We start from the raw sequence: 55,563 nt of genomic DNA, 5'->3' as shown, positions 1-55,563 counted from the left end.
GCGAGCTGATCGGCGACGCGGCGTTCTTCGACGCGACTCGCCGGCTGGTCTACGGTCGTCCGGATCCGGAGCCCGGCAACTTCGAGTCGCGCTACGCCAGCACCGGGGACTTCGTGAATGCCGTGGCCGCCGCCACCGGAGCGGACTATCGCTGGTTCTTTGACGTCTATATCCGTGAGGCGGACTTGCCCGAACTGCTGACCGAGCGAGACGGTGATGATCTGCTGCTGCGCTGGAAAGTGCCGTCGGACAAGCCGTTCCCGATGCCGGTCGAAGTACAGGTGGGTAGCGAGACCGAGCGCCTGCCGATGCGGGACGGCACGGGCCGCGTGCACGCGCCGGCCGATGGCGTGGTGACGATCGATCCGCACTCCAAGGTATTGCGTCGTTTCGAATACATCGAACGCGCTCAGGCCTTCAAGAAGGCCAGGCAGGACAGCGACGACAAGTAGCTTTCCTGACCCGGTCGCGCTGCCAGACTATCGGCAGCGCGACCACGCCCTCAGCGCGGCAGCCCCAGCGCGCGCAACACCAGCATCGCGGCCGCAAACAAACCGACCAGCGCAAACACCTGCTGCAGGCGCGGCCCTGCCAGGCGCTCGGCAAACTGCCGGCCGAGCAGCAGGCCCAGCACCGCGCCGCCGGCAAACGGCGCCGCCAGCGTCCAGGACATCGCGCCGGTGAGCGTTGCCGCGGCGACACTGCCGGCCGAGACCAGGGCGATCACCGCCAGCGAGGTGGCGACAATGCTCTTCATGTCGAGATCGGTGTAGCGCGTCAGGGCGGGCACGATGACGAAGCCGCCACCCACGCCGAGCAGCCCCGACAACAGGCCGGCGAGCATGCCGGTCAAGGCCAGTGCCCGCGCGCACGGCAGCGTCCAGCGCAGACGGCCGCGTTGCGGATTGATCACGCAGGGCAGCACTTCGGTGCGTAACGGCGGCACGCCGTGGCGCAGTTCGCGACGCGCCTGACGGAACATGCGCTGCATGGCATAGACCAGCACGGCCGCGAATGCCAATGACAAGGGCGCGTTCGGCACCCGGTGTGCAAGCCACAGGCCGAGCGGCGCCAGCAGCACGCCGATGCCGGCGACGAAGCCCGCGGCACGATAGCGGACCACGCCCTCGCGCAAGCCGAGCACCGCGCCGAGGGCGGCCGCCAGCCCCACCGCCAGCAGACCGACCGGCGCCGCCTGCGTCATCGACAGGCCGAGGCCGAATACAAGCAGCGGTATGGCGAGGATGCCGCCACCGGCGCCGGTCAGAGCCAGGATCGCGCCGACGATGGCGCCGAGCCCGGCGCCGAGCAGCACAGGCTCGCTCATGGTGTTGCGTTCACGCGCTGAACTCCGGTTGAGCCATCCATTCGCGACCTTTCAGCATGCCCTGCCAATACAAGGGCGGCAGGATACGTTCCTTCAGCCACCAAGCGGCGCGGGTCGGCTTGCGCCCGTCGAGCAGCCAGGTCGGAAAGCTCGGCGCCAGCTTGCCGCCGTAGGTGAACTCGGCCAGCACGATCTTGCCGCGTTCGACCGTCAGCGGGCAGGAGCCATAGCCGTCATAGCGTGCGATTTTGCCGTGACCGCGCAAGGCGACGATGACATTGTGGGCCACCACCGGCGCCTGTTTGCGTGCCGCCGCCGCCGTCTTGGCGTTGCTGGTATTGGCGGCATCGCCGAGGCCATGCACATTGACGTACTGACGATGTTGCAGCGTGCCCGGATCGACATCGATCCAGCCGGAGGCATCGGCCAGCGGGCTGACACGGATGAAATCGGGCGCGGTCTGAGGGGGTACCACGTGCAGCATGTCAAAGTCCTGCTCGATGATTTCGCGGCTGCCGTCAGTGCGTGTGCGGGCAAAGCTGGCGCGTCGTCCGGGGCCGTCGACCGCCACCAGCGTCTGTCCGAAATCGAGATCGATGCCGTATTTCTTCACGTATTCCATCAGGGCCGGCACGTAGTCGGCGACACCGAACAGCACGGCGCCTGCGTTGCAGAAGCGCGTTTCGATCTGCGCCAGCCGGCCCTGGCGCTGCCAGTGGTCGCAGGACAGGTACATCGCCTTTTGCGGTGCGCCGGCGCACTTGATCGGCATCGGCGGCTGGGTGAACAGGGCACGCCCGCTGCGCAAGCGCTGGACCAGTTCCCAAGTGTATGGAGCGAGATCGTAGCGGTAGTTCGAGGTTACGCCGTTGCGCCCCAGGGTTTCCGCCAGACCATCGATGCCGGTCCAGTCGAGTTTGAGCCCTGGGCAAACGATCAATTGCTCGTAACTGATCACACGACAACCGTCGAGGATCACGGCATTGGCCTGCGGTTCGAAGGCGGCGACCGCCGCCTTGATCCAGTGCGCGCCTCGCGGAATCAGCGAAGCCATGGTACGAGCCGTGAACTTGGCGTCGAACACGCCGGCACCGACCAGAGTCCAGCCGGGCTGGTAGTAGTGGACTTCGGCTGGATCGACGATCGCGACGTCGAGTTTGGGGTCGCGACGAAGCAGGCTCGACGCGGCCGCGATGCCTGCGGCGCCGCCGCCGACGATGACGACCTGATGATGGAAGTCGATCCGGTCGAGCGGAGCACGGCCGCCGTTGGCGATGCGGCGCACCACCGCCGACAGGTCGTACTGGGCCTGCCTGGCCCGTTCGAGAATCTCTGGCAGGGGCCGCCTGTCGGCCTGCGACAGCGCCCACAGGGTCGCCGAACGCATGCCGGTACGGCAGTAGGCGAAAGCCGGTTTCGGCAGCTCATCCATCAGCGCTCCGAACTGTCGCGCCGTGGCGTCGTCAACCCTGCCGGACTCGATCGGCAGATAGTGCAGGCTCAAGCCGACAGCCTGTGCGGCGCGAGCGATCTCCTCATGCGCGGGCTGATCGACCGCTTCGCCGTCCGGTCGGTTGCAGATGATGCTGCGAAATCCCTGCGCTGCGAGCGTGGCGACGTCGGCGATGCCGATCTGCGGGGCGACCGACAATTCGGGCGTCAGACTGCGAGGCTGCATGGGCGCTTCTCCTGCTTGGTTCGTGCCGAACGCGTGCTGCGTTCAGAGTGCATTGAGCGGAATCTTCAAGTAGCGGACGCCGTTGTTCTCGGGCTCCGGCAAGTGGCCGGCGCGCATGTTGACCTGCACCGACGGCAGAATCAGCGTCGGCATCTCCAGGCTCGCATCGCGCGTCTGGCGCATGCTTACGAAGGCTTCCTCGCTGATGCCATCGCGAACGTGGATGTTGTCGCGGCGCTGCTCGGCCACCGTGGTCATGTACTTCAGCTCGCGGCCATTCGGCAGATAGTCGTGGCACATGTAGAGGCGTGTCTGTAGCGGCAGGCTCAGCACTTTGTTGATCGATCGATACAGGGTGCGGGCGTCGCCACCGGGAAAGTCGCAGCGCGCCGTGCCGTAGTCCGGCATGAACAAGGTATCGCCGACAAATGCCACGGACTGTTCACCTTGCTCGACGACGTAGCTCATGCAGGCGGGCGTGTGTCCCGGCGTATGCAGCGCTCTGGCCTTGAGCGTACCGATCAGGAACTCTTGGCCGTCGTCGAGCAGCACATCGAACTGGCTTCCGTCGTGGGCGAACCCCGCTCCGGCGTTGAACAGCCGGCCGAAGACGTCCTGCACCGTGGTGATATGCCAGCCGATCGCCAGTTGGCCGCCGACCCGTTCCTTGAGATAGCCGGCCGCCGAAAGGTGGTCGGCATGCACATGCGTCTCCAGCAGCCATTGCACCGAGGCGCCGAGTTCGCGCACGCGTGCAATCAGCCGTTCGGCGGCCTGCGTCGAGGTCCGGCCGGACTTCGGATCGAAGTCGAGCACGCTGTCGATCAGCGCGCATTGCCGGCTGGCCGGATCGAAGACCAGATAGCTGATCGTCCACGTCGCCTTGTCGAAGAAGGCTTCCACCTGCATCTCGTTCGCCGCGTTCATCGGTTCGCTCCCTTGCGTGGGGCTGTCTGTCCGGGGCGGACTGACTGTCAGTTCGGATCTATTCCAAGAGCCGTGCCAAGCCTTTGTTGTATTAAATTATCTTAATAATCAATAACTAAATAACATGGTCTGGCGCGGTGATGGGTGGCTGGCTGACAGAATTGGCAGCAAATGGCAGAATCTGGCAGAAAGCCGCTAGGCGTTTAGGTGGCGGCGTCCGTCACCCGGGGTACCCGATGAGTTCACCGCCGTTCCCGTCTGCTTCCGAGCCCCAGGTCCAGGCCCTGATTTCGTATCTCGAACACGAGGTGCAACCCAGCATCGTGCTCGACACCGAGTACAACATCCTCGCGGCCAATGGCGCCTACCAGCGGCAATTCGGCGTCGCTGGCACGCCGCATGTCGGCGCCAAGTGCTACCGGGTTTCTCATCAGTACGGGCTGCCCTGCGATCAGGCCGGTGAGCATTGTCCGATGCGTAAGGCCCATGAAACCCGGGCGCCGGATCGCGTCCTGCACATCCATCACACACCGCGCGGCCCAGAACATGTCGATGTGGAGCTGCGGCCGATTCTCGACGGCGACGGCCGGGTCGTGGCCTATGTCGAACGTCTGAGTACGGTGGTCGCAGCATCGGCGCAGCCGCAACAGGACGGCTTGGTCGGTCGTGCGCCGGCCTTCCAGGAGGCCCTGGCGGCGTTGCAGCGAGCGGCGCCGGCGCAGATTCCGGTACTGCTGCAGGGCGAGTCCGGGACAGGCAAGGAATTGTTCGCCCGCGCGCTGCATACCAGCAGCGCGCGGAAGCGCGGGCCGCTGGTGGTGGTCGACTGCACCGGACTGACCGAGGCGCTGTTGGAAAGCGAGCTGTTCGGTCACGAAAAGGGGGCCTTCACCGGCGCCGCCCAGCGCAAGATCGGCCTCGCCGAAACTGCGCATGGCGGCACGCTGTTTCTCGACGAAATCGGCGATGTGCCCATGGCGATGCAGGTCAAGCTGCTGCGCCTGATCGAATCGGGCACATTCCGTCGTGTCGGCGGCCTGGAAACCCTGCGCGCCGATTTCCGTCTGGTTTCGGCGACGCACAAGCCGCTGAAGGACATGGTGGCCGCCGGCAGCTTCCGGCAGGATCTCTACTACCGCATCAGCGCTTTCCCGATTCGCCTGCCGGCCCTGCGTGAACGTAGCGAAGACCTGCCCTTGCTCATCGACAGCCTGCTGCAACGCATCGCCGGCAGCGCCGCGCCGAGCATCGATCCGGCGGCGATGAAGCGTCTGAGCCTCTATGCCTATCCCGGCAATGTCCGCGAGCTGCGCAATATTCTTGAGCGCGCGCGCCTGTTTGCGGACGACGGCTGCATCCATGTCGAGCATTTGTCGGTGGAGCTGCGCGAAGCGCAGGCGCGGCCAAGTGCTCGACCTGGCCGCGGCCAGGGGGAACAGGCACGTCTCGCCCATGCTCTGGCGGTGTTCCGCGGCACGCGCAGTGAACTGGCCCAGCATTTGGGCATGAGCGAACGCACGCTCTACCGGCGCCTGCGCGAACTCGGCCTGGAATGAGACGCGGCAAAGGCGGCATCGTCTCCTCCGGCACTGCCAATCGACTGCCTTGGACTGTCAATGGCAGCGCCAGTGGGGCCGGTTTTTCGCCCGGCACGATTTCAAGTAACTGATTTAAAACGACTCCTCATTGTGAGGCTCGCTGGCATGAATAGCGCGTAGGGGCCCGTATGCTGCCACTCACCGATCGCCGCCTGTTGCGCGACATCATCATTATTCTCGTCATTAAATTGATCGCGATCATGGTGATCTGGCAGCTGTTCGTCGACGATCACCGCGTGGCGGTGGACGACGCCAAAGCCACCTCCGCCGTGCTCGGCCCTCCGCCGATGCCGCCAGTGATTCCAATGAGAGAGCCGCGTGATGATCAGTGAGCACCTAGTCGATCTGTCGCGATTGCAATTCGCCGTAACCGCGCTTTACCACTTTCTGTTCGTTCCGCTGACGCTGGGCATGGTCTGGTTGCTGGTGATCATGGAAAGCGTCTACGTGATGACCGGAAAGCTCGTCTACAAGGACATGACGCGTTTCTGGGGCAAGCTGTTCGGCATCAATTTCGCGCTCGGCGTCACCACCGGCATTACCCTCGAATTCCAGTTCGGGACCAACTGGGCGTACTACTCGCATTATGTCGGCGATATCTTTGGGGCGCCGCTGGCGATCGAAGGCCTGATGGCCTTCTTCCTCGAATCCACCTTCATCGGCTTGTTCTTCTTCGCCTGGGACCGTCTCTCCAAGCATCAGCACCTGCTGGTGACCATCCTGATGGCGATCGGCACCAACCTGTCGGCGCTGTGGATCCTGATCGCCAACGGCTGGATGCAGAATCCGGTCGGGTCCGAGTTCAACTTCGAGACGATGCGCATGGAGCTGACCGACTTCTGGGCGGTGGTGTTCAATCCGGTCGCGCAGGCCAAGTTCGTCCATACGGTGTCGGCCGGCTACGTCACCGGCGCGATGTTCGTGCTGTCGATTTCCGCTTGGTATCTGTTGCGCGGCCGCGACGTCGAATTCGCCAAGCGCAGCTTCCGCATTGCCGCTGCGTTCGGTCTGGCCTCGGTCTGCTCGGTGATCGTGCTCGGTGACGAGTCCGGCTACACCGTCGGCGAATCCCAGCAGACCAAGCTGGCGGTGCTCGAATCGATGTGGGAAACCGAGCCGGCGCCGGCAGCTTTCAACCTCGTCGCCTGGCCCAATCAGGCCGAGGAGAAGAACGACTGGGCGCTGGAGATCCCCTGGGTCATGGGCCTGATCGGAACGCGTTCGGTGAGCCGGGAAATCCCCGGCATCCTCGAAATCAAGGACAAGAACCGGATCCGCATCATTTCCGGCATCGAGGCGGTCAAGGCCCTCGCTGTGCTGCGCGCGGACCGCAACGACAGCGCCGCGCGCGCGATCTTCGAGCAGCACAAGGCGGACCTCGGCTTCGGTCTGCTGCTGCGCAAATACGTGATCGACATGGACACGGTGACGCCGGAGCTGATCGAGCGCGCCGTCAACGACACGATTCCGCGGGTCACGCCGATGTTCTGGGGATTCCGGGCGATGGTCGGCATCGGCTTCCTGATGCTGGCGCTGTTTACGGTCGCCGCCTGGCACACGCTCAAGCCCTACGACCACCGCAAGCGCTGGTTGATGAAATGGGCCCTATGGTCGCTGCCCTTGCCGTGGATCGCCTGCGAACTCGGCTGGTTCGTCGCCGAATACGGTCGCCAACCGTGGACCATCTACGGCGTGCTGCCAACCCATCTGTCGGTGTCGACGCTGAGCGTCGGCAGCCTCTACGGCTCCCTGGCCGGCTTCGTCGGTTTCTACACCATCCTGCTGATCGTCGAGATGTATCTGATGATCCGCTTCGCGCGCCAGGGACCGGGCAGCCTCGGCACCGGCCGCTACCAGTCCGAACCGCAGCACCACTGAGAAGGCATCGTCATGCTCGACTATGAAACCCTGAAACTGATCTGGTGGCTGCTGATCGGTGTGCTGCTGATCGGATTCGCCGTCATGGATGGCCACGATATGGGCGTCGGTAGCCTGTTGCCGTTCGTGGCCCGCAATGATGTCGAACGCCGAGTGGTCATCAATACCGTCGGTCCGCACTGGGACGGCAACCAGGTCTGGTTCATCACCGGCGGCGGCGCGATCTTCGCGGCCTGGCCGGTGGTCTATGCCACGGCCTTCTCGGGCTTCTACTGGGCCATGCTGGCAGTGCTCTGGGCCTTGTTTCTGCGCCCGGTCGGCTTCGACTACCGCAGCAAGATCCACGATCCGCGCTGGCGCAGCACCTGGGACTGGGGCCTGTTCGTCGGCGCCAGCGTGCCGCCGCTGATCTTCGGCGTCGCCTTCGGCAACCTGCTGCTGGGCGTGCCGTTCCATTTCGACGACAACATGGTCTCGTACTACACCGGCAGCTTCTGGCAGTTGCTGAATCCCTTCGCCCTGCTCTGTGGGGTGGTTTCGACTGCAATGATCGTGACCCACGGCGCGGTCTACCTGACGCACCGTACCGACGGCGTGATTGCCGAACGCGCGCAACGCGTCGGCTACGGGGCCGGGCTGTTGCTGCTCCTGGCGTTCAGCGCCGCCGGCCTGTGGCTGGCCTTCGGTATCGATGGCTACCGCATCGTCTCGGCGATCGACGGCAATGCGGCGATCAGCCCCACCAGCAAGAGCGTGGAGCATGCCGCCGGCCTGTGGCTGGCCAATTATCAGGCGCAGCCGCTGACCATACTGGTTCCCGTCGCGGCCTATCTCGGTGCGATCGCCGCCCTGGTGTTGCTGCGTATCGGCCGTACCGGCAGCGCTTTCGTCGCCTCGGCACTGATGCTCGCCGGCGTCATCGGCACCGCCGGCGTGTCGATGTTCCCGTTCGTGATGCCCTCGTCGTCGCAGCCGGGCCACGGCCTGACCGTCTGGGACAGCACGGCAACACGTCTATCGCTATCGATCATGTTCTATTGCGTGCTGATTTTCATGCCGCTGATCATCATCTATACCTCGTGGGCCTATCGCGTGATGCGCGGCAAGGTCGACACCGATCACATCGAACGCAACCAGCACAGCGCTTACTAGGAGCATGCTCATGTGGTATCTGACCTGGGTTTTAGGCGTCGGTTTTGCCGTTTTGCTGGCGATCCTCAACGCCATGTGGGGCGAAAACGAGGAGGCTCGCAGCGAAGCCGACCGGCCCCCGCCCGACGCATGAACCTCGACGTGAACGAGGCTCCGTCACAAACCGGTCTGGCCTGGCTGCCGTTGCTGATCGGCTTGTGTCTGATGTTCGGCATCACGGCCTATCCGAAGGTGCTGATCGACGGCAGTGGCCGCGCCGATCACCTCGCGGTGACGCTGGCCGGATGGGCGATGGCTGCCGGCATCGTGCGCGGGGTCGGCTTCGTGCCGCGTCACCGCGTGCTGCGCTGGGTGCTGTCGGCAACCGCCTGTGTGAGCTGCCTGCTGCTGGCCGGTCTGCGGCTTTACCTGGTGCGTGGCTGAAGCTTGGATTACTGCCGCCGCAGGTATTCGGGATGACCGCGAAGTGAGCCTGCGCCGCGCGAGGGGCACTCGCGTTGCGAACCGGTGAGGCCCGCAACGCGGGTGCAGGGATTAAATGCGGGGGTTCAGAGGTCGCGCAGCAGGGCGTTGATCCCGACCTTCTCGCGGGTTCTGGCATCCACGCGTTTGACGATGACAGCGCAGTTGAGCTGGTAGCGGCCGCCGTCCTTCGGAAGCGAGCCGGCGACGACCACGGCGCCTGCCGGCACGCGGCCATAGCTGATCTCGCCGCTTTCGCGATCGTAGATCGGGGTGCTCTGGCCGATAAACACGCCCATCGAAATGACCGCGCCACGTTCGACGATCACACCTTCGACGATCTCCGAGCGTGCGCCGACAAAGCAGTCGTCCTCGATGATCGTGGGGTTGGCCTGCAGCGGTTCGAGCACACCGCCGATGCCGACGCCACCCGAGAGGTGCACATTGGCGCCGATCTGCGCGCAGGAGCCGACCGTGGCCCAGGTGTCGACCATGCTGCCGGCGCCGACATAGGCGCCGATGTTGACGTAGGACGGCATCAGCACCGCGCCGGGGGCGACGAAGCTGCCGCGGCGTACCGTGGCCGGCGGCACCACGCGCGCGCCCTGTTCGGTGAAGTCATTGGCGCTGTAGCTGGTGTACTTGAGCGGGACCTTGTCCCAGCCGGTGAGGGCGCCGCATTTGACGATGTCGTTGTCGTGCAGGCGGAAGTACAGCAGCACGGCTTTCTTCAGCCACTGGTTGACCTGCCAGCCGTCTTCGCCGGGTTCGGCGACGCGTGCTGCACCCTTGTCCAGCATTTCGATCACGGTTTCGACCTGATCGCGCAGTTGGACGTCATCGGAGCTGACGCGGTCGCGGGTTTCCCAGGCCGACTCGATGGCCGTCTTCAGTTTTTCGGTCATGGTTCACAGCGTTGTGGAGGAGCAGGTGAATGGGTGAACGCGCTTTACAGCGCCGTTCACGACATCAGGGGCGCGAATATACCGCCCCGTGTCCATCCGTCCCACCCGTCAGGCGGCGATCCTGGCGTCGTCGGGGGCATCACGACGGTTCAGCGTGCGCGTCAGCACCTCGCGCAGGTCCTCTAGCGTGTCTTCGTCGGTGATCCGGTGGTGCTCGCGGTCGGTAATGAAGAACACGTCCTCGGCGCGCTCGCCGATCGTTCCGATCTTCGCGGCGTCGAGCAGGATGCCGCGTTTCTGGAAAATGCGCCCGACGATCGATAGTAAACCCGGCTGGTCGGGCGCCACCAGTTCCAGAATTGTGCGCTCGCGGACGTCGTCCTGACTGATATAGATGTGGGTCGGGGTATTGAAGCTCTTGAGCTTGCGCGCCGCACGCCGCGTGATGGTGATGCTGGACACGTTCGGATCGGACAGCACGCGGCGCAGCGCATCCGCGATTTCCGGGTGGCGCACCGAGTCGTTGATCGGCGAGCCATCGCCTTCGACCATGACGTAGGTGTCGAGCGCGAAGCCGTCGGCGGTGGTGTTCAGTCGGGCGTCCAGAATCGACAGCCCCAACTGCGCGAGCACGCCGGTGCACAGCGCAAACAAATGATCCCGATCGCGCGTGTACAGGAATACCGTGGTGCCTCGATCCTCGAGGTCGCGCACCAGAACCAGCGGCAGTGTGCCATCGCCGGCCTCGACGATCGCCGGCAGGTGCCAGGCCAGTTCCTCATCGCTGTGGCGCAGGAAGTAGTCCTCGTCGAAGCGCGCCCATACGCTGTTCGCAGCGGATTCGTCGATGCCGCTGCCGGCCAGCAGTTTGAGGGCGCGCTGTTTGCGCTCGGCCACCACTTCGGAGGCTTTCACCGGGTTGTGCAGGCCGCGTTCGAAGGCCCGCGTGGTCGCGCGATACAGGCCGTTGAGCAGGGATTCACGCCAGGAATTCCAGAGCGCCGGATTGGTGGCGCGGATATCGGCACAGGTCACCAGGAACAGGTAGTCGAGGCGCGAGCGGTCGCCGACCTTGGCGGCGAAATCGGCCACCACCTGCGGATCCGAAATGTCCATGCGCTGCGCCGTCAGCGACATCGTCAGGTGATTGCGCACCAGCCAGGCGACGAGCTCGGCGTCGGCATGCGACAGCCCGTGGTCGAGGCAGAAATTCGTCGCATCCTCGGCGCCGATCTCGGAATGGTCGCCGCCACGGCCCTTTCCGAGATCGTGAAACAGGCCGGACAGGTAAAGCAATTCCTTTTTCGGAATGCGTTCCATGACCTCGTAGCAGAACGGCAATTCGGTCCGGAAGCGCTCCATCGCCATGCGCCGCAGATTGCGCACCACGTACAGCGAATGCTCATCCACCGTCAGCGTGTGGAACAGGTCGTACTGCATGTGACCGATGACCAGTCCGAAGCTCGGCAGATAACGGCCCAATACGCCGTAACGGTTCATGCTGCGCAGCGCCCGGGTCAGCCCGCGGCCTTCCCGGAACATCTGCAGAAACAGGTCGCGCGCGCGCCCGTTTTCGCGCAGGCCTTCGTCGACCAGCCGCCGGTCGCGCCGCAGCAGGCGCAGCGTGCTCGCCGAAATACCCTGGATTTCGGGATGCTTCTGCAGCGCGGCGAAAATCTCGATCAGCGCGAACGGATGGCGCCGGAACACTTCGTCGGAGGTAGCTTCGAGGAAGCCGCGACGAACCTGGAAGCGGCGGTTCAATGGCTGTGCGTCGGCATTTTCGTCGCCGCGCAGGATCGCCTCGTCGAACAGCTGCAACAGCATGTCGTTGAGGCAGGATAGCGACTTGATGGTGCGGTAATACAGCTGCATGAACTGCTCGACCGCCAGATTGTGATCCTGGTCGACGTAGCCGAACAGGCCGGCCGCCTTGATCTGATGGTCGAACAGCAGGCGGTCTTCCTTGCGTCCCGTGAGCATGTGCAGGGCGAAGCGCACGCGCCACAGAAAGTCCTGCCCGCCGAACAGTTCGTCGCATTCCTGTTTGCTCAGAAAGCCGCGTTCGCGCAGTTCGCTCAAGGTCTGCGCGCCAAAGTGCCGCTTGGCGACCCAGGCTATCGTCTGGATATCGCGCAGCCCTCCGGGACTTTCCTTGACGTTGGGTTCGAGTTTGTAGCCGGTGTCGTCGAACTTGCGGTGACGCGCGGACTGCTCCTCGAGCTTGGCGCGGAAGAAGCGCTCGACTGGCCACACCTTCTCCGGTGCCAGCGCCGCCTCCAGCGAGGCGTACAGTTTCGTATCACCATCCAGATAGCGCGCTTCCATCAGATTGGTGATGACCGTCAGGTCGTCGCGCGAATATTCCACGCAGTCGGTGATGCTGCGCACACTGGAACCGACCTCCAGGCCGATGTCCCACATGAATGCAAGAAACTGCTCCAGCGCCTGACGGTTGGCATCGAGCACGTCGCCGTCGAACAACAGCAGGATGTCGATGTCGGAGTGGGGCAGCAGTTCGCTGCGGCCGTAACCGCCCACGGCGACCAGGGATATGCCCGCCGGCGCATTCGGCAGCGTGCGCTGCCATGCCGTTCTCAGAACCTCGTCGACCAGAAAGGCGCGTGCGCGCACCAGGGATTCGGCGGGCGCACCGTCATGGAAGAAGTTGTAGAGCCGTTCCTGACCCCACGCCAATGTGTCGCGAAAAGCTTTGATCGGCTGTGAATCCGACTGAAGCATCGCCTGTATTTTCCGTGCGCTGAACAGCGATTGCTCTTCCGCGACTTCAAATTCCGCACCCATGGCACTCTCGTCCGTTGCCTTCGTCATGACTTCCGCCGCTGTATGCAAGAAGCGCGCGATTGCGGCGCCGCACCGTACTTTTCGGATTTCCCGATCAGAGTATCCGCATCACCACTCGCCGTCGCGATGGGTCAGCACTTCAACGCCATCGTCGGTAACCAGCACCGTATGCTCCCACTGCGCCGATAGCGAGTGGTCCTTGGTCACGACGGTCCAGCCATCCGGCAGCAGGCGCACCTCGGCGCGGCCGGCATTGAGCATCGGCTCGATGGTGAAGGTCATCCCCGGAATCAGTTCCAGCCCGGTTCCGGGGCGACCGTAGTGGAGTACCTGGGGATCTTCGTGATAGATCCGGCCGATGCCATGGCCGCAATATTCCCGCACGACAGAAAAGCCGTTCGACTCCGCGTGCACCTGGATGGCGTGACCCACGTCGCCGAGCGTGGCGCCGGGGCGCACCTGTCGGATGCCTTCGAGCATCGCCTGGTGTGTGGTGTCGACCAGTCGGCGCGCGAGGACGCTGGGTTCGCCGACGAAGTACATCTTGCTGGTGTCGCCGTGAAAGCCGTCGATGATTACGGTGACATCGATATTCATGATGTCGCCGCGCTTGAGCTTCTTGTCGCCCGGAATGCCGTGGCAGACCACATGATTGAGTGAGGTGCACAGCGTTTTCGGGAAACCGCGATAGCCGACGTTGGCCGGAATGCCCTGAAGCTCGTTGACGATGAAGTCGTGGCAGATCCGGTCCAGTTCGTCGGTGCTGACGCCGGGCTGCACGTGCGGCTCGATCATGCTCAGGACGCGTGCGGCGGCAACGCCGGCAACGCGCATTTTCTCCTGTTCCTCGGGCGATTTGAGTGTGAAGGACATTGATGGAAACCGGTTGACCGCAGACTGGGCCGGTAAACACGGCCGACGCCCGGGATAAAAGGATGAAGTTTACGTCGACGGGGCCGGGGCTGCCTCGAGGCGTCACGACTGCCCTGTGCGGTCGTCGATTGCGCCGCACCGAAAACGCGGCATTGCGGTGTGGCAGGTCGACGGTGACGTGTGGACGGGCTGAGGAGCATTGTCCGGCAGGGGCGCATATGGTATAAAGCGCCGCCTTTTTTGGCAACGCGGTTGCTGTTCAGGGTCATTGATGACCGGCGGCCGGCGCGGCAAAAGAGGCTAATCCATTCGCACCTGACTTGGGTTGCGTCGCAAGACGAAACACCAGGTGCGATTTGCCAAAACCCAAGGAGTCAAACCATGTCTTCGACTGTGACGATGCGCCAGTTGCTGGAGGCCGGTGTCCATTTCGGCCACCGTACCCGCTACTGGAATCCGCGTATGGAGCCGTACATCTTCGGCGAGCGGAACAAAGTTCATATCATCAATCTCGAGCGGACCCTGCCGATGCTCAAGGACGCTTGCAACTATGCGAGCCGCCTGGCCGCCAGCGGCGGTCGCATTCTGTTCGTCGGCACCAAGCGCGCCGCGCGCGAGGCGATCGAGACCGAAGCCGCGCGTTGCGACATGCCGTACATCTCCCAGCGCTGGCTCGGTGGCACGCTGACCAACTTCAAGACGGTCAAGCAGTCCATCAAACGCCTCACCGAGATGGAAAAGCAGGTCGAGGATGGCTCGATCACGCGTCTGGTCAAGAAGGAACAGCTCAACTTCCAGCGTGAAATCGAGAAGCTGCGTCGTTCGCTGGGCGGCATCAAGCAGATGCAGAGCCTGCCGGATTGTCTGTTCGTGATCGATACCGGTTACGAAAAGATCGCGATTCAGGAAGCCAAGAAGCTCGGCATTCCGATCATTGCGGTAGTGGACACCAATAATGACCCGTCGCCGGTCGACAGCGTCGTGCCGGGCAATGACGACGCCACCCGTGCGATCCGTCTGTACACCCAGGTGCTGGCCGATTCGATCATCGAAGGCCGCAGCTCCGTGACCACGCGCCGTGCGGCCGAAGCGGCCGAAACCGCTGCACCGAAGGCTGCCGCCGTGGCCGCTCCGGTGGAGGCTGGCGCCGAAACCGAGGGGGCGGCGGAATGAGCATTACCGCATCACTCGTCAAGGAGCTGCGCGAGCGTACCGGCGCGGCGATGATGGACTGCAAGAAGGCGCTCGAAGCGACCGGCGGCGATGTCGATGCCGCGATCGAAAAGATGCGCATGGACGGCATGGCCAAGGCCGACAAGAAGGCCTCGCGCGTTGCCGCCGATGGCACCATCGCGGTCGCTTCCAGCGGCAATGCGCTGGCGATCGTCGAGGTCAACTGCGAAACCGACTTCGTCGCCAAGGCCGACGACTTCATGGCGATGGCGCAGTTGGCCGGCGAACTCGCGCTGGAGTTCCGACCCGAGACGGTCGAATCGCTGCTGCAGCTGTCGCGCGATGGCCGCACGCTCGACGAAGTCCGTCGTGGTCTGGTGTCCAAGCTCGGCGAAAACATGACGGTGCGCCGCTTCCAGGTGCTCGACAATGCCGGCGGAGCGCTCAGCTACTACCTGCACGGTTCGCGCATCGGGGTGGCCGTCGCGCTCAAGTCCGGTGACGAGGCCTTGGCCAAGGATCTGGCGATGCATATCGCCGCGTCGCAGCCGAAGTTCATTTCGGCTGCGGAAGTTCCGGCCGAGATTCAGGATGCGGAGCGCAAGATTCTGTTGGCGCAGGCCGAGGAAAGCGGCAAGCCGATCGAGATCGTCGAGAAAATGATCGAAGGACGGCTGCGCAAGTTCCTGGCCGAAATCACGCTGCTGGGCCAGCCGTTCGTGAAGGACCCGGATCAGACGATCGAAAAGCTGTTGAAGGCGCAGGGTGCCGAAGTGGCCCGGTTTGTGCGCTTCGAGGTCGGCGAAGGCATCGAGAAGAGCGAGGTGGATTTTGCGGCCGAGGTCATGGCCACTGCCCAGGCGACGATGGGGTAAACTCCGTCGCCGGTCCGTGGATCGAACAAGGCCCCGGTAACGGGGCCTTGTTTTAGGCGCATATCGCGACATTTCGGCTCGCGGGTTCGAACGTTCGCGCCGAGGTATGTTTCGCCGTTCGGCGTGCGGGTGGCCCGCCCGCACACCCAAAAAAAATACGGCCTGTCTTGCAGCTTGGACGACGATCAGAAAAATCATGAGCAAACATGCGGCGTTGAACGGACTTCCTGCGGATCGGCTGGCGACGCCACTTGGGGTGTGGGAATGAGCACTGTACCCGCCTATAAGCGCATTCTTCTGAAGCTGTCCGGCGAAGCCCTGATGGGTTCGCTGGATTACGGAATCTCCAGCGATGTGATGATGCAACTGGCGCACGAAATCCAGACGGTGTCGCAAGCCGGGGTCGAGGTTGCCGTGGTCGTCGGCGGCGGAAATATCTTCCGGGGTGAAGGTCTCGCCAAGGGTGGTATTGACCGTGTTACCGGCGACCAGATGGGCATGCTGGCGACCGTCATGAACGCCCTGGCGATCCAGGATGCGATCGAGCGCATCGGCCTCAATGCGCGCGTCATGTCGGCGATTCGCATCAATCAGGTCTGCGAGGATTTCATTCGCCGCCGCGCCGTGCGCCATCTGGAGAAGGGCCGTATCGTGGTATTCGCCGCCGGGACCGGCAATCCGTTCTTCACCACAGACTCGGCGGCCGCGCTGCGCGCCACCGAGATCGAAGCCGATCTGGTGCTCAAGGCGACCAAGGTCGACGGCATTTATACGGCAGACCCGAAGAAGGATCCCGAGGCGATGCGCTTCAGCGAGTTGAGCTACGACGAAGTCTTGAGTCGTCGCCTGGCGGTGATGGACCAGACCGCGATCCTGTTGTGCCGCGACCATCGAATCCCACTGCGGGTCTACAACATGACGAGCCCCGGCGAGCTGCTCAAGATCGTTCAGGGCGCCACGGACGTCGGCACGCTCGTTCACTAAACATCAGGCGAGAATTCCCATGATCGAAGACATCAAGAAGGACGCCGCGCAGCGCATGAGCAAGGCGATCGACGTACTCAACGCCGAGTTTGCCAAGGTGCGTACCGGTCGAGCCAGCTCGGCCCTGCTCGATCATGTGCGGGTGGACTACTACGGCGCCGAAATGCCGGTTTCCCAGGCCGCCACGGTGGTGGTGGAGGACTCCCGCACGATCTCGATCACGCCTTGGGAAAAGAACATGGTCGGCGCCATCGAGAAGGCGATCATGAAATCGGACCTCGGCCTGACGCCGAACACCGCCGGCACCGTGATCCGCATCGTGATGCCGCCGCTGACCGAAGAGCGCCGGCGCGATCTGGTCAAGGTGATCAAGACCGAGGCCGAGCAGGCCAAGGTCGCGGTCCGCAATGTGCGCCGCGATGCCAACCAGTCGATCAAGGATCTGGTCAAGGAAAAGATGATCGGCACCGACGAGGAAAAGCGCGGCGAGGTCGAGATTCAGAAGATCACCGATCAGTGGGTGGCGAAGATCGACGAACTCGTCGTGGCCAAGGAGAAGGAGATGCTGTCGCTGTAAGGCGGCCTGCCCTGATTCCGGGATGAGCCTGAACCCACCCGAATTGCCGCCGCAGGCGGTACCGAAGCACGTTGCCGTCATCATGGACGGAAACGGACGCTGGGCGCAGCAGCGCCAGCGTCCGCGCGTCAGCGGACACCGTGCTGGCGTGCGCGCCGTGCGTGCCGCAGTGCGCGCCTGTCACAAGGCCGGTGTCGGCACCCTGACGCTGTTCGCATTCAGTCAGGAGAACTGGCAGCGTCCGGCGCTGGAAGTGCGCTTGCTGATGGAGCTGTTCGCGCGTGCGCTCAAACGTGAGCTTGCGAGCCTGCACAAGAACAATGTGCGTCTGCGCTTCATCGGAGCCCACGATCTGTTCTCGGCCTCGCTGCGCGAGCAGATGGCACAGGCAGAGGCCGCCACTGCCGGCAATACCCACATGGATCTGGTGATCGCCGTCGGCTACGGTGGCCAGTGGGATGTGGCCGAGGCCGCGCGCCGCTTGCAGCGCGAAGGTCGGGAAATCACGGCCGAAGCCATCGACACCGCGGTGTGCACCGCCTTCGCGCCCGCGCCGGATCTGATGATCCGCACCGGTGGCGAGAAGCGCATCAGCAATTTCATGCTGTGGCAGCTGGCCTATACCGAGCTGTACTTCAGCGACACTCTGTGGCCGGACTTTGGCGAGGACGAGATGAGTGCTGCAATTGCCTGGTTCGCCAACCGCAACCGTCGCTTCGGCCGCGTGCCGGAGGCCCAGTAATGCTGTTGCAGCGCGTGCTCACGGCGTTGGTGCTGCTGCCCTTGGCGGTGGCTGCGATCTGGTTCCTGCCGACCACCGGCTTGGCGCTTCTGTTCACCGCCCCGGCTCTGGTGGCCGCGCATGAATGGGCGGCGCTGAGCGGGCTTTCGGCAGCGCCGGCGAAGTTCGGCTATGTCGCTCTCGGTGCGCTGCTGATTTTACTGGCGGTGTTTGCGCTGCCGGCATTCGGGCATCTGCTGTTGTGGGGCTGCGCAGCCTTGTGGTGGCTGATCGCCTTGGTATGGATCGTTCGCTATCCCGCCGGTTTCTCGCCGAGCCGCCCGTCACCGGCCCTGCGGGCCGGCATCGGTTTGCTGATCTTTGCTTCGACCATCAGCGGTCTCGCGGCGCTGCACGCGCACGCCTCGAACGGGACGCTGTTTGTGTTGGCGACCTTCGTGATCGTCTGGGCCGCCGATATTGGCGCCTATTTCGCGGGCCGCGGCTTCGGCCGCCACAAGCTCGCGCCACGCGTTTCGCCGGGCAAGACCTGGGAAGGCTTTGTCGGCGGTTTCGTCGCCGCGGTCGCGGCTTCCGCCGGCATGGCCCTGCTGTTGTTCGCGCCCGAGCAGCGGCCCTGGCTGCTGTGGCTGTCGCTGTGCGCCGGTTTGAGCGTAGTCTCGGTGATCGGCGACCTGAGCGAGAGCCTGCTCAAGCGACATGCAGGGGTCAAGGACAGCGGCGCGCTTTTGCCCGGACATGGCGGTGTGCTCGATCGTGTCGACAGCCTGCTGGCGGTCGCGCCCCTGATGGCCTTGGGCGTTTACGGATTGGGTCTGTGATGCGCCAGATCGTAATACTCGGTGCGACCGGTACGGTGGGGCGCAACACTCTGGACGTGGCGCGTCGTCATCCGCAGCGCCTGCGGGTGCTGGCCTTGACAGCGAATCGGGACATCGCCGGTCTGGTTGCATTGTGCCGCGAGTTCCAGCCGCGCTACGCCGCGACGGCGGACGCCTCGAAATGGGCGGAGTTGCGTGATGCGCTGGCAGGCACTGAAACCGAGGCGCTGGCCGGTGCTGAGGCGGTGGCGCAACTGGCGGCGCATGAGGCGGCCGATCTGGTGATGTCGGCGATCGTCGGCGCCGCAGGCCTGCTACCGACGCTGGCGGCGGTGCGGGCTGGCAAACGTGTACTGGTCGCCAACAAGGAGCCGCTGGTCATGGCCGGCCAGCTGATGATGCAGGCCGCCGCCACGGCCGGCGCAACATTGGTTCCGATCGACAGTGAACATAATGCGATCTTTCAGTGTCTACCTGAAGGCTATCGATGCGGAACGCCGGACTCCGGGGTGCGCCGCATCATTCTGACCGCCTCCGGCGGTCCGTTCAGGGAGACCGAGTTGTCGAAGTTGCGAGATGTGACGCCGGCCGAGGCCGTGCGTCATCCGAACTGGGTGATGGGTCCCAAGATTTCCGTCGATTCGGCGACGATGATGAACAAGGGCCTGGAGCTGATCGAGGCTCGCTGGCTGTTCGGGTTGCCATCGGAATCGATCGACGTGGTGCTGCACCCGGAGAGCGTGATCCATTCGCTGGTGGAATACCGCGACGGTTCCATGCTTGCGCAGCTGGGGCAGCCCGACATGCGCGTACCGATCGCGCATGCCTTGGCGGCGCCGGAGCGTTGGGAGTCCGGTGTCGGTGGTCTGTCGCTGGCCGAGGTGGCGAAGCTGCATTTCTCGGAGGTGGAGTCCGCACGATACCCGGCCCTGGGCATGGCTCGTCAGGCGCTTCAGGCAGGCGGCCGCGCCAGCAATGTACTCAATGCCGCCAATGAAGTGGCTGTGGAGGCGTTTCTGGCCGGCGGCGTGAGTTTTACCGGGATTGCGTCGGTGATCGACGAATCCCTGGACCGCTCCGAGGGCGCGGGTTTGCCCGATGCGGACGATCTCGATTCCGTGCTTGCGATCGATGCCTGGGCGCGCGATGCCGCCCGGTCCGTGATCGCGGGACTAGACACAAAGGTGATGCATGCTTGATCTGATGTGGTCGCTGGGCGGCTTCATCGTCGCCATCGGCGTGTTGGTTGCATTCCACGAATTCGGACACTTCTGGGTCGCGCGTCGCTGCGGCGTGCGCGTGCTGCGCTATTCGATCGGCTTCGGGCGACCCTTGCTGAAGCGTACCGGCAAGGACGGCACGGAATATGTGCTGTCGGCGATTCCGCTGGGCGGCTACGTGAAGATGCTCGATGAGCGCGAAGGCGAGGTCGTGCCCGAAGAAGTGCATCGCGCTTTCAACCAGCAGGCCTTGTGGAAGCGATCTGCAATCGTCGCGGCGGGGCCGATGTTCAATTTCGCGTTGGCGGCCGTCGCCTACTGGGCGGTCTACGTGATCGGCGTGCCGGACATGAAGCCGGTCATCGCTGCGCCACCGGCTGCCAGCGCGGCGGCCGTAGCCGGGCTCGGCGAGCAGGATCTGGTGCTGCGCATCGACGATCGCGCGATCACGACGTGGCAGGAACTGCGCACGCGTCTGATCGAGGACGCACTCGGCGAGGACTTCGTGCGCCTTGAAGTGCAGGGCAGGGACGGTCAGATACGCAATGTGTCGCTGCCGCTGGATCAGGTGCGCGTCGATCCGCAGTATCTGTTCGCGGACCTGGGTCTGCAGGAGTTCAGGCCGCCGATTCCACCGGTGCTCGGCGAAGTCGTGGCCGGTGAAGCCGCCGCCGCGGCCGGGCTGCAGTCGGGCGATCGCATCGTCAGCGCGGAAGACGAATCGATCGCTGACTGGCAGCAATGGGTCAGCTGGGTCCAGGCGCGTCCGAATCAGCGTGTGAGCATCGATATCGAACGCGAGGGTCGCCCGCAGACCGTGGAAATCGCGCTCGGATCGATCGAGCAGAACGGTCAGACCGTGGGGCGGATCGGGGCCGCTCCGGACCTCAGCGGCGCACAACGCCTATGGCAGGATTTGCGCGCCGAGCGCCGTCTGGGTATCGTCGCGGCCCTGCCGGTCGCGGTCTCCGAAACCTGGCAGATGTCGTGGCTGACCTTGCGCATGCTCTATCGCATGGTTATCGGCGATGTTTCGATCAAGAACGTCAGCGGGCCGATCCAGATTGCCCAGTACGCCGGATACTCGGCCCAGACCGGACCGGTGGCGTTTCTGATGTTCGTGGCCGTGGTCAGCGTCAGTCTCGGGGTTTTGAACCTCCTGCCAGTGCCCATGCTGGACGGGGGACATTTGTTGTATTACGCGGTGGAGGCGGTCAAGGGGTCCCCGGTTTCAGAACGTGCGCAGCTAGTCGGCCAGCAGGTCGGGCTGACATTTCTCGCGCTGCTGATGGGGCTCGCTTTCTATAACGACATCATGCGATTGATCGGCTAATGCAAGGTATTCCGTCGTCTACTTCGGCAGCGCGCGCGCAGCGTGGTTTCCTCCTGCTCGTCCTGATTGGCCTGGCGATGCTGACGGCGCGTGCCGAGGCGTTCAGCGCCTTCACGATCCGGGACATTCGCGCCGAAGGCCTGTCGCGTCTCGACCTGGGCACGGTGCTGACCTATCTGCCGGTTCAGGTGGGCGACCAGCTCAACGAGCAGACCGCCCGGCAATCGGTGCGCGCGCTCTACGGTTCCGGCCTGTTTCAGGACGTATCGCTGAGCAGCGAGGGCGACACGCTGATCGTCAATGTGAAGGAACGTCCGGCGATCACCTCGTTCGAGATCACGGGCAATGAAAAGATCGGCGGCGACGAACTCAATGAGTCCCTGAGCCAGCTCGGGCTCGCCGAGGGCGAGCTGTTCAAGCGCTCGCTGCTCGATGGTGTCGGTCAGGAGCTGCGTCGTCAGTACTACGCCAACGGCTATTACGACGTCGCAGTCGATTCCAAGGTCATCGAGCAGGGCAACAACCGCGTCAAGATCGAGATCGAGGTCACCGAAGGCAAGGTCACCAAGATCAAGGAGATCAACATCGTGGGTGCGACGGCATTTCCGCGTGAGGAATTGCTGGAGCAGTTCGAGCTGCACCGCACCAACTGGATGCCGTTCCAGCGCACCGACCGCTATTCCAAGCAGCAGTTGTCGGGCGATCTGGAAACGCTGCAGTCCTATTATCAGGATCGTGGTTATCTCAAGTTCGAAATCCTTTCCGTTCAGGTCGCGCTGTCGCCGGACAAGAAGGAAATCTACATCACGATCAACGTCAACGAGGGGCAGGTCTATACGGTCGAAGACCGGCGCTTCTCGGGCGATACGATACTCAACGAGAAGTTTCTCGAGTATCTGACGACGACCAACGCGGGCGATACCTTCTCGCGCAAGCAGGCCACCGAGAGCGCCGACCGGATCGAGGCCGCACTGTCGGACGTGGGCTACGCCTTCGCCGAAGTCACGCCGATTCCGGAAGTCGAGGACGAGTCGCGCAAGGTCACGCTCAACTACTTCGTGCAGCCGGGCAAGCGAACCTACGTCCATCGCATTGGTTTCTCTGGGCACGGCAGCACCAACGACGAGACCCTGCGTCGCGAGATGCGTCAGCTTGAAGCGGCGCCGTTTTCGAAGAGCGCGGTCGAGCGCTCGCGCGTACGCCTTGAGCGTCTGGCGTTCGTCGAGTCGGTCGAAGTCGACACGCAGCCGGTGCCCGGCACCGACGATCTGGTCGACATCAACTACACGATCAAGGAACGGCCACCGGGTTCGGTGCAGTTCGGCGTCGGCTTCTCGGGCTCCTCGGGCTTCGTGCTCAGCGGCAGCGTGACCCATTCGAATTTCATGGGCACCGGCAACCGCATCGCGGTCACGGCCGAGAACAACAGCTACTCCAAGCAACTGAGCTTCTCCTGGACCGATCCGTATTTCACCGAGGACGGCATCAGCCAGACCATCTCGACGACCTACCGCAAGTCCGACCGCATCATTCGCTACAGCTCGGGCTTTTCGACCAACACGATTTCTGCAAACCTGATTTACGGCATTCCGCTGTCGGAATTCGTGGCCGTTCGTCTCGGCGGCGGCATCGAGGATACGGCGGTGGAGACCTTCGCCAGCGCATCGAGCGACGAAGTGCTGAGTTTTGTGGTCGACAATGGTTCGCACTACGTCAACTTCCTGGCGCGCACCGGCATCGGCCGGGATACGCGCAACCGCACGATCTTCGCCAGCCGCGGTTCCTTGCAGCAGCTCAATCTTGACGTTGCAGTGCCGGGCAGCGATCTGACGTTCTACACCGTGAGTCTCAACGCGGAGCAGTTCATACCGATCTACAAGCGCTTCTTCCTCGACATCAACGGCACGGTTGGCTATGCCGATGGCTACGGCAGTACCAAGAAGATTCCGCCGTATGAGAACTTCTTCGCCGGCGGCTCGCGCACCGTACGTGGTTTCCGCGACGGCACGCTGGGGCCGCGCGACACGCCGAACGACAACCCTTATGGTGGCAAACTGCGTACCACCATGCAGAACGAGTTGATCATTCCGCTGCCGTTCGCGGCGGATGGCAATTCGACACGGCTGGCGGCGTTCTTCGATATCGGTAACGTCTTCGCCGAACCTGGGGAATTCGAGTTCGACGAGCTGCGTCGCTCGGCGGGCATCGCCTTCCGCTGGTTCACGCCGTTCCTGGGCATTCTCAATTTGAGCTATTCGTATCCGCTCAACGAGCAACCCGAAGATGAGGTCGATCGCTTCCAGATCACCTTCGGTTCCGGTTTCTGATCGCAAACCTCCGATACCAAACTATTCAGCTTTTTCCGCGAGAACATTTATGCGTAACGTAATGAAGACTTTGATTGCTGTGATTGCCCTGCCGGCCGCCGTGCTGGTGAGTGCGCCGGTGCTGGCCCAGACCAAGATCGCAACGGTGCGTGCCAATGCGCTGGTCGCCCAGTCGCCCCAGTACAAGGCGCTGGAAACCAAGATGAAGGCGGACTTCGAGCGTCGTGCCAATGAACTGCAGGCCGAAGGCAAGCAGCTCGAAGCCGACCTCAAGAAGTTCCAGCAGGAGGCCGATCTGCTGTCGCCTCAGGACCGCAATGCGCGCGAGAAGGATCTGAACACACGTCAGATCGACTTCGGCTACAAGCGCAAGCAGTTCCAGGAAGACGTGCAGAATCGCGAGCGCGAGCTGTCCGGCCAGATGATGGAGGAGATCAAGGGTGTGATCGCCGCCGTCGCCAAGGAAAAGGGTGTGGATGCCGTATTGCAGGATCCGGTCTACGCGGCCGACGGCATCGACATCACCGACGACGTGCTGCAGCGCCTGACCAAGTAACAGGGTGCAGGCGGCTTCGATGACGGTGCGGCTGGGCGAACTTGCCAAGTCCTTCGGCCTGGACATGCAGGGTGATCCCGAGACGCAGATCACCGGTGTCTGCACGCTGCAGCCGGGCAAGCCCGGTTGCATCGGCTTTGTCGCCCATCCGAAATACCGAAGCCAGCTGAACGCGACGCTGGCGTCGGCGGTGATCGTGACGCCAGCGGTTGCGGGCGACTATGCCGGCAATGCCCTGATCGCACGCGATCCGAATCTCGCATTCGCGCGCGTCGCCACGCGCTTCGACGATGAACCGAAAGTCTGTGGCGGCGTGCATGCGAGCGCGGTCGTCGACCCATCGGCCGAGGTCGCGGGCAGCGCCTGGATCGGACCGAATGCGGTCGTCGAGGCGGGTGCCGTGATCGGTGAGCGCGTGTCGGTCGGTGCCGCTTGCGTGGTGTCGCGGAACGCAGTTCTGGGCGAGGACACCCGGCTTGAGGCGCGCGTGTGGGTCGGGCGGCGTTGCGTGCTGGGCGCTCACTGCCGGGTCCACCCTGGTGCCGTCATCGGCAGCCGCGGGTTTGGTAATGTGCAATCCGCCGAGGGATGGGTCGCGGTTCCGCAGTTGGGCGCGGTGCGTATTGGTGATGATGTCGAAATCGGCGCCAACACCACGATCGATCGGGGCGCGATCGACGATACCGTGATCGGAAGCGGCGTGAAGCTGGATAACCAGATCCAGGTGGCGCACAACGTGCACATCGGCGATCACACGGCGATCGCGGCCTGTGTCGGCATTGCCGGCAGTACCCGCATCGGCCAGCGCTGCCTGATCGGCGGCGGCTGCGGGATCAACGGGCATCTGGTCATCGGCGACGATGTGATCATTCTCGGCTTTGCCATGGTGACCAAGTCCTTGCCGAACGCAGGGCAGTATGGTTCCGGCATGCCCGTGGAGCCGGCGCGCGAATGGCGCCGTACCGTGGCGCGGCTGCGCCGCCTGAAATCGCAGGAGGCGAGGCTCAGGGCGCTCGAACATATATTGCAGATTGATTCCGGAGAGAATGGGGACGATACCGGTGAACCAGACCTTGCTTGATTGTCGCGACATCCTGGCGTTGCTGCCGCATCGCTACCCTTTCATGTTGGTCGACCGAGTGATCGGCTACGACCCCGAAAAAACGCTGACGGCGATCAAGAACGTCACCTATAACGAGCCATTCTTTCCGGGGCACTTCCCGGAAGTGCCGATCATGCCCGGCGTGATGATCCTCGAGGCGATGGCGCAGACCTGTGGCTTGCTGGCGATCAAGATTTCGGGTGTGCGCCGCGAGTCCGGCATGCTGCTGTACTTCGCCGGCATCGACAACGCGCGGTTCAAACGCCCGGTCGTGCCGGGTGATCGCCTTGAATTCGTGGCCACGGTGGTGCGTCACAAGCGCGACATCTGGAAGTTTTCCTGCCGCGCCACCGTGGACGGCGAACTGGCCTGCGAAGCCGACATGCTCTGCGCCTTGCGCAATGGTGGCGTGAAGGCGGATGACGCCCAGGCATGATTCACCCGACGGCCATCGTCGATCCCGCGGCACGGATCGGCAACGACGTCACGATCGGTCCGTACAGCATCGTCGGCCCCGGCGTCGAGATCGGTGACGACAATTGGATCGGGCCGCACGTGGTACTGAGCGGACCGATGATGATCGGGCAGGGCAATCGGATCTTTCAATTCGCATCGCTCGGCGAGATTTCGCAGGACAAGTCGGCCAGACCCGAAGACGACACCCGTGTCGAAATCGGCAACGGCAATACGATCCGCGAATACGTCACGATTCAGCGCGGCACGCTCAAGGCCGAAGCCCTGACGCGTGTCGGCGACGACAACTGGATCATGGCGCAGGCCCACATCGCGCATGACTGTTTCGTCGGGGATCACACCATTCTCGCCAATGGCACCACCTTGGCTGGACACGTCACGATCGAGGACTGGGCCGCACTGGGTGGCTACACGCTGGTGCACCAGTTCTGCCGCGTCGGCGCGCATGCGTTCTCCGGCGGCGGTGCGGTGATCCTGCGCGATCTGCCGCCGCACGTGATGAGCGAAGGTCAGCCGGCCGCGCCGCGCGGCATCAACAAGGAAGGCTTGCGTCGGCGCGGATTCACGCCCGATCAGATCGACGAAGTCGAAGATATCTACAAGCTGGTCTACCGTTCCGGAAAACTCATCGCGGCGATCAAGGACGAATTGCGTCAGCGCGCCGAACACTCGCTGATCTCGGCGCAATGGCTGGAGTTCATCGAGAAGTCCAAGCGGGCCTTGCAGCGATGAGGCCGGGGCCCGGGACCCGGGACCGGGGACCTGGGGAAACCCGAGGTACGGTCCGTCAGGCGGGAGCCCCAAGCGGCTGGAAGCCCCGATCTCCTGGATGCAACGGCAAACTGCTGTTGTTGCTTTCCGGGTCTCGGCCTCAAGCATGAAATTCGCTCTGGTCGCCGGCGAAACCTCCGGTGATATCCTCGGCGCCTCCCTGATCCGAGCCCTGCGCGGCCTCTATCCGCAGGCACAGTTCTACGGCGTGGCCGGTCCGCGCATGGTCGCCGCCGGTTGTGAGACCATCGAAACCATCGACGCGCTGTCGGTGATGGGCCTGTCCGAAGTGATCAAGGAGCTGCCGCGCCTGTTTCGCCTGCGGGCGGAACTGGTGACGCGCTTCAGCGACGACCGCCCTGACTGCATGATCGGCATCGACGCGCCGGATTTCAATCTGGGGCTGGAGCGGCGACTACGCGAGCGTGGCATCAAGACCGTGCACTACGTCAGTCCGACCGTCTGGGCCTGGCGGCAGGGCCGCGTGCACGGCATCGCAAAAAGCTGCGATCTGATGCTGAGCCTGTTCCCGTTCGAGGCCGATTTTTATCGCGAGCACGCGATGCGCGTGGCCTATGTCGGCCATCCGCTGGCGGACGAGCTTGACGCGACGCTGACGCCGGCTCAGGGCCGCGCGGCGCTGGGTCTGGTCGAGCAGCCCTGTCTCGCGGTTCTGCCGGGCAGCCGCAAGGCTGAAGTGTCGATGCTGATGCCGCTCTACGCGGACGCGGCGCGGCGCCTGGCCGAGCGCCATCCACAGCTTCAGTTCGTGGTGCCGGTGGCCAAGCCCTCGCTGCGGCCGCTGATCGAGGCGGCCATTGCCGGGCATGCGCCGCAGCAGAACTGGACGCTGCTCGACGGCCAGTCGCGCGAGGCCATGCGCGCCGGCGAGGCGGTCCTGCTGGCCTCGGGCACGGCGACATTGGAGTGCCTGCTGCTGGGGCGCCCGATGGTTGTCGGCTACCGCGTGGCGCCGTTTACGGCGTTTTTGCTGCGCAAAGTCGGCTTGCTCAAGATCGAGCGTGTCAGCCTGCCGAACCTGCTGTGCCGAGAACCGCTGGTCGATGAACTGTTGCAGGACGATGCCACAGGTGAGAACTTTGCCAACGCCGTTTCACGCCTGATCGACGACCCCGTGGCCGCCCAGAAACAGACCGACGCCTTCGACGCGGTACGCGACGAACTGCGCCGCAACGCCGCTGCGCATGCCGCCTCCGCAATTGCGGAGCTGCTGACATGAGCGCAGGCCCGCGTATTGCCTGCGTTGCCGGGTTGGACGAGGCCGGTCGTGGCGCACTGGCCGGCCCGGTCTATGCCGCCGCGGTGATCCTGGACGAGCGAGATCCGTTCGAGGGCCTGCGTGACTCCAAGGCGCTCAGTGCCAAAGCCCGCGAACGTCTCGCGCAGACGATCGTGACGCGCGCCGAGGCCTGGGCGGTCGCCAGCGCCAGCGTCGCCGAGATCGAATCGATCAACATTCTGCGCGCCTCGTTGCTGGCGATGCAGCGCGCCTGGGAAGCCTTGTCGAGGCGCTCGGATTCGGCGCTGGTCGATGGCCTGCATCTGCCGAAGCTTGGTTGCGCGGCGCAGGCCGTGGTCGATGGAGACGCCCTGCATCCCTGCATCATGGCCGCTTCGATACTGGCCAAGGTCAACCGGGACGCCGAAATGTGCCGCCTCGATGCCGAGTATCCAGGCTATGGATTCGCCGCACACAAGGGTTATGGCACGCGCGTGCATCTGGACGCCCTGAACCGCCTGGGCGCGACTCCGGTGCATCGCCGCACCTTCGCGCCGGTGGCGCAGCTTTCGCTGCGGCTTGCCTGAAGCGATGTCGGAAGCGAACCCCGGCTTCGTGCATCTGTCGCTGCACACCGAGTACTCCTTGGTGGACGGCATCATTCGAGTCGAACCAGTCAAGCGCAAGACGCCGGACGATCGCCTGCAGACGCTGGCCGCGCGCACCGCCGAACTGGGCTTTCCGGCGATCGCCATCACCGATCTGAACAATCTGTTCGTGATGGTGAAGTTCTACAAGTCCGCGGAAAGCGCCGGAATCAAGCCGGTCATCGGCGCCGAGGTGCTGGTCGAATCCGATGGCGTACCCAGCCGTGTGATTCTGCTGGCACAGAATTCCGTAGGCTACGGCAATATCGTCAAGCTGGTGTCGTCGGCCTACACCGAGGGCAAGAGCAAGCTCGCCACGACGGTCGCCCGCGAACGTTTCGCGCAGTGGAATGAGGGCGTGATCGTACTGTGCGGGCCTCATTCCGAGATCGGCACCGCCTTGTTGCGTGGACAGGTGACCGAAGCCGAGCAGTACCTTGCCGAATGGCGAAGCTGGTTTGGTGACCGGCTCTATCTGGCGGTGCAGCGCTGCCGGCGCGAGCACGACGAGCGCCATACCCAGGCCGCCGCGGCACTGTCGCGCCTGCATGGTGTGCCGATCGTTGCCACCAACGACGTACGCTTTTTGCGACGCGAAGACTTCGAGGTTCACGAGGCTCGGGTCTGCATCAACCAGGGCCGCACCCTGAGCGATCCGCGCCGCACACAGGATTACAGCGAAGAGCAGTACCTCAAGTCCGCGGACGAAATGGCGGGACTGTTTTCGGATATGCCGGAAGCGCTGGCCAACAGCGTGGAGATCGCGCGGCGCTGTTCAGTGTCGTTCACCTTCGGGGTCAACTACCTGCCGGACTTCCCGGTCGATCCCGGCGAAACCGTCAATGAGCACCTCAGCAAGCAAACCCACGCCGGCCTGAGCCGGCGGCTCGCCGCGCATGGCCCGGCCGAGGGTCACGACGAAGCTTCGTACCGGGCGCGTCTGGATTACGAGCTGGGAATCATCGAGTCGATGGGCTTTCCCGGCTACTTCCTGATCGTTGCCGACTTCATTCAATGGGGCAAGGACAATGGCGTGCCGGTCGGGCCGGGCCGTGGTTCGGGCGCCGGCTCACTGGTGGCGTATTCGCTGGGCATCACCGACCTCGACCCGATTCCGTACAAGCTGCTGTTCGAGCGCTTCCTGAATCCGGAACGCGTATCGATGCCGGACTTCGACGTGGACTTCTGCATGGAAGGCCGCGACCGCGTGATCGACTACGTGACGCGCAAGTACGGCCGGGACCTGGTCAGCCAGATCATCACCTACGGCTCGATGGCAGCGCGCGCCGTGGTGCGTGATGCCACGCGTGTGCTCGGGCATTCCCACGGATTCGGCGACCGTATCGCCAAGATGATCCCCGGCATCCCGGCCTACAAGTCAGAAGCCCAGGACAACGGCTGCACCGAACTCGAATATGCACTGCAGACGATTCCCGAGGTGCAGCAGGCCTACCAGGAGGACGACGTCAAGGCGATCCTCGATCTGGGCCTGTTGCTTGAAGGTCTGGCGCGCAATGTCGGCAAGCATGCCGGTGGCGTGGTCATCGCGCCGGGACCGCTGACCGACTACGCGCCCCTGTACAAGGACCCGGAAAGCGAGGGCGTGGTCACCCAGTTCGACATGAAGGATCTCGAATCCGTCGGGCTGGTGAAGTTCGACTTTCTCGGACTGCGTACGCTGACGATCATCGACTGGGCGGTGCGCATGATCAATGCGCGTCGCGGCACCGGCGAGGCACCGCTGGACATCGCGCAACTGCCGCTCGACGACGCGCCCACCTACGAGCTGTTCAAGCGCGCCAGGACGATCGCGGTGTTTCAGTTCGAATCGCCCGGCATGCAACGCATGCTCAAGGACGCCAAGCCGGACCGTTTCGAGGACCTGATCGCCCTGGGTGCACTGTACCGGCCCGGTCCGATGGACCTGATCCCCAGCTTCGTGGCGCGCAAGCACGGCCGCGAACCCGTGGCGTATCCGGACCCGCGCGTGGAGCCGGTGCTGGAGGAAACCTACGGCATCATGGTCTACCAGGAGCAGGTCATGCAGATGGCGCAGATCGTCGGCGGCTACACGCTTGGCGGTGCCGACCTGCTGCGCCGGGCCATGGGCAAGAAGAAAGTCGAGGAGATGGTCAAGCACCGCGCGATCTTCCGTGACGGAGCGGCCAGGGACGGCCTGCCGGCCGAGAAGGCCGACGAAATCTTCGACCTGATGGAGCGCTTCGCCGGTTACGGTTTCAACAAGTCGCACGCGACCGCCTATGCGCTGGTGTCCTACCAGACGGCCTGGCTGAAAACGCATTACCCGGCCGAGTTCATGTGTGCCGTGCTGTCGGCGGAAATGTTCAAGACCGACACCATCGTCATGATGATTGACGAGTGCGCGAACATGGGCGTCGAAATCCGTCCGCCGGACATCAATCGTTCGCGCTTTCGTTTCACCGTCGAGGACGGCGCCGTGCGTTACGGTCTCGGTGCCGTGCGTGGCGCTGGCGAGGGCGCGATCGAAGGTATCGTCAATGAACGCGAGGCCAACGGTCCCTACACCGATCTGCTGGATTTCTGCCGCCGCATCGACACGCGCCGCGCCAACAAGCGTGTGCTCGAAGCGCTGATCAACGCCGGCGCCCTGGACGCGCTTGGCCCGAACCGGCCGAGTCTGATCGCGCAGTTGCCGCGCGCGCTGAGCTACGCCGAGCAGGCCGGTAGCGCGGCCGACGTGGGGCAGGTCGACATGTTCGGCCTGGATGCGCCATCGGCAGGGCCGGCCATCGAACTGCCGACGCTGGAGGACTGCAGTCAGCGCGAGCGCTTGGCCAAGGAACGGGACGTGCTCGGGTTTTACCTCTCCGGGCACCCGGTGGAGACCTATCGCGAGATGATCAGCCAGATCGCCAGCGGCACGCTCAAGGAGCTGATCGCGCTGTGTCCCGATACGCCGCTGCCGAGCGAGGAAGGCGAGCGACCGCGCTACCGGCGCGGACCCAAGGTAGTGGCGGGTGCGTGGCTGGTGGACCTGCGCAAGTTCGGTCGCCGTGGCGTGCTGACCCTGGACGACCGCACCGCCCAGATCAGCGTGCCGCTGTCCGAGGAACAATGGACGCGGCATCTGGAACGTTTGCGCAAGGACACGCTGGTGTTCGTCTACGGCCGGGTTTCGCCGGACGAGTACACCGGCGGCCACCAGATTCGCGCCGATGAGATCTGGGATCTGGGCCAGGCCTCCGGCCGTTTCGCGGATCGCCTGATGATCACCTGGCCGCGTGGACGCGCCGTGGACGTCGATGCGCTGGAAGCCGCGCTCAGCCCGATTCGAGTGGGCAGTGGCTGCGGGATTTCCTTACAGTATTTGAATGGCAGCGCACAGGGTATGCTCGATTTCCCGCCGGCGTGGCGAGTGGTGCCCACCGAGGAAGGGCTTGGGGCGCTGAAGGCGCTGGTGGGCGATGAGGGTATCCAGGTCAGTTACCGATCGGCTGTCCAGGCCGACGAATGAATTGCAGGGGAATACAGGTTTCATGAATCTCAACTATCTCGATTTCGAACAGCCGATTGCCGAGCTGCAACAGAAGATCGAAGAATTGCGCTTTATGTCCAGTGGCTCGGAGGTCAGCCTGTCCGAGGAGATTTCACGGCTGGAAGAGAAGAGCCGCACGCTGACTGAACAGATTTTCTCCAGCCTGACGCGATGGCAGGTGGCGCAGGTCGCGCGCCATCCGATGCGGCCGTATTCGATGGATTACTTCCGCGCGCTGTTCACGGATTTCGAGGAGCTGCACGGCGACCGTGCGGTGTTCGATGATCCCGCCATCGTTTCCGGCGTGGCCCGCCTGGACGGCCGCCCGGTGGTGGTGATCGGCCAGCAGAAGGGACGCGACGCCAAGGAGCGCATCCGCCGCAACTTCGGCATGCCGCGGCCCGAGGGTTACCGCAAGGCGCTGCGCCTGATGAAGATGGCGGAGCGTTTCAGTCTGCCGGTGCTGACCTTCATCGACACCCCCGGCGCCTATCCGGGCATCTCCGCCGAAGAACGCAACCAGTCCGAGGCGATCGCACGCAACCTGTTCGAGCTATCGAACCTGCGCACGCCGGTGGTCGCCACCGTGATCGGTGAAGGTGGCTCCGGCGGCGCGCTCGCAATCGGCGTCTGCGATCACCTGATCATGCTCCAATACAGCATCTACTCGGTGATCTCGCCGGAAGGCTGTGCCTCGATCCTGTTCAAGAAGGCCGACCGTGCCAAGGATGCGGCCGAAGCGATGAAACTGACCGCGCCGGACCTCAAGGGGCTCGGCCTGATCGATGAAATTGCCACCGAGCCGCTGGGCGGCGCGCATCGCGACAGCGCAGTGATGTTCGAAGACCTGCAAACGCGCCTGATCGAATCCCTGGACCGACTGGGACGCGTGCCGATGACGCAACTCCTGGCTGATCGTTATCAGCGCTTGCTCGGTTATGGAGTCTTCGAAACCGTGTGAACGCGGCGGGGATCGAGACGCTGGACCTGCTGGCGTTCGACGAGGCCGTCGCTGCGCTTGATCGGGGCGGCTGTCTCTGGGTTGGGCTCAGTGGCGGACGCGACTCGATTACCTTGTTGCACATCCTGCACGAGCGCTTCGGTGGCGCCCTGGGCGGCCGCTTGCGTGCGATCCATGTGCATCATGGTCTGCAAGTCGCCGCCGACGACTGGGCGAGCTTCTGTGAGCGCTGCTGCGAGCGATTGGGTGTAGCGGCGCAGGTCGAAGCCGTCGCGGTCGATCAAGCGTCGGCCGCAGGCCCGGAAGCCGCGGCGCGGAACGTGCGATACGCGGCGTTCGAACGCGTTCTGAATCCGGGCGATGTACTGGCCCTGGCGCATCACCGTGCCGATCAGGCTGAAACCCTGCTGCTGCGACTGTTCCGGGGAACCGGCATCTCCGGACTTGCGGCGATGCGGGCGTGGTCGGGCAGGGCGCATTTCCAAGTGTGGCGCCCGCTTTTGGCCACGCCTCGATCCGCCATCGAGGCCTACGCGCGGCAACGGCGACTGACCTGGGTCGACGATCCGCACAATGAAGACGGTCGCTATGATCGCGTCGCCGTCAGAGCTCGGCTTTGGCCGAACATTCTGCAGCGCTGGCCGCAAGCCGAGGGTGCACTTGCACGTACCGCGCATCTGGCTGCCGAGACGCAAGCCTTGCTGGATGATCTCGCCGACATCGATCTTGAAGGCCTGACCGTCGACGGTCGGCCGTCGGTACGCGCCAGTCTGGCCCTGAGTGAATCGCGTCGTCGCAACGCCCTGCGTTTGTGGCTGCGTCGGCAGGGAGTGCCAATGCCGGATGCCAGCGCCTGGCCGGTGATCGTCCGTGAATTGTTGCTGGCGGCGGAAGACGCCGCACCGGTCGTCACGTTGGGCGTCTATGAACTGCGGCGCTATCGCGACGCGATCCACCTGATCCCCGGTCTGCCGATGCCGGGCGCCTGGACCTGCGAGTGGGATGGACGTGAGGCGCTGAGGCTTCCGCCGGGCTGCGGGTTCCTGGAATTCAATCCTGTGCCGGACGACTGTCGGCTGACGGTCGGCTTTGTCCGGGGCGGCGAGCGTCTGCGTCCGAGTGGAGCCGCACACACGCGCAGTCTCAAGAATCTGTTTCAGGAGTCGGCCACACCGCCGTGGGAACGGCAGCGTACGCCACTGCTGTGGCTGGACGGCGAACTCGTCGCCGTGGCCGATCGCTGGATCAGCGAATCATTCCGTGGCCGATTGACGCAGTCCGGCACGCAGCTGGTCTGGCGTCGCGGTGACCCGGCTCAGGGCGAGTCGCCGCTGTAGATCTGCGCCGTCGCGCCGTGGATCGTACCGGTTTCGGCGCTCTCATGGACATACAGGTCCACCGCATGCTCGAAGTGCAGGGCGCCGACCACGGTGCCCGGGCCGATCACGATGCGCGGGCGGCGTGAGCGCCCGCTCTGCCAGCCCGGTGACTCTTCCACGGTGATGCTGCCGATCCATGAATTGCGCCCGGTCTCGATATCGCTGCCGACGGTGCTGATCTCGCCTTCGAGCCGAGTCTGCGTCATCACGATGTTGCCATTGACGGCATCGATGCCGCCGCCGATGCGTGTTCCGGCCGCGAGTTCAAGGCTGCCATTGACCGTCTCGATGTCGTCGGCGACCCGCAGATTCGTTCCAGCCCGGACGTTTCCGTTCACGGATTCGATGCTGTTCACGACCACGTCGTCGCCGATGCGAATCGAGCCGTTCACGGTCTCCACCGACTCGGCGACGCTGCGGTCACCGAGTTCGATCGAACCGTTGACGCTGTCGAGGTCGCCAACCGTTTGCGCCTCGCCGATGCGGATCGCGCGATTCACCGTGGAGTGCCCCTCGTCGTCCCAGTGTCCGTGCGAGCCGCCATCGTCGCCGACCACGATGATGCACGCGCTGAGCAAGGCGGCCAGGATGAAAGCGGGGATGGCGAGTACGCGCATCAGCAGAGTTTCCAGATGGAGTTTGGAATCAGGAAACACGCATCGTGCCAAATCGCAAACCAATGATTTCAATGAAATAATTTGAAATGCTGGAGCGGCGCATACGAGAGCCTGGCGAATGTTGGGTGAGTTTCGCCGATTACTGGCAAAAGTTCCGTAGCAGCCGATTTCAAACGGGGGCTTAGCCGGTTCCCAAGGAGCCCTTTGGAAAAGGCTCAAGGTCCCGATCCGGGTTCCCGGCATGGTAGAATTGAGCACGGCGCCGGGGTGGCGCTTTCCTTTTATCGACAAGAGCTTCCGCAGCCTCGCGGGGCCAGTGCACGCCAAAAAATAATGACGGACTTCGCCAAGGAATTGCTTTCGGTCAATCTCGAAGACGAGATGCGGCGCTCCTACCTCGATTACGCCATGAGCGTGATCGTGGGGCGCGCGCTTCCCGACGCACGGGATGGCCTCAAACCGGTTCATCGCCGCGTGCTCTACGCGATGCGCGAACTCGGCAACGACTACAACAAGGCCTACAAGAAATCGGCACGCGTGGTCGGTGACGTGATCGGTAAGTACCACCCGCATGGTGACGCCTCGGTGTACGACACCATCGTGCGCATGGCGCAGGATTTCTCGATGCGCTACATGCTGGTCGACGGCCAGGGCAACTTCGGTTCGATCGACGGCGACTCGGCTGCGGCCATGCGCTACACCGAGGTTCGCATGAAGCGCCTCACCCACGAGATGCTCGCGGACATTGAGAAAGACACGGTCGACTTCGTCCCGAACTACGACGAATCAGAATCCGAACCGGCGGTGCTGCCGACCAAGATTCCGCAGCTGTTGATCAATGGCGGTTCCGGCATCGCGGTCGGCATGGCGACCAACATCCCGCCGCACAATCTGGCCGAAGTCATCGAGGCCTGCGTCGCCCTGATCGACAACCCTGATCTCGATCTGGCCGCCTTGATGAAGCTGATTCCGGCGCCGGACTTCCCAACGGGCGGCATCATTCTCGATGCCAACGGCCTGGTCGATGCCTACGCCACCGGGCGTGGCCGCATCGTCATCCGCTCACGCACGCATTTCGAGGACATCGGCACCGATCGCCAGGCGATCATCATCACCGAGCTGCCGTATCAGGTGAACAAGGCGCGTCTGCTGGAGCGCGTCGCCGAACTGGTCAAGGAAAAGAAGGTCGAGGGCATCACCGAAATCCGCGATGAGTCCGACAAGGACGGCATGCGTGTGGTCATCGAACTGCGCCGCAACGAAAACGCGGACGTGATCCTCAACAACCTCTACCAGCACACCCAGTTGCAGACCGTGTTCGGCATCAACATCGTGGCGCTGGACAACGGCCAGCCGCGCACCCTGTCGCTGAAGCAGTTGCTGGAAATCTTCCTGCGCCATCGCCGCGAGGTGGTGACGCGGCGCACACGCTACCTGCTGCGCGAGGCGCGCAAGCGCGCCCACACCCTGGAAGGTCTGACGGTCGCGCTGGCCAACGTCGACGAGGTCATCGAACTGATCCGCGCCGCGTCGAATCCGGCGGAGGCCAAGATTGGCCTGTTGGGAAAAGTATGGCGGCCCGGTCAGGTCGTCGGCATGCTCGAACGCGCCGGCGCCGACAGCTCGCGTCCCGAAGACCTCGACACCAGCATGGGCTTGGTCGAGGGCGGCTATCGGCTGTCCGAATCGCAGGCCCAGGCGATCCTGGACATGCGCCTGCAGCGCCTGACCGGGCTAGAGCAGGAAAAGATCGTCAACGAGTACCAGCAGATTCTCGACGCGATCCGTGAGTATCTGGACATCCTCGGTTCCGATGAACGCCTGCTCGGTGTGATCCGCGAGGAGCTGGAGCAGATCAAGGAGCAGTACGTCGACGAACGACGCACCGAAATTTCGAACGACGCCGTCAACCTCAATCGTGAAGACCTGATCACGCCGCAGGACATGGTGGTGACGCTGTCGCACGAGGGTTACGTCAAGTCGCAGCCGCTGACCGAGTACCAGGCGCAGAAGCGCGGCGGGCGCGGCAAGTCCGCCACCACGATGAAGGAAGCCGATTTCATCGACCGCCTGTGGGTCGTGCACACCCATGACTGGCTGCTGTGCTTCTCCAGCCTCGGCCGCGTCTACAAGGTTCGCGTGTTCGAACTGCCCACGGGCTCGCGCGGCTCGCGCGGCCGGCCGTTCGTCAACCTGCTGCCACTGGAAGAAGGCGAGAAGATCAGCGCGGTGCTGCCGATCAAGCAGTTCGAGGCCGAGCAGAATGTGTTCATGGTGACCAAGCTCGGCACCGTGAAGAAGACGCCACTGGACGCATACGCCAACATCCGGTCCAACGGCATCATCGCCGTGGACCTGCGGGTCGACGATGAACTGGTGGCCGTGGCGCTGACCTCCGGGTCCGACGATGTGATGCTGTTCTCCGACGCCGGCCGTGTGATTCGCTTCAACGAAAAGGATGTCCGCCCGATGGGACGCACCGCCACCGGCGTGCGCGGCATGCGCCTGGTCCGGGCCGGCGAAGCGGCGGACGAAAGCGGCGCCGACGACGCGGACACCGAAGGCGAAGCCCCGCCGCGCACCGCAACCGCGGCCCGTGTGATCGCCTTGATCGTTGCGCAAGCCAGCGCCGGTGACATCTTCACCGTCACCGAACTCGGCTACGGCAAGCGTTCGCCGATCGATCAGTACCCGCTGCGCGGTCGTGGCGGCATGGGCGTGATCGCCCAGGCGCTGACCGAGAAGACCGGCGCGCTGGTCGGTGCGATCCAGGTCGAGGACGGCTTCGAGGTCATGCTGATCTCGAATGGCGGCACCCTGATCCGCACACGCGCCTCGGAAATCAGCGTGTTGTCGCGCAATACCCAGGGCGTGCGCATCATGAAGCCGGTCAAGGGCGACCACCTCGTCGGCGTGGATCGCATCGAAATCGAGGACGAGGAAGAAGACCTCGTGTCGGACGAACTGGCCGATGGCGAAGTGGCTGGCGAGGCGCCTGACGAGGACATCAGCGATGCCAGCGACTCCGGGGATGATGCGCCGGCCGCTGACGAGGACGGCGAGGAATAGGATCCTCGCCAATCTGATTCCAGCTACCTGTCGGACTCAGGATGATCTACTGCGACTTCGGCCCTCGCTACGTCCCCCTAAGTCCGACAGACTGTTAGGGCGGGCGGGGCGCAGGCTCCGCCCGCCGTGTTTTCAGGCGACCGTCAAATATCATGGATCATCGGAGCCAGTATTGAATCAGCCGCAGGAACTGCCGATCTTTCCGCTGGGCACTGTCCTGTATCCTGATGGGCGCCTGCCGCTGCGAATTTTCGAGCCCCGCTACGTGGAGATGACGCGGGAGTGCCTGCGTACCGGCTCCGGGTTCGGCGTCTGCCTGATTCTGGATGGACGCGAGGCCGGCGAACCGGCCGTGCCGCACGCCGTCGGATGCAGCGCCAGCGTGGTGGAGCGTGAAGAACTGTCGCCGGGCCTGTTCAATCTGCTGGCACGCGGCGATACCCGTTTCCGCATTCTCGAACGGCGGGTGGCGGCGGACGGTCTGATCCATGCCCAGGTCGAGTGGCTGACCACCGAGGTCTCCGTTTCCATTTCCGAAGAGCATTCGCTGGCGCCATTGCTGTTGCAGCGGCTGATCAATGAAGTCGGCGTCGGCATGGTGCCGATGCCGCATCGGCTGAACGATGCGGCCTGGGTCACGCACCGTCTGGCGGAAATCCTGCCACTGCCGTTGGCGGCCAAGCAGCGCATCCTGGAGTGCGACGATTCGCTGGAAAAACTCGAAATCGTGCTGCGCCAGCTTCGCTCGATCGGCGATTTCGGATAGCGTTGTGGTCCAATGATTTCGGATACGTTGACAGCGGAGAACACCCTCCGACGAGGAACGAGAACAGATGACCCGGAGCGGCAATTATGGCCGCCGCCGGGTATGCGCAGCCCTGCGGAACCAAGGCATCTTCCCGACTGCAACAAATCCATGACCGCGTCCATGGCGATCGCATCGATGTGCTGACGGTACGCCACGGTATGCGGCAACTGCCCCGGCGTCTGCGCGACCTTTGAGCTGATGTCGCAGTTCTACCTCGCCCCCGGCCAGCCTTTCGGGCTCGGCTCCTGGGGCGGCTGCGTGGACCAGCGCAGCCTGTTCGACGCCTTCGCCGGCGAAGACTTCGGCGAGGTCGTCGTGCTCAGCGGTGACGTCCATACCGCGTTTTGCGCCGAGCTGACCAAGGACCCGACGGACTTTTTCGCCTATACGGCCGGTGCCAGCGGCGCCGTTCGGTGTCGAATTCGTGTGTCCGTCGGTGACGACCCAAGGGTTTCCGCCGGTCGTGACCGAGGCACTGCGTGCGCCGAAGGCGCCCTGAAACGGCCCATACGCACGGTCTGACGATGAGACCCGTGGCGTTGCGACGTTTGGCGGCGGGCTGCCCCAGGGAACTTGCCGAGACGCGAAATGCGGCGTCTAATCGGGACGCGTTCGACGAATCCGGGATGTTTTTGCGCGAACAGACTGCGAGCGGCTTCTACGACCAAGGCCTGAGCCCGGACCAGGCACTCGACACGCTCACGGGCCTTTCCGAGTGGGATGGTGGACGTGGGGTGGCTGATAACGCGGGCAAGGGTCGACAGCGCGGCCGAAGGCTCAGCGGCACCGCAAAGGAGGGAGTCATGAATGAAACGAAAGTCGCGGCATCGGGTGAGGTCCAGGAAGGCCGGCTGCATGCCGTCAAAGTCGGCGGCCACACCGTCTTGCTGAGCCGTGTCGACGGACGCGTCTGCGCATTTTCCGCCAAGTGCCCGCATGTGGGCCTGTCGCTGGCGCGTGGCAAGGTCGACAAGGGTACGGTCGAATGCCCTTGGCATGGATCGCGTTTCGACCTGTGCAGTGGGCAGAACCTTGACTGGGCGCGCTCGGTGGCCGGCCTGCCGATGCCGACATGGAGCCACGCGCTGCTGTCCTTCGGCAAGAAGCCAGCACCTCTGTCGCTCTACGAAGCTTCGGAGCGCGAATCCTCGGTATACCTGCGGACGCCATAGCGGAGGGATCGGGCGGCCCGGCATCGGTGGCATGGAAAGGCTGAAAATCCGCAGGCGGCCACCGCTCGCAGCGTCATTCCCCGCTGACGCGAATCACTCGTCCCGTTCCGCGTTCGACGACCAGAATCATGCCGTCTCCGAGTTCGCCGGTACCGCCATCGCCGAGCACGACCCAGCGCGTGGCGTCGCGGTAGGCGCGGTAGGGCGCCTGCGCCAGTACCGCTTCTTCGCCATGGCGCTTCGTCCAAATCGCCCTGGCGTGAGCGATGGCCGCCTTGCCGCTGTCGATCGCGCCCAGCGGGGCGATGCCTTCGGCGGTTTCATCCGCGGGGATGTCGGCCAGATACGCTTGCAGCCACGGCCCCCACACGCTGGAGGACACCGGTTTGGGTGCGCTGCGGTCGACACGATCCGAGCGCTTCTTGAGGTGCAGGTCGTAGGGCTTGGGGTAGCTCTGTGGTAGCGGTGGGGCGCGGTCGCCCAGCAACTCGTTGAGGGTCTTGCGCACGTCCATGGCGACGTCGACGGGCGTTGGCGGATGCGGAGGCCGCGTGTAGACGATGTTGTTGTCGCCGTCGATGACCACCAGCCAGGGTGTGCGTTCGATGCGATAGGTCGCCATCAGTGCATCGCCCTGGATCAACAGCGGAAAGCTGAGGCCGCGATCCTTCATCGTCTGTACGGGGTCGCCGTCTTCGCGGATGTTGATCGTCCAGACATTGACGCCCAAATCACGGTAGTCCTCCCAGATGTCCTGCACGTAGGGTTGCAGCGCGCGGCTGAACGGGCACCAGGACGGCCAGAACAGCAGGACCGTGGGGCGACCTTCGGCATCCTGCGGGAAGTTGACGGTTTCGCCGCCCGGCGTCTGCAGGCTCCAGCCGGGCGCTTGCCTGGGCGCGCCGGCGGCAGACACGGATAGGGGAATCAGGGCGGTCAGCGCCGCCAGGCCGGTGACGAGGTTCAGCAGCAAACGGTTCATGCGCGCGTCGTGAGGCTTGGATTTCCGGCGAGGCTACATGATCGTGTGAATTTTCGAGGCGGGACCCTCGAAAAAAGCCGCGCGTACGGCTAGGCTGCGCTCCCGATGCGGCGAGCCGCAGGCCTACCGATATCCGACGGAATCAGACCATGTCGCGTGTTCACAATTTCAGTGCCGGCCCCGCCACCTTGCCGCTGTCGGTGTTGGAGCAGGTTCAGTCCGAGCTTCTCGACTGGCGCGGCACCGGCATGTCGGTCATGGAGATGTCGCATCGCGACAAGCCGTTCATGTCGATCGCCACCGAGGCCGAAGCGGACCTGCGTGAACTGCTGGACGTGCCGGCGAATTACAAAGTGCTGTTCATGCAGGGCGGGGCGACCGCGCAGTTCGGCGTGATTCCGATGAATCTGCTGCGGGGACGTGATCGCGCCGATTTTCTGCTGACCGGTGTCTGGAGCCGCAAGGCGGTGATGGAATTCCGGCGGTACGGAACGCCACATGTCGTCGCCGAACCGGCGGATGGTCGCTACGATCATGTGCCGGCGGCCGATACCTGGTCGCTGTCGGACGATGCCGCCTATTTTCACTACACGCCGAACGAAACCATCGAGGGCGTGGAACTGCATGATGTGCCGGAGGTCGGCACGGTGCCCCTGGTCGCGGATTTTTCGTCCTCGTTCCTGTCGCGGCCGATCGAGGTCGAGCGCTACGGCCTGATTTTCGCCGGCGCCCAGAAGAACCTGGGGCCGGCCGGGCTCACCATCGTCATCGTGCGCGAGGACCTGATCGGTCAGACCCATCCGGCGCTGCCGTCGGTCTTCGATTACAAGGCCGTGGCCGACAGCGAGTCGATGCTCAACACGCCGCCGTGCTTTGCCTGGTACGTGTCGGGGCTGGTGCTCAAGTGGATCAAGGCGCAAGGCGGGCTGGAGGCGATGGCGGCGCGCAATGCGCGCAAATCCTCGTTGCTTTACGACTACATCGATGCTCAGTCCTTCTATCGCTGCCCGGTGGCGCGACCGGACCGGTCGTGGATGAATGTGACGTTTACACTCGCCGATGCGGCACTGGATACAGCGTTTCTGGACGGCGCCAAGGCGGCCGGCCTGCCAGGCCTCAAGGGGCACCGGTTGGTGGGCGGCATGCGCGCCTCGCTCTACAACGCGATGGACGCAGCCGGCGTGCAGGCTCTGGTGGACTACATGCGCGAATTCACGCGCACTCGCGGCTGAAGCGGCTGCGCTCGGGCAAGTATTCCGGCGGGCCTTCAATCAAGCGAGAATGGCCGCCAGCCGCTAAACTTTGCGCCCTTTTTCCGTGACCGACGCCGAACCGCCGACGATGGAACTTCGCACGCTTGCCGATGCCCGCAGCCGTATCGATGCGCTGGATACCGAAATCCAGCGGATGATCAGCGAACGTGCGCGCGTGGCGCAGCGCGTACGCGACATCAAGGCCGAGTCCGGCGACACCACCGACCACTATCGTCCCGCGCGCGAAGCCGAGGTGCTGCGCCGCGCCAAGGAACGCAATCGCGAACTCGGCGGCCCGCTTGCGGACGAGGTGATGGCGCGCATCATGCGCGAGGTGATGTCGGCCTGCCTGGCGCTGGAGACCCCGCTGGCGGTGTCCTACCTGGGGCCGGAAGGCACCTACACGCAGGCCGCGGTCTACAAGCATTTCGGTCACCAGGTGGCGGCGCAGGCGGCCAGCGCGATCGACGAAATCTTCCGTGACGTCGAATCCGGCTCCGCGATGTACGGCGTGGTGCCGATCGAAAACTCCACGGAAGGCGTCGTCACCAGTACGCTCGATGCGCTGGCGCAGACGCCGCTGTCGATCTGCGGCGAGGTCTGGCTACCGGTACACCACCAGCTGCTGAGCAAACGGCAGGACAGCAGCGGAATCGAGGTGGTGTATTCGCACCCTCAGTCCTTCGCGCAGTGCCGGCGCTGGCTGGATGTCAAACTGCCGGGCGTGCCACGCGAACCGATGCCCAGCAATGGCGCGGCCGCGCGGCGTGCCGCCGATCAGCCGAACTGCGCCGCGATCGCCAGCGCCGCGGCGGGCGAGCTGTATGGTCTGCGCACGCTGGCCAGCAATATCGAAGACGACCCGAACAACACCACGCGCTTCCTGATCATCGGACGACAGAACCCCGAAGCCACCAGCGCCGATCGCACCTCGATCGTCTGCTCGGCGCCGCAGGGTGGGGAGGCTGGCGCACTGTTCCGTCTGCTCGAACCGTTTGCCCGCGGCGGCATCAATCTTTCGAAGATCGAGTCCCGTCCGAGTCGTCGCGCGGTGTGGGACTACAACTTCTTCGTCGATATCGAAGGCCATCAGAGCGATGCGGCGGTGGCCGCCGCGCTGGACGAACTGCGCGGACGTGCCGGCTTCTTCAAGATTCTGGGGTCTTACCCCAGGGCCGTGATCTGAAGCCGAAGCCGCAGGGTTCGCGCAGAGACGCCAAGTCGCGAAGAATGAGTTCTGGTTTGCAGTTTGAGGCGCCTTCGCGTCCTTGCGCTAACCGAGTTTTTGAATGACCCGACCTAAGCAATGAACAATCCCGCCTACCTCAAGAATGCGCTGCCCGGTGTCCTGCAGCTCGCGCCCTACCAGCCCGGCATGCCGCTGGAGGAACTGCAGCGTCGGCTCGGCGTCAAGGATGCGATCAAGCTCGCGTCCAATGAAAACCCGCTGGGCGCCAGTCCTGCTGTCTGCGAGATGCTGGCGGCGACCGCGCGCGGCGAGCTGAGCCGCTATCCCGATGGGGGCGGCTTTCGCCTGAAGAAGAAGCTGGCGGCCTATCACGGCGTTGACGCCGATTGCATCACCCTGGGCAATGGCTCCAACGATTTGCTGGAGTTCGTGTCGCGGGTGTTCCTCGGCCCGGGCCGCGCCGCGTTGTTCTCGCAGTACGCATTCGCGGTGTATTCGATCGCCACGCAGGCGCAGAACGCGGAGGCGATCGTGGTGCCGGCGCTGCCGCGAGACCATGCTTCGATGCCGATGGGGCATGACCTCGAAGGCTTTGCGCGGGAACTGCGTGACGACGTCGCGGCGGTATTCATCGCCAATCCGAACAACCCCACCGGCACCTGGCTGGCGCCGGAGCAGATCGAGGCGTTTCTGGAAGAGGTACCTGAGCAGGTCGTGGTGGTGCTCGACGAGGCCTATTTCGACTACCAGGCGCCGGCGCTGCGCACCGATAGCCGCGCGCTGCTGAGTCGCTATCCGAATCTGCTGGTGACGCGGACCTTCTCCAAGGTCTACGGCCTGGCTTCGCTGCGCGTGGGCTATGGTCTGTCGCATCCGTCGCTGGCGGATTTGCTGAACCGCGTACGCCAGCCGTTCAACAACAACAGCCTGGCGCTGCTGGCGGCCGAGCTGGCCCTGGAAGACCAGGACTTCGTCCGCAAATCAGTGGAACTGAACACGCGTGAGTTGGCCCGCATGACGGCGGAAGTCCATGCCCTGGGTCTTAAAACGCTGCCATCCCAGGCCAATTTTCTGACGATCGACTTCGGCCGGGATGCCTCGCCGATTCATCAGGGGCTGCTGGAGCGCGGTGTGATCGTGCGTCCGATGGGTTCCTACAAGATGCCGGACTTCATTCGTGTATCGATCGGAACTGGGGAAGAGAATTCAAGATTTATCAATACATTGAAAGACATTCTTAAAATGAGTTCCGGCGCGTGAATCTGGCGGTTGTCGGCATTGGTTTGATCGGTGGTTCGGTGGCGCGCGCCTTGCGCGAGGCCGGGCAGGCGGAACGGATCAGCGCCTACGATACGGATGCGCAGCAGTTGGAGCAGGCGCTGTCGCTCGGTGTGATCGATCGAGTGGGGCATAGCGTCGCCGATGCGGTGAGCGATGCCGATCTGGTGCTGCTGGCGGTTCCGGTGGGTGCCGTCGGATCGGTGGTCGCGGCGCTGATACCGGCCCTTGCGCCCGGTACGGTGGTGACCGATGTCGGAAGCACCAAGGGTTCGGTGATCGAATCGGTGATTGCCGTGTGCGGCGAGTGGCCGCAGTGGTTCGTGCCGGGACACCCGATCGCCGGCGGCGAACGCTTCGGAGTCGCGGCGTCCCGGGCCGACCTGTTTCGCGGGCGCCGCGTCATTCTGACGCCGGGGTCGGCGGTTGAAGAATCCGCGATTGAACGCGTGCGATCCGCCTGGCAGTCCTGCGGCGCCACCGTCGTGGAGATGGAACCTCAGCATCATGACGAGGTTCTGGCAGCGACCAGCCATTTGCCACATGTGCTGGCTTACGCGCTCGTTGACTGTCTCGCCGGCATGGAGAGCGAGCGCGAGATCTTCGCCTACGCGGCCGGCGGCTTTCGCGATTTCACGCGTATTGCTTCCAGCAGCCCGCGCATGTGGCATGACATCGTGCGCGCCAATCGTGCCGCGCTGCTGCCGGTCATCGACGAATTCAGCCGCGTGCTCACGAGCCTGCGCGATGCGATCGAGCGTGACGATGGCGAGGCTGTGTTGGCGCAATTCCAGCATGCTCGATCGGCACGCGAGCAGTATCTCGAAACCGTAGAAAGAGCGTTTAAGAATCAATGAATAAAAAGACAGTCTTCAAGTTGAGTGCGGGCGGTCGGCTGCAAGGCCGTCTGCGCGTGCCGGGAGACAAGTCGATTTCCCATCGTTCGGTGATGTTCGCCTCGCTGGCCGAAGGGCGTTCCCGAATCAGCGGCTTTCTCAATGGAGAGGACTGCCTCAGCACGATGAAGGCGTTCCGGGCCATGGGCGCCGAAGTGCAGATCGATGCGCCGGACCGCCTGCGCATTGACGGTGTCGGCTTGTACGGATTGAAGGCACCGGGCCAAGCGCTGGATCTTGGCAACTCGGGTACCTCGATGCGGCTGATGGCCGGATTGATGAGCGGCCAGCGTTTCGGCTCGGTCCTGAGCGGCGATGCCTCGCTGTCGCGGCGGCCGATGCGTCGCGTGGTGGACCCCTTGCGCCGCATGGGTGCGCAGATCGAAACCGCCGAAAGCGGCACCGCGCCACTGAGCATCGGGCCCGCCAATCATCTGCACGGCATTCGCTACGAGTCACCGGTGTCCAGCGCGCAGGTCAAGTCCTGCCTGCTGCTGGCCGGTCTCTACGCCGAGGGCGAGACCGTGGTTGTGGAGCCGGCGCCTTCGCGTGACCACAGCGAGCGCATGTTGCAGGTCTTCGGTGTGGACGTGAAGGCACGGCCCGGCAGCGCCGGACTGCGTGGCGGGCAGTCGCTGCATGCCAGCGACATCCGGGTGCCCGCGGATATTTCATCGGCCGCGTTCTTTCTCGTGGCGGCCGCGATCGTGCCCGGATCGGAGCTGATCCTGACCGATGTCGGCATCAATCCGACGCGTACCGGCGTCATCGAGATTCTGCGCCGCATGGGTGCCGACATCGAAGTGCTGGAACCCCGGGAGTTCGGTTCCGAGCCAGTGGCGGATCTGCGCGTGCGGGGCGTGGGTCTGAGCGGCGTCGAGATCGGCGCGGAACTGGTGGCGTCGGCGATCGACGAGTTTCCGGCGCTGTTCATCGCGGCGGCCTGTGCCCACGGAGAAACTGTCATCAGTGGTGCGGAGGAGCTGCGGGTCAAGGAATCCGATCGCATTCAGGCGATGGTGGATGGCCTGCGAGTTCTGGGTGTCGACGCCGAGGCGCGCGCGGACGGCGCGTGCATCGCCGGTGTCGGCGCTGAAGGACAACTGGGCGGTGGACGCATCGATTCGCTGGGCGATCATCGCGTGGCGATGTCATTCGCCGTGGCGGCGCTGAGGGCGAGCGCGCCAATCGTGATCGACGACTGCGCCAATGTGGACACCTCGTTTCCGGGCTTCGCCGAACTGGCTGCCGGCGCCGGGCTTCCAATCACCGTGGATCACGGCCATGACTGAACCCTCCGTCCCGGTGGTGACGATCGACGGCCCGTCCGGCGTCGGCAAGGGCACCGTGGCGCGCGCGCTGTCACGGCGTTTGCACTGGCATTTGCTCGACAGCGGTGCGCTTTACCGAATTCTGGCGCTGGCGGCGCAGCGTGACGGTGTTCCGCTGGATGACAGCGCGCGCGTGGCGGCGCTGGCACCGCGGCTGAACATCGTGTTTTCGGCGGCGGCCGATGCCGAGGCGATTCTTGTGGACGGCGTCGACGTCACCGCGCAGGTGCGTCTGGAAACCACCGGCGGGTTGGCTTCGCAGATCGCGGCGGTGCCGCAGATTCGTGCCGCATTGCTGCAACGCCAGCGTGATTTCATGCAGCCGCCGGGGCTGGTCGCGGACGGGCGCGACATGGGCACGATCGTTTTCCCGGAAGCGCCGCTCAAGATCTTTCTCGATGCGAGCGCCGAAGAACGGGCGCGCCGGCGCTTTCGTCAGTTGAGGGACGCCGGAAAGCCGGCTAGACTCGACGGTCTTTGCGCGGAGATACGCGCGCGCGACTTGCGGGATCGCCAACGTGCCACAGCGCCGTTGCAGGCTGCGGACGATGCGGTGGTGATCGACACCACCCATATTTCCGCAGATTCGGTGTTCGCGCAAGTCGTCGATTTGTTGGCCGCCCGAGGCTTGGGCGGGTAGGGCCGGAATCCGCAAGGACGCGGGACCGGATTTTTTCAACCAACCTGGACCTGTTGAATTCAGGACGAATTCGCAGACAAGTGAGTAAACCTTAATGAGCGAAAGTTTCGCCGAACTATTTGAAGCAAGCCTTGCCGCCGGCCAGTCGATGCAGCCGGGGTCACTCGTAAAGGCTGTGGTGCTGGAGGTCAAGACCGACGTCGTCATCGTCGACGCGGGTCTGAAGTCCGAAGGTGTCATCCCCATAGACGAGTTCAGGTCCGAAGACGGTGAAATCACCGTTGCGGCTGGAGACGAAGTCGAGGTCGCGCTGGAAACCGTCGAAGACGGCTTCGGCGAAACCAAGTTCTCCAAGGAAAAGGCCGAGCGTATCCGTACCTGGGACCGCCTCACCAAGGCGTTCGAGGATTCGGAGATCGTGATCGGCACCATGACCGGCAAGGTCAAGGGCGGTTACACCGTCGATATCGGCGCCGTGCGCGCGTTCCTTCCGGGCTCGCTGGTCGATGTCCGCCCGGTTCGCGATACCGCCTATCTCGAAGGCAAGCCCCTCGAATTCAAGATCATCAAGCTTGACAAGCTGCGCAACAACGTCGTTGTTTCGCGTCGCGAAGTGCTTGAGGCCGAATACAGCGCCGAGCGTGACTCGCTGCTGGCGACGCTGCAGGAAGGCGTGGTGCTCAAGGGTGTGGTCAAGAACCTCGTCGAATACGGCGCGTTTGTCGACCTCGGCGGCATCGACGGCCTGCTCCACATCACCGACATGTCGTGGAAGCGCGTCAAGGACCCGTCGGAAGTGGTCACGGTCGGCGAGGAAATCGAAGTCAAGGTGCTCAAGTACGACCGCGAGCGTCGCCGCGTGAGCCTCGGCCTCAAGCAGCTGGGCGAGGATCCCTGGGTCGACATCGCGCGCCGTTACCCGGAAAAGACGCGTCTGTTCGGCAAGGTCACCAACATCACCGACTACGGCTCCTTCGTGGAGATCGAGGCGGGGGTCGAGGGCCTGGTCCACGTGTCCGAAATGGACTGGACCAACAAGAACGTCAACCCCGGCAAGGTAGTGACGATCGGCGACGAGGTCGAGGTCATGATTCTCGACATCGACGAAGAACGCCGTCGTATCTCCCTGGGCATGAAGCAGTGCGTGCCGAACCCGTGGGAAGAGTTCGCGCAGAACCACCAGAAGGGCGACCGCGTCTTCGGCACGATCAAGTCGATCACCGATTTCGGCGTGTTCATCGGTCTGGACGGCGGCATCGACGGCCTGGTTCACCTGTCCGACCTGTCGTGGAACGAAGTCGGCGAAGACGCCGTGCGCAAGTACACCAAGGGCCAGGATGTGGAGGCCACGGTGCTGGCGATCGACGCCGAGCGAGAGCGCATCTCCCTGGGCGTGAAGCAGCTGCAGTCCGACCCGCTGGCGCAGTTCATGGCCGAAAACACCCGTGGCGACAAGGTCATGGGCAAGGTCAAGGAAGTCGACGCACGCGGTGCCGCGATCATTCTCGCCGAAGGCGTCGAGGGCTACATCAAGGCCAACGACCTGGCGCGCGAGCGTGTCGACGACGCCACCACGATCCTCAGCGTCGGCGACGATCTGGAAGCCTCGTTCGTCGGAATTGATCGCAAGAGCCGCATCGTGCAGCTTTCGGTCCGCGTGAAGGAGATTCAGGACGAGGAAGAAACGGTGGCGGAATACAGCCGCAATGCCACCACCGGCAAGACCAGTCTCGGCGATCTGCTCAAGGAAAAAATGGGCGGAGACTCGAACTAATCTGTCTATCCCTTCAAAAACAAAGGGGAAAATCAAGGGCCGCGCTTGCGCGGCCCTTTTTTTTTGACTATCGTTGCCTTGATATCGCTCCCGAATCCGTCCCCGAATTCCGAGACGCACCGATGACCAAATCCGAACTGATCGACAAGCTCGCCATCCGCCAGACGCACTTGATGCACAAGGATGTCGAGCTGGCCGTCAAGCTGATACTGGATGAGGTCAGTCTCGCTCTGGCCCGTCAGGACCGTGTCGAAATACGTGGATTCGGCAGTTTCTCGCTGCATCATCGTCCGGCGCGTGTCGGCCGCAATCCGAAGACCGGGGACGCCGTCACGATTTCCGCAAAGTACGTCCCGCATTTCAAACCCGGCAAGGAATTGCGCGAACGCGTCAATCAGCGCGCCGGCACCGAGATTACCGGGTGAGCGGCAAGCGCACAGGCTCGTTCGGCCGGATTCTGCTGATCATCCTGTTTCTGGTGGTGCTCGCGCTGGGCGTTTCGATCGGTTACTTCAACGCACAGACCGTACAATTCGACTATCTCGCGGGCACGGTTTCAATTGGCCTCATCTGGCTGCTGCTGGGCGTGATGGGCGGTTCCATCCTGCTTAGCCTGATCATCTGCGGGGGGCGCATTTTCGAGCTCAAAAACGAAAACCGCCGCCTGAAGCGCAAGCTCAAGGACAGCGATTCGGAACTGCGTTCGCTGCGGGAACTGCCGATCAAGGAAGGCCCTTGATCCTCAGGTCTTCTGCGCAGGCGCGGCATCAAACCGACATTCAGTTCAACATCCATGTTTGAAGGCTTCGGTCTGGTCGTCCTGTTGCTGCCCATCGGGTTCGCGCTGGGCTGGACCGTCGCGCGCCGACATATTCAGCAAGGCGCACCCGGCGCGGCTGTCGATAAGCCCTCCGATTACCTCGCCGGCCTCGATGCCGCAGGTACCGATGACGCCGACACTTCGATGACCACCCTGATCCAGGCCATAGAGGTCACGGACCAGACTGCGGACCTGCACCTTACCCTGGGCAGCCTGTTCCGCAGACGGGGCGAGGTGGACCGCGCTCTGAGGCTGCATCAGAACGTTCTGGCGCAGGGAGGGCTGGCTGCTGAATTCGCATACCGCGCTCGTCTGGAGCTGGCTCATGACTATCAGAAGGCCGGTTTGCTCGATCACGCCGAGAAGCTGTTCGGCGCGCTCGTCGACGAAGGCCTGTTCCAGGCCGAGTGCCTGACCGCCTTGGTCGGCATCTACGAGCAGGAACACGATTGGGACAAGGCGATCGTCGCCGCGCAACGCCTGCAGGCCGTGCGCGGCGAATCCCTGCGGCCGGTCATTGCGCACTATCACTGCGAACTGGCCGATCTGGCCAAGGCCGATGGCGACTTCAGGCAAGCGGAACGTCTCGCGGAGCAGGCGCTGTCCGAATCCAGGGGCAGCGTGCGCGCCAGCCTGGTGCTGGGCGGGGCGCGGGAAGCGCTCGACGATCAGGCCGGCGCGATCGCGGCCTATCAACGTGTCCCGGATCAGGACCTGCGTTTCTTTCGCGAGGTGATGCCGGGCATCGAACGCGCCTATCGCAAGGCCGACGATCTGCGCGGCCTGCGCGGCTACCTCAAGGAAGCGGAAAAGGACTATCCGACCGCCCTGCCGTCCGTGACGCTGGCCAAATTGATGCGCGAAAGCGGCGAGGACGCCGCACAGTTCCTGGCGGACCGCATGTCGCGTCAGCCCAGCTGGAGCGGCCTGCATGCCTTGTTGCAAGAGGTCGAAGATCTGGGTGAACCGGTGCGGGTCCTGCGCTCCGCGATCGAGAATTCGATGAAGGCTGCACCCAGCTACCGCTGCCGCAGTTGCGGGCTGACGCCGCGATTCCTGTTCTGGCAATGCCCCAGTTGCAAGCAATGGGACAGTATCGAACCGTTGCCGGACGATATCCAGAGCATCCCGGGCGCCTCCTGACGCGTCGGCGCCCGCGCTGGCGCCATGGTCGACTAACAGCCATGCCGCGAGCGGCATCCTGCACAATGAATCGCCTGCGGCATGGCCGTTCCCCCTGGCATTGGGACCACTGGCCATGGCGGTACTCATCAGGCGCTTGCTCCCGTGGGATGGGGCCCGAACTCGACGAGTACCGGCACCCCGAAATCACGATCGAAATCGTCGCGGCAACGTACGCGCCGAAAGAAGAACTCGTAGACCATCGGGCCAATCAGCCCGAACAAGCCACCAAGCACCAGCGCCGCCGCCAGATTCAGCAAGGGCTTGGGTTTGGTGGGTTTCACCGGCGGGGTCGCCTCGCTCTGACGGTGCTGATGTTGTTGTAGTCGCCGCCCGAGCTGACAGCGATCTGGTCATAACCGTCCAGCGCCCGTTCATACAGGGTTTGCGCGGACTTGAGCGCGAGCTCGTACTGGGCACTTTCGTCGATCAGCTTGCGTGCGAGCTGATCCTGGGCCCCCTTGCTCGGCAGCGCCGTGCTCGCCATCGAATCCGGCGACGTAGTCTTCGTTGTTGGGGAGGTCGAGCCGATCGACGACCGGCATCAGTATGGCTGGACTCTTGATCAACTGAATCTGAGTGGACATGTAACTCAGTGAGGTAAGCCCCGGGCTCAGGAATCGTCAGAAAATTACTTTGACAACTTTGCGGACGATTTCCTGCCACGATCGACTGGACGATCTGGCGCGATGGCATAGTTCCAGTCGCCGTGAAACCTATCCGTCGGACGAGTATTTGGCTCGGTGAGCGCGAAAGGCGTTGTCTCGCGCAAAGACGCAGAGACGCCAGCACAGCGAGGAAAAAGAACAAGGATTTCTTAGCGCCTTTGCGTCTTTTCGCGAGGTAATGCCGTTGTCGCCCAATTCATCCACAATGAACGCTCTGGTTTCGAGTATCGAACAGGCGCAACGCACGCCGATCGGATGGAGGCTTCGATGGACAGCAAACCGACGCAAAGAGCAGACAGCGGATTCGATTCGTTCGCGGCGTTCTACCCGTTCTATTTGAGCGAGCATGCCAACCGCACCAGCCGACGGCTGCATGTGATCGGAACCGGAAGCCTGATCCTCATACTGGCCGGCGCCCTGATCAGCGGTGCATGGAGCCTGCTGTGGCTGCTGCCGCTGGTGGGCTATGGCTTCGCCTGGGTCGGTCATTTCTTCTTCGAGCACAACCGGCCGGCCACGTTCAAGCATCCGTTCTACAGCCTGATGGGCGACTTCGTGATGTTTCGTGACGTGCTCACCCGCCGCATTCCCTGGTAGCCGCCGGACCTACCTCAAGCGGATCAAGCCGCTCTTTCCATCGGGCCGCAGCCTCATCGAATCGCAGCTTCGACGAGGAGCAGACAGTATGGAAATACTATCGGGCAGACATGCGCTGGTCACGGGCGCCGGGCAGGGCGTGGGGCAGGGGATCGCCTTGGCCTTGGCGACGGACGGCCAAAGCATCGGCGTGGATGGCGGTCAGGCGTATATGGGCTGATGTCTCACAAGGCTTTTGTCATGAAGACGCTGTTGGCGTCTTCCTGGTAGCTGGCAAACGGGGCGCAGGCTACAAAGCCGAATTTTGCGTACAGACTGCGTGCCGGCTCGAAGAACGGCATCGAGCCGGTTTCCAGACTCAGGCGCTGATAGCCGCGCGTGGCGGCCTGGTCAAGCATGTGCTGCAGCAGCATCGAGCCGATGCCCTGTTGCTTGTAGTCTTTGGCCACCCGCATGGATTTGATTTCCATGTGCTTCGCGTCCAGTTCCTTGAGTGCGCCACAGCCCACCAAGGTGTTGCCGTCCCAGACTGTCCAGAACGTGATCTCCGGCTTGCGCAGCCCCTCGAGATCGAGTGCGTGCTTGCTCTCCGGCGGCGAGACGGCCTTCATGTCACGGATATGCTCTTCAAGAAATTCAGCGATGTCCGGGCCGCTCAGATCATCGATTCGGATCTGCATGGCTTTGCCTAAAAGCTGCGATCCTGAACTTCGGTGACGAAGCTGCGGGCGGCATCCGTGATCGTCTGGCCCAGGTACGCGTACTGCCGCGAGAACGGCGGCCAGCGGTCGCCGAATCCCAGCAGGTCATTGATGACCAGTACTTGCCCGTCGCAGTCCGGGCCCGCGCCGATGCCAACGGTCGGTATCGCGATGTTTTGGGTGATGCGGGCACCCAAATCGTCGGGAATATGCTCCAGCACCAGCATGAAGGCACCCGCTCCGGCGATGCCCTGGGCTTCGTCCGCGATGCGCGCCGCATCCTCGGCATCGCGCCCGACCTGTCTGAAATTGCTGGTGGTCTGGGGCGTCAGGCCGGTATGGCCGACCGCGTCGATACCGTTCGCCAGCAAATGCCGGATCACCTCGTACTTCGGTCCTTCGAGCTTGACGCTGTCGGCGCCGGCCTCGATCAGCAGCCGCGCACTATGCAGCGCCGTTTCCGGGTCGCGGTCCGTGTCGTACGGAAGGTCGCCGATGATGTGGGTCTCGGGGGCACCGCGTCTCACCGCGCCGATGTGGTAGCGCATGTGGTCCAGCGTGACCAGACGCGTGCTGTCGAAACCCATCTCCACCATCCCGACCGTGTCGCCGACCAGCAGTACCGGCACGCCGGCCGCCTCGAGGCTGCGCGCGATGGGCGTTGTGTAGGCGGTGAGCATGGCAATCGGGCGGGCCGACTTCATGCCTTTCAGGGATTCGGCGCTGAGTTTGTGGGTTGGGCTCATGGGCCGGAACGTTAGCGCGCCGTCGCGACTCCGACAATCGCCGGCCCGGTGTTACCGCTCAGAACCAGTCGTCGCGCATATCCAGGTAGCGGCGATCGAGGCTGCGCAACAGTGCGAACTGTGGCGCCGTCTTCGGCAGTTCCCACTGGGAGAACCAGCCAGCGGCGGCGAGTTTGCCCCGGTGGAAATTTTCGTCGGTACCATTGTGGTCGGCGCCTTGTGCAACGACGGCCTGACGCAGCCAGCTCCAAGCCATGACCACATGACCGAAGGCCTCCAGAAACACCGCGGAATTAGCGAGCGCACCTCGAGCGCCGCCGCGTGGTCGGCCAGTTGGGCGTCGCCACTCGCACGCGCTTCGGGGCCAGGGTCGCGGCGATGCGTGACTGCAGCAGACGCAGCGGCGCGTCGCCCTGCATCCACAGCTTGCGGCCCAGCAGGTCCAGCGACTGAATGCCGAAGCGCCCCCGCCACCGCGCAAGCGCGGACGGCCGCGCAAAGATGAAGAGCACCCTCCCAAGAAACCCACTCGCATTGAGCGTCAAGCCGCCGGCATGAGCCTGCCCGCGATGCGGGCCGATCTGCCCACGGCCTGCGACGTGGGCACCCAGCGCAACAGCCAGGGCTTCAAGACCACCTGGATCGGCTACAAGCTGCACCTGGACGTGGCCGACGGCCTGATCCCGATTTCAGCGGTGCTCACCTCGGCCAGCAGCACCGTCGAGCGCGTCAATGCGCGTCTCAAGGATGACTTCGGTGCCGCACGCGTCAACGTGCGGGGCCCCGCCAAGGTGATGACCCACCTGATGTTCGGCGTGCTGGTCCTCACCGCCGATCAATTGCTGCGATGGGTCACGTAGCCCCCGGCGTCGGACCCCATCAACACCCTCCGCGCGCGATGGCGCCGGGTTCACCGTGCCCGCCAAACCGAGACATGGACACTTCTTGACCCCATCGATATCCGGATTTCAGTCAAAGGCTTCCAGATTGGTCGCAACTTGACCAGCGCGCGGCTGGCGCAAGCTCTCAACCCAACTTCAGCGGGAATTTCGCAAGTCCCTCGCTGGACACGACATTAGCCCAGACGTCCGGCGAGCCAGCTCCCCGCGAGCATCGCCGCGACGAAGGCGAATACCGGTCCGGCGCCGGTTACCAGTGCGGCCAGTGCCGGTCCGGGGCAGAAGCCGCCGATGCCCCAGCCGATACCGAACAGGATCGCGCCCGCGACGAGCCTGAAGTCGATGTTGCGGCGCTCCGGGAGATGGAAACGGCTATCGAGCACCGGAGCCGGTTGCTTCATCAGCCAGCGAAACGCCGGTAGACAGACCAGCAGTGCGCCGCCCATCACCAGGGCCAGCGTGGGATCCCAATCGCCGCTCACGTCCAGGAAGTTCAATACCTTGGCCGGCCGGATCATGCCGGACACGGACAGTCCCGTTCCGAACAGCAGTCCGGCCAGCAAGGCCGCGCCGTTGCGTTTGTGTGCGGCTGTCATGAGGAAATTCCGTGTCTGATGACGAAGACTGTCAGCGCCGC

General features: G+C 63.8%; 59 protein-coding genes (2 of these 59 cut by a window edge). 43 read left to right on the top strand and 16 right to left on the bottom strand.

Annotation, left to right across the window (positions count from 1 at the left end; genetic code table 11):
• Both RM530_RS07860 and RM530_RS07855 read left to right on the top strand, forming a co-directional pair.
• Positions 1-163, top strand: the end of a protein-coding gene (locus RM530_RS07860) for a M1 family metallopeptidase (protein WP_311364670.1). Its footprint begins 1,109 nt before the window's first position; 163 of the gene's 1,272 nt are visible here — the last part of the coding sequence; its start codon lies beyond the left edge, outside the window; its stop codon occupies positions 161-163.
• A complete protein-coding gene (locus RM530_RS07855; protein WP_311364669.1) occupies positions 123-452 on the top strand; it encodes a hypothetical protein in 330 nt (109 codons plus the stop codon). The genes RM530_RS07860 and RM530_RS07855 overlap by 41 nt, the downstream gene beginning before the upstream one ends.
• Positions 453-502: 50 nt before the next feature.
• On the opposite strand, the gene RM530_RS07850 is transcribed toward RM530_RS07855, so the two are convergent.
• The 3 genes from RM530_RS07850 to RM530_RS07840 are packed head-to-tail and all read right to left on the bottom strand — an operon-like array spanning position 503 to position 3,932.
• On the bottom strand, positions 503-1,327 hold the full coding sequence (locus RM530_RS07850; protein ID WP_311364668.1) for a sulfite exporter TauE/SafE family protein: 825 nt from the start codon (positions 1,325-1,327) through the stop codon (positions 503-505).
• Positions 1,328-1,337: 10 nt separating this feature from the next.
• On the bottom strand, positions 1,338-3,005 hold the full coding sequence (locus RM530_RS07845; protein WP_311364667.1) for a bifunctional protein tyrosine phosphatase family protein/NAD(P)/FAD-dependent oxidoreductase: 1,668 nt from the start codon (positions 3,003-3,005) through the stop codon (positions 1,338-1,340).
• Positions 3,006-3,047: 42 nt separating this feature from the next.
• Positions 3,048-3,932 carry an MBL fold metallo-hydrolase gene (locus RM530_RS07840; protein WP_311364666.1) on the bottom strand — a complete coding sequence of 295 codons (885 nt, stop codon included), beginning with the start codon at positions 3,930-3,932 and terminating at the stop codon, positions 3,048-3,050.
• 236 nt (positions 3,933-4,168) lie between these two features.
• On the opposite strand from RM530_RS07840, the gene RM530_RS07835 reads away from it, so the two are divergent.
• From RM530_RS07835 to RM530_RS07810, 6 genes are all read left to right on the top strand, one after another.
• Complete coding sequence (locus RM530_RS07835) at positions 4,169-5,488, top strand: sigma-54 interaction domain-containing protein (RefSeq protein ID WP_311364665.1); 1,320 nt, start codon at positions 4,169-4,171, stop codon at positions 5,486-5,488.
• A gap of 170 nt (positions 5,489-5,658) precedes the next feature.
• Positions 5,659-5,862: a cytochrome oxidase putative small subunit CydP gene (cydP, locus tag RM530_RS07830; RefSeq protein ID WP_311364664.1), complete on the top strand. Its 204-nt coding sequence runs from the start codon at positions 5,659-5,661 to the stop codon at positions 5,860-5,862.
• Positions 5,852-7,408: a cytochrome ubiquinol oxidase subunit I gene (locus RM530_RS07825; RefSeq protein WP_311364663.1), complete on the top strand. Its 1,557-nt coding sequence runs from the start codon at positions 5,852-5,854 to the stop codon at positions 7,406-7,408. The genes cydP and RM530_RS07825 overlap by 11 nt, the downstream gene beginning before the upstream one ends.
• Before the next feature lie 12 nt (positions 7,409-7,420).
• Complete coding sequence (gene cydB, locus RM530_RS07820; protein WP_311364662.1) at positions 7,421-8,560, top strand: cytochrome d ubiquinol oxidase subunit II; 1,140 nt, start codon at positions 7,421-7,423, stop codon at positions 8,558-8,560.
• Positions 8,561-8,570: 10 nt separating this feature from the next.
• Positions 8,571-8,693, top strand: coding sequence for a cytochrome bd-I oxidase subunit CydX (gene cydX / locus RM530_RS07815; RefSeq protein ID WP_311364661.1), 123 nt, complete (start codon positions 8,571-8,573; stop codon positions 8,691-8,693).
• Complete coding sequence (locus tag RM530_RS07810; RefSeq protein WP_311364660.1) at positions 8,690-8,983, top strand: cyd operon YbgE family protein; 294 nt, start codon at positions 8,690-8,692, stop codon at positions 8,981-8,983. Before cydX ends, RM530_RS07810 begins: the two co-directional genes overlap by 4 nt.
• A gap of 125 nt (positions 8,984-9,108) precedes the next feature.
• On the opposite strand, the gene dapD is transcribed toward RM530_RS07810, so the two are convergent.
• The 3 genes from dapD to map all read right to left on the bottom strand — a co-directional run bounded on the left by dapD (position 9,109) and on the right by map (position 13,605).
• Positions 9,109-9,927, bottom strand: coding sequence for a 2,3,4,5-tetrahydropyridine-2,6-dicarboxylate N-succinyltransferase (dapD, locus tag RM530_RS07805; protein ID WP_311364659.1), 819 nt, complete (start codon positions 9,925-9,927; stop codon positions 9,109-9,111).
• A gap of 108 nt (positions 9,928-10,035) precedes the next feature.
• Positions 10,036-12,759 carry a [protein-PII] uridylyltransferase gene (glnD, locus tag RM530_RS07800; protein ID WP_311364658.1) on the bottom strand — a complete coding sequence of 908 codons (2,724 nt, stop codon included), beginning with the start codon at positions 12,757-12,759 and terminating at the stop codon, positions 10,036-10,038.
• An 81-nt stretch (positions 12,760-12,840) separates the two neighbouring features.
• Positions 12,841-13,605 (bottom strand): type I methionyl aminopeptidase, encoded by a 765-nt coding sequence (map, locus tag RM530_RS07795; protein WP_311364657.1) that lies wholly within the window; start codon positions 13,603-13,605, stop codon positions 12,841-12,843.
• A gap of 381 nt (positions 13,606-13,986) precedes the next feature.
• On the opposite strand from map, the gene rpsB reads away from it, so the two are divergent.
• The 18 genes from rpsB to tilS all read left to right on the top strand — a co-directional run bounded on the left by rpsB (position 13,987) and on the right by tilS (position 34,262).
• A complete protein-coding gene (rpsB, locus tag RM530_RS07790; protein ID WP_311364656.1) occupies positions 13,987-14,778 on the top strand; it encodes a 30S ribosomal protein S2 in 792 nt (263 codons plus the stop codon).
• Complete coding sequence (gene tsf, locus RM530_RS07785; RefSeq protein ID WP_311364655.1) at positions 14,775-15,653, top strand: translation elongation factor Ts; 879 nt, start codon at positions 14,775-14,777, stop codon at positions 15,651-15,653. The genes rpsB and tsf overlap by 4 nt, the downstream gene beginning before the upstream one ends.
• Before the next feature lie 258 nt (positions 15,654-15,911).
• Positions 15,912-16,637 carry a UMP kinase gene (gene pyrH, locus RM530_RS07780; protein WP_432276081.1) on the top strand — a complete coding sequence of 242 codons (726 nt, stop codon included), beginning with the start codon at positions 15,912-15,914 and terminating at the stop codon, positions 16,635-16,637.
• A 19-nt stretch (positions 16,638-16,656) separates the two neighbouring features.
• The gene (gene frr, locus RM530_RS07775) at positions 16,657-17,214 is read left to right on the top strand and encodes a ribosome recycling factor (RefSeq protein WP_311364653.1); all 558 of its coding nucleotides are present in this window, start codon (positions 16,657-16,659) and stop codon (positions 17,212-17,214) included.
• Positions 17,215-17,236: 22 nt separating this feature from the next.
• Positions 17,237-17,956 carry a polyprenyl diphosphate synthase gene (gene uppS / locus RM530_RS07770; RefSeq protein ID WP_349256192.1) on the top strand — a complete coding sequence of 240 codons (720 nt, stop codon included), beginning with the start codon at positions 17,237-17,239 and terminating at the stop codon, positions 17,954-17,956.
• Entirely contained in the window at positions 17,956-18,777 is an 822-nt protein-coding gene (locus tag RM530_RS07765; RefSeq protein ID WP_311364652.1) for a phosphatidate cytidylyltransferase, read from the top strand. The genes uppS and RM530_RS07765 overlap by 1 nt, the downstream gene beginning before the upstream one ends.
• The gene (locus RM530_RS07760; protein WP_311364651.1) at positions 18,777-19,976 is read left to right on the top strand and encodes a 1-deoxy-D-xylulose-5-phosphate reductoisomerase; all 1,200 of its coding nucleotides are present in this window, start codon (positions 18,777-18,779) and stop codon (positions 19,974-19,976) included. The genes RM530_RS07765 and RM530_RS07760 overlap by 1 nt, the downstream gene beginning before the upstream one ends.
• A complete protein-coding gene (rseP, locus tag RM530_RS07755; RefSeq protein WP_311364650.1) occupies positions 19,969-21,330 on the top strand; it encodes an RIP metalloprotease RseP in 1,362 nt (453 codons plus the stop codon). Before RM530_RS07760 ends, rseP begins: the two co-directional genes overlap by 8 nt.
• A gap of 77 nt (positions 21,331-21,407) precedes the next feature.
• Positions 21,408-23,657, top strand: coding sequence for an outer membrane protein assembly factor BamA (gene bamA / locus RM530_RS07750; RefSeq protein WP_311364649.1), 2,250 nt, complete (start codon positions 21,408-21,410; stop codon positions 23,655-23,657).
• Positions 23,658-23,718: 61 nt separating this feature from the next.
• Positions 23,719-24,213 (top strand): OmpH/Skp family outer membrane protein, encoded by a 495-nt coding sequence (locus RM530_RS07745; RefSeq protein ID WP_311364648.1) that lies wholly within the window; start codon positions 23,719-23,721, stop codon positions 24,211-24,213.
• A gap of 19 nt (positions 24,214-24,232) precedes the next feature.
• Positions 24,233-25,294, top strand: a complete 1,062-nt coding sequence (gene lpxD, locus RM530_RS07740; protein ID WP_311364647.1) for a UDP-3-O-(3-hydroxymyristoyl)glucosamine N-acyltransferase — start codon at positions 24,233-24,235, stop codon at positions 25,292-25,294.
• Positions 25,260-25,751, top strand: coding sequence for a 3-hydroxyacyl-ACP dehydratase FabZ (gene fabZ, locus RM530_RS07735; protein WP_311364646.1), 492 nt, complete (start codon positions 25,260-25,262; stop codon positions 25,749-25,751). Before lpxD ends, fabZ begins: the two co-directional genes overlap by 35 nt.
• On the top strand, positions 25,748-26,521 hold the full coding sequence (gene lpxA / locus RM530_RS07730; protein WP_311364645.1) for an acyl-ACP--UDP-N-acetylglucosamine O-acyltransferase: 774 nt from the start codon (positions 25,748-25,750) through the stop codon (positions 26,519-26,521). The genes fabZ and lpxA overlap by 4 nt, the downstream gene beginning before the upstream one ends.
• Before the next feature lie 145 nt (positions 26,522-26,666).
• Positions 26,667-27,800 carry a lipid-A-disaccharide synthase gene (lpxB, locus tag RM530_RS07725; RefSeq protein ID WP_311364644.1) on the top strand — a complete coding sequence of 378 codons (1,134 nt, stop codon included), beginning with the start codon at positions 26,667-26,669 and terminating at the stop codon, positions 27,798-27,800.
• A complete protein-coding gene (rnhB, locus tag RM530_RS07720) occupies positions 27,797-28,387 on the top strand; it encodes a ribonuclease HII (protein WP_311364643.1) in 591 nt (196 codons plus the stop codon). Before lpxB ends, rnhB begins: the two co-directional genes overlap by 4 nt.
• 4 nt (positions 28,388-28,391) lie before the next feature.
• Positions 28,392-31,943: a DNA polymerase III subunit alpha gene (gene dnaE, locus RM530_RS07715; RefSeq protein ID WP_311364642.1), complete on the top strand. Its 3,552-nt coding sequence runs from the start codon at positions 28,392-28,394 to the stop codon at positions 31,941-31,943.
• A 22-nt stretch (positions 31,944-31,965) separates the two neighbouring features.
• Entirely contained in the window at positions 31,966-32,925 is a 960-nt protein-coding gene (locus RM530_RS07710; RefSeq protein WP_311364641.1) for an acetyl-CoA carboxylase carboxyltransferase subunit alpha, read from the top strand.
• Complete coding sequence (gene tilS, locus RM530_RS07705; RefSeq protein ID WP_311364640.1) at positions 32,922-34,262, top strand: tRNA lysidine(34) synthetase TilS; 1,341 nt, start codon at positions 32,922-32,924, stop codon at positions 34,260-34,262. Before RM530_RS07710 ends, tilS begins: the two co-directional genes overlap by 4 nt.
• Here the strand turns inward: tilS and RM530_RS07700 are convergent.
• Positions 34,241-34,921 (bottom strand): DUF4097 family beta strand repeat-containing protein, encoded by a 681-nt coding sequence (locus tag RM530_RS07700; RefSeq protein ID WP_311364639.1) that lies wholly within the window; start codon positions 34,919-34,921, stop codon positions 34,241-34,243. The genes tilS and RM530_RS07700 overlap by 22 nt on opposite strands.
• A gap of 333 nt (positions 34,922-35,254) precedes the next feature.
• On the opposite strand from RM530_RS07700, the gene gyrA reads away from it, so the two are divergent.
• The 4 genes from gyrA to RM530_RS07680 all read left to right on the top strand — a co-directional run bounded on the left by gyrA (position 35,255) and on the right by RM530_RS07680 (position 39,970).
• A complete protein-coding gene (gyrA, locus tag RM530_RS07695; RefSeq protein ID WP_311364638.1) occupies positions 35,255-37,990 on the top strand; it encodes a DNA gyrase subunit A in 2,736 nt (911 codons plus the stop codon).
• 172 nt (positions 37,991-38,162) lie between these two features.
• Positions 38,163-38,756 (top strand): LON peptidase substrate-binding domain-containing protein, encoded by a 594-nt coding sequence (locus RM530_RS07690; RefSeq protein ID WP_311364637.1) that lies wholly within the window; start codon positions 38,163-38,165, stop codon positions 38,754-38,756.
• Between the two features lie 240 nt (positions 38,757-38,996).
• Positions 38,997-39,320, top strand: coding sequence for a hypothetical protein (locus tag RM530_RS07685; protein WP_311364636.1), 324 nt, complete (start codon positions 38,997-38,999; stop codon positions 39,318-39,320).
• A gap of 281 nt (positions 39,321-39,601) precedes the next feature.
• Positions 39,602-39,970 carry a Rieske (2Fe-2S) protein gene (locus RM530_RS07680; protein ID WP_311364635.1) on the top strand — a complete coding sequence of 123 codons (369 nt, stop codon included), beginning with the start codon at positions 39,602-39,604 and terminating at the stop codon, positions 39,968-39,970.
• 73 nt (positions 39,971-40,043) lie between these two features.
• Here RM530_RS07680 and RM530_RS07675 read toward each other — a convergent pair whose 3' ends face one another.
• Positions 40,044-40,952 (bottom strand): NTF2 fold immunity protein, encoded by a 909-nt coding sequence (locus RM530_RS07675; protein ID WP_311364634.1) that lies wholly within the window; start codon positions 40,950-40,952, stop codon positions 40,044-40,046.
• Between the two features lie 149 nt (positions 40,953-41,101).
• Here RM530_RS07675 and serC point away from each other — a divergent pair, with 149 nt between their 5' ends.
• From serC to RM530_RS07625, 10 genes are all read left to right on the top strand, one after another.
• Positions 41,102-42,184 carry a 3-phosphoserine/phosphohydroxythreonine transaminase gene (gene serC / locus RM530_RS07670; protein ID WP_311364633.1) on the top strand — a complete coding sequence of 361 codons (1,083 nt, stop codon included), beginning with the start codon at positions 41,102-41,104 and terminating at the stop codon, positions 42,182-42,184.
• 109 nt (positions 42,185-42,293) lie between these two features.
• A complete protein-coding gene (gene pheA, locus RM530_RS07665) occupies positions 42,294-43,391 on the top strand; it encodes a prephenate dehydratase (protein WP_311364690.1) in 1,098 nt (365 codons plus the stop codon).
• A 120-nt stretch (positions 43,392-43,511) separates the two neighbouring features.
• Positions 43,512-44,654 (top strand): histidinol-phosphate transaminase, encoded by a 1,143-nt coding sequence (hisC, locus tag RM530_RS07660; protein WP_311364632.1) that lies wholly within the window; start codon positions 43,512-43,514, stop codon positions 44,652-44,654.
• Positions 44,651-45,529: a prephenate dehydrogenase gene (locus RM530_RS07655; RefSeq protein ID WP_311364631.1), complete on the top strand. Its 879-nt coding sequence runs from the start codon at positions 44,651-44,653 to the stop codon at positions 45,527-45,529. The genes hisC and RM530_RS07655 overlap by 4 nt, the downstream gene beginning before the upstream one ends.
• The gene (gene aroA, locus RM530_RS07650) at positions 45,526-46,860 is read left to right on the top strand and encodes a 3-phosphoshikimate 1-carboxyvinyltransferase (RefSeq protein WP_311364630.1); all 1,335 of its coding nucleotides are present in this window, start codon (positions 45,526-45,528) and stop codon (positions 46,858-46,860) included. Before RM530_RS07655 ends, aroA begins: the two co-directional genes overlap by 4 nt.
• Positions 46,853-47,539, top strand: a complete 687-nt coding sequence (cmk, locus tag RM530_RS07645) for a (d)CMP kinase (RefSeq protein WP_311364629.1) — start codon at positions 46,853-46,855, stop codon at positions 47,537-47,539. Before aroA ends, cmk begins: the two co-directional genes overlap by 8 nt.
• Before the next feature lie 94 nt (positions 47,540-47,633).
• On the top strand, positions 47,634-49,313 hold the full coding sequence (gene rpsA / locus RM530_RS07640) for a 30S ribosomal protein S1 (RefSeq protein WP_311364628.1): 1,680 nt from the start codon (positions 47,634-47,636) through the stop codon (positions 49,311-49,313).
• Positions 49,314-49,435: 122 nt separating this feature from the next.
• Positions 49,436-49,738: an integration host factor subunit beta gene (locus RM530_RS07635; RefSeq protein ID WP_311364627.1), complete on the top strand. Its 303-nt coding sequence runs from the start codon at positions 49,436-49,438 to the stop codon at positions 49,736-49,738.
• Positions 49,735-50,052 (top strand): LapA family protein, encoded by a 318-nt coding sequence (locus tag RM530_RS07630; protein WP_311364626.1) that lies wholly within the window; start codon positions 49,735-49,737, stop codon positions 50,050-50,052. Before RM530_RS07635 ends, RM530_RS07630 begins: the two co-directional genes overlap by 4 nt.
• A 54-nt stretch (positions 50,053-50,106) precedes the next feature.
• Complete coding sequence (locus tag RM530_RS07625) at positions 50,107-51,276, top strand: lipopolysaccharide assembly protein LapB (protein ID WP_311364625.1); 1,170 nt, start codon at positions 50,107-50,109, stop codon at positions 51,274-51,276.
• A 128-nt stretch (positions 51,277-51,404) separates the two neighbouring features.
• Here RM530_RS07625 and RM530_RS07620 read toward each other — a convergent pair whose 3' ends face one another.
• Together RM530_RS07620 and RM530_RS07615 are read right to left on the bottom strand one after the other, a co-directional pair.
• Complete coding sequence (locus RM530_RS07620) at positions 51,405-51,599, bottom strand: hypothetical protein (protein ID WP_311364624.1); 195 nt, start codon at positions 51,597-51,599, stop codon at positions 51,405-51,407.
• A complete protein-coding gene (locus RM530_RS07615) occupies positions 51,596-51,802 on the bottom strand; it encodes a hypothetical protein (protein WP_311364623.1) in 207 nt (68 codons plus the stop codon). The genes RM530_RS07620 and RM530_RS07615 overlap by 4 nt, the downstream gene beginning before the upstream one ends.
• Before the next feature lie 448 nt (positions 51,803-52,250).
• On the opposite strand from RM530_RS07615, the gene RM530_RS07610 reads away from it, so the two are divergent.
• Together RM530_RS07610 and RM530_RS07605 are read left to right on the top strand one after the other, a co-directional pair.
• Entirely contained in the window at positions 52,251-52,580 is a 330-nt protein-coding gene (locus RM530_RS07610) for an Mpo1-like protein (protein WP_311364622.1), read from the top strand.
• An 88-nt stretch (positions 52,581-52,668) separates the two neighbouring features.
• On the top strand, positions 52,669-52,800 hold the full coding sequence (locus RM530_RS07605) for a hypothetical protein (RefSeq protein WP_311364621.1): 132 nt from the start codon (positions 52,669-52,671) through the stop codon (positions 52,798-52,800).
• Positions 52,801-52,804: 4 nt separating this feature from the next.
• Here RM530_RS07605 and RM530_RS07600 read toward each other — a convergent pair whose 3' ends face one another.
• From RM530_RS07600 to RM530_RS07585, 4 genes are read right to left on the bottom strand one after another with little or no spacing between them, the layout of a single operon-like run.
• Positions 52,805-53,260, bottom strand: a complete 456-nt coding sequence (locus RM530_RS07600; protein WP_311364620.1) for a GNAT family N-acetyltransferase — start codon at positions 53,258-53,260, stop codon at positions 52,805-52,807.
• A gap of 8 nt (positions 53,261-53,268) precedes the next feature.
• Positions 53,269-54,027 (bottom strand): 3-methyl-2-oxobutanoate hydroxymethyltransferase, encoded by a 759-nt coding sequence (gene panB, locus RM530_RS07595; protein WP_311364619.1) that lies wholly within the window; start codon positions 54,025-54,027, stop codon positions 53,269-53,271.
• 58 nt (positions 54,028-54,085) lie between these two features.
• Positions 54,086-54,313, bottom strand: a complete 228-nt coding sequence (locus RM530_RS07590; protein WP_311364618.1) for an acyl-CoA dehydrogenase C-terminal domain-containing protein — start codon at positions 54,311-54,313, stop codon at positions 54,086-54,088.
• A 7-nt stretch (positions 54,314-54,320) separates the two neighbouring features.
• Positions 54,321-54,539, bottom strand: coding sequence for a hypothetical protein (locus RM530_RS07585; RefSeq protein WP_311364617.1), 219 nt, complete (start codon positions 54,537-54,539; stop codon positions 54,321-54,323).
• Between the two features lie 42 nt (positions 54,540-54,581).
• Here RM530_RS07585 and RM530_RS07580 point away from each other — a divergent pair, with 42 nt between their 5' ends.
• Positions 54,582-54,887: a hypothetical protein gene (locus RM530_RS07580; protein WP_311364616.1), complete on the top strand. Its 306-nt coding sequence runs from the start codon at positions 54,582-54,584 to the stop codon at positions 54,885-54,887.
• Positions 54,888-55,102: 215 nt separating this feature from the next.
• Here RM530_RS07580 and RM530_RS07575 read toward each other — a convergent pair whose 3' ends face one another.
• Together RM530_RS07575 and RM530_RS07570 are read right to left on the bottom strand one after the other, a co-directional pair.
• The gene (locus RM530_RS07575; protein ID WP_311364615.1) at positions 55,103-55,522 is read right to left on the bottom strand and encodes a DUF6691 family protein; all 420 of its coding nucleotides are present in this window, start codon (positions 55,520-55,522) and stop codon (positions 55,103-55,105) included.
• Positions 55,519-55,563, bottom strand: the end of a protein-coding gene (locus tag RM530_RS07570) for a YeeE/YedE family protein (protein ID WP_311364614.1). 378 nt of this gene lie beyond the right edge of the window; 45 of the gene's 423 nt are visible here — the last part of the coding sequence; the start codon falls outside the window, past its right edge — the gene reads right to left on this strand; the stop codon is at positions 55,519-55,521. The genes RM530_RS07575 and RM530_RS07570 overlap by 4 nt, the downstream gene beginning before the upstream one ends.

The organism is Banduia mediterranea (assembly GCF_031846245.1).
Taxonomy (GTDB): Bacteria; Pseudomonadota; Gammaproteobacteria; order Nevskiales; family Nevskiaceae; genus Banduia; species Banduia mediterranea.
The sequence above is the reverse complement of the archived record's forward strand: the minus strand, read 5'-3'. Positions and strand labels throughout refer to the sequence as shown.

Bases quoted from the DNA above. Each gene is read 5' to 3' on its own strand.
- aroA (WP_311364630.1), top strand. From the start codon at position 45,526: ATGAATAAAAAGACAGTCTTCAAGTTGAGTGCGGGCGGTCGGCTGCAA.
- RM530_RS07825 (WP_311364663.1), top strand. From the start codon at position 5,852: ATGATCAGTGAGCACCTAGTCGATCTGTCGCGATTGCAATTCGCCGTA.
- RM530_RS07575 (WP_311364615.1), bottom strand. From the start codon at position 55,522: ATGACAGCCGCACACAAACGCAACGGCGCGGCCTTGCTGGCCGGACTG.
- RM530_RS07675 (WP_311364634.1), bottom strand. From the start codon at position 40,952: ATGAACCGTTTGCTGCTGAACCTCGTCACCGGCCTGGCGGCGCTGACC.
- frr (WP_311364653.1), top strand. From the start codon at position 16,657: ATGATCGAAGACATCAAGAAGGACGCCGCGCAGCGCATGAGCAAGGCG.
- map (WP_311364657.1), bottom strand. From the start codon at position 13,605: ATGTCCTTCACACTCAAATCGCCCGAGGAACAGGAGAAAATGCGCGTT.
- RM530_RS07625 (WP_311364625.1), top strand. From the start codon at position 50,107: ATGTTTGAAGGCTTCGGTCTGGTCGTCCTGTTGCTGCCCATCGGGTTC.
- RM530_RS07605 (WP_311364621.1), top strand. From the start codon at position 52,669: ATGGAAATACTATCGGGCAGACATGCGCTGGTCACGGGCGCCGGGCAG.
- RM530_RS07680 (WP_311364635.1), top strand. From the start codon at position 39,602: ATGAATGAAACGAAAGTCGCGGCATCGGGTGAGGTCCAGGAAGGCCGG.
- RM530_RS07835 (WP_311364665.1), top strand. From the start codon at position 4,169: ATGAGTTCACCGCCGTTCCCGTCTGCTTCCGAGCCCCAGGTCCAGGCC.
- RM530_RS07600 (WP_311364620.1), bottom strand. From the start codon at position 53,260: ATGCAGATCCGAATCGATGATCTGAGCGGCCCGGACATCGCTGAATTT.
- panB (WP_311364619.1), bottom strand. From the start codon at position 54,027: ATGAGCCCAACCCACAAACTCAGCGCCGAATCCCTGAAAGGCATGAAG.
- cmk (WP_311364629.1), top strand. From the start codon at position 46,853: ATGACTGAACCCTCCGTCCCGGTGGTGACGATCGACGGCCCGTCCGGC.
- bamA (WP_311364649.1), top strand. From the start codon at position 21,408: ATGCTGACGGCGCGTGCCGAGGCGTTCAGCGCCTTCACGATCCGGGAC.
- dnaE (WP_311364642.1), top strand. From the start codon at position 28,392: ATGTCGGAAGCGAACCCCGGCTTCGTGCATCTGTCGCTGCACACCGAG.
- RM530_RS07810 (WP_311364660.1), top strand. From the start codon at position 8,690: ATGAACCTCGACGTGAACGAGGCTCCGTCACAAACCGGTCTGGCCTGG.
- cydB (WP_311364662.1), top strand. From the start codon at position 7,421: ATGCTCGACTATGAAACCCTGAAACTGATCTGGTGGCTGCTGATCGGT.
- gyrA (WP_311364638.1), top strand. From the start codon at position 35,255: ATGACGGACTTCGCCAAGGAATTGCTTTCGGTCAATCTCGAAGACGAG.
- rnhB (WP_311364643.1), top strand. From the start codon at position 27,797: ATGAGCGCAGGCCCGCGTATTGCCTGCGTTGCCGGGTTGGACGAGGCC.
- RM530_RS07760 (WP_311364651.1), top strand. From the start codon at position 18,777: ATGCGCCAGATCGTAATACTCGGTGCGACCGGTACGGTGGGGCGCAAC.
- lpxB (WP_311364644.1), top strand. From the start codon at position 26,667: ATGAAATTCGCTCTGGTCGCCGGCGAAACCTCCGGTGATATCCTCGGC.
- RM530_RS07850 (WP_311364668.1), bottom strand. From the start codon at position 1,327: ATGAGCGAGCCTGTGCTGCTCGGCGCCGGGCTCGGCGCCATCGTCGGC.
- rseP (WP_311364650.1), top strand. From the start codon at position 19,969: ATGCTTGATCTGATGTGGTCGCTGGGCGGCTTCATCGTCGCCATCGGC.
- RM530_RS07710 (WP_311364641.1), top strand. From the start codon at position 31,966: ATGAATCTCAACTATCTCGATTTCGAACAGCCGATTGCCGAGCTGCAA.
- serC (WP_311364633.1), top strand. From the start codon at position 41,102: ATGTCGCGTGTTCACAATTTCAGTGCCGGCCCCGCCACCTTGCCGCTG.
- RM530_RS07845 (WP_311364667.1), bottom strand. From the start codon at position 3,005: ATGCAGCCTCGCAGTCTGACGCCCGAATTGTCGGTCGCCCCGCAGATC.
- dapD (WP_311364659.1), bottom strand. From the start codon at position 9,927: ATGACCGAAAAACTGAAGACGGCCATCGAGTCGGCCTGGGAAACCCGC.
- uppS (WP_349256192.1), top strand. From the start codon at position 17,237: ATGAGCCTGAACCCACCCGAATTGCCGCCGCAGGCGGTACCGAAGCAC.
- RM530_RS07580 (WP_311364616.1), top strand. From the start codon at position 54,582: ATGAGCCTGCCCGCGATGCGGGCCGATCTGCCCACGGCCTGCGACGTG.
- RM530_RS07745 (WP_311364648.1), top strand. From the start codon at position 23,719: ATGAAGACTTTGATTGCTGTGATTGCCCTGCCGGCCGCCGTGCTGGTG.
- lpxD (WP_311364647.1), top strand. From the start codon at position 24,233: ATGACGGTGCGGCTGGGCGAACTTGCCAAGTCCTTCGGCCTGGACATG.
- RM530_RS07610 (WP_311364622.1), top strand. From the start codon at position 52,251: ATGGACAGCAAACCGACGCAAAGAGCAGACAGCGGATTCGATTCGTTC.
- lpxA (WP_311364645.1), top strand. From the start codon at position 25,748: ATGATTCACCCGACGGCCATCGTCGATCCCGCGGCACGGATCGGCAAC.
- RM530_RS07765 (WP_311364652.1), top strand. From the start codon at position 17,956: ATGCTGTTGCAGCGCGTGCTCACGGCGTTGGTGCTGCTGCCCTTGGCG.
- fabZ (WP_311364646.1), top strand. From the start codon at position 25,260: ATGGGGACGATACCGGTGAACCAGACCTTGCTTGATTGTCGCGACATC.
- RM530_RS07840 (WP_311364666.1), bottom strand. From the start codon at position 3,932: ATGAACGCGGCGAACGAGATGCAGGTGGAAGCCTTCTTCGACAAGGCG.
- pheA (WP_311364690.1), top strand. From the start codon at position 42,294: ATGGAACTTCGCACGCTTGCCGATGCCCGCAGCCGTATCGATGCGCTG.
- RM530_RS07685 (WP_311364636.1), top strand. From the start codon at position 38,997: ATGTCGCAGTTCTACCTCGCCCCCGGCCAGCCTTTCGGGCTCGGCTCC.
- RM530_RS07635 (WP_311364627.1), top strand. From the start codon at position 49,436: ATGACCAAATCCGAACTGATCGACAAGCTCGCCATCCGCCAGACGCAC.
- glnD (WP_311364658.1), bottom strand. From the start codon at position 12,759: ATGACGAAGGCAACGGACGAGAGTGCCATGGGTGCGGAATTTGAAGTC.
- tsf (WP_311364655.1), top strand. From the start codon at position 14,775: ATGAGCATTACCGCATCACTCGTCAAGGAGCTGCGCGAGCGTACCGGC.
- RM530_RS07615 (WP_311364623.1), bottom strand. From the start codon at position 51,802: ATGGCGAGCACGGCGCTGCCGAGCAAGGGGGCCCAGGATCAGCTCGCA.
- RM530_RS07700 (WP_311364639.1), bottom strand. From the start codon at position 34,921: ATGCGCGTACTCGCCATCCCCGCTTTCATCCTGGCCGCCTTGCTCAGC.
- rpsA (WP_311364628.1), top strand. From the start codon at position 47,634: ATGAGCGAAAGTTTCGCCGAACTATTTGAAGCAAGCCTTGCCGCCGGC.
- rpsB (WP_311364656.1), top strand. From the start codon at position 13,987: ATGTCTTCGACTGTGACGATGCGCCAGTTGCTGGAGGCCGGTGTCCAT.
- hisC (WP_311364632.1), top strand. From the start codon at position 43,512: ATGAACAATCCCGCCTACCTCAAGAATGCGCTGCCCGGTGTCCTGCAG.
- cydP (WP_311364664.1), top strand. From the start codon at position 5,659: ATGCTGCCACTCACCGATCGCCGCCTGTTGCGCGACATCATCATTATT.
- cydX (WP_311364661.1), top strand. From the start codon at position 8,571: ATGTGGTATCTGACCTGGGTTTTAGGCGTCGGTTTTGCCGTTTTGCTG.